50 protein-coding genes (2 of these 50 running past the window's edge) are annotated in these 57,282 nt (G+C 67.8%); 31 read left to right on the top strand and 19 right to left on the bottom strand.

Annotated features, from left to right (window positions below):
* Together LGM42_RS01325 and LGM42_RS01320 are read left to right on the top strand one after the other, a co-directional pair.
* Positions 1-236, top strand: the 3' end of a protein-coding gene (locus tag LGM42_RS01325) for an isochorismatase family protein (RefSeq protein WP_226231365.1). The gene continues 328 nt to the left of window position 1, outside the view; 236 of the gene's 564 nt are visible here — the last part of the coding sequence; its start codon lies off the left edge, out of view; its stop codon occupies positions 234-236.
* Positions 233-1,693: a DHA2 family efflux MFS transporter permease subunit gene (locus tag LGM42_RS01320; protein WP_226231364.1), complete on the top strand. Its 1,461-nt coding sequence runs from the start codon at positions 233-235 to the stop codon at positions 1,691-1,693. The genes LGM42_RS01325 and LGM42_RS01320 overlap by 4 nt, the downstream gene beginning before the upstream one ends.
* A 31-nt stretch (positions 1,694-1,724) precedes the next feature.
* On the opposite strand, the gene LGM42_RS01315 is transcribed toward LGM42_RS01320, so the two are convergent.
* A complete protein-coding gene (locus LGM42_RS01315; protein WP_185723009.1) occupies positions 1,725-2,378 on the bottom strand; it encodes a LysE family translocator in 654 nt (217 codons plus the stop codon).
* A gap of 42 nt (positions 2,379-2,420) precedes the next feature.
* Between LGM42_RS01315 and LGM42_RS01310 the strand changes: the two genes are divergently transcribed.
* The gene (locus tag LGM42_RS01310; RefSeq protein ID WP_226231363.1) at positions 2,421-3,296 is read left to right on the top strand and encodes a LysR substrate-binding domain-containing protein; all 876 of its coding nucleotides are present in this window, start codon (positions 2,421-2,423) and stop codon (positions 3,294-3,296) included.
* 49 nt (positions 3,297-3,345) lie between these two features.
* Here LGM42_RS01310 and LGM42_RS01305 read toward each other — a convergent pair whose 3' ends face one another.
* A complete protein-coding gene (locus LGM42_RS01305) occupies positions 3,346-5,064 on the bottom strand; it encodes a SulP family inorganic anion transporter (protein ID WP_226231362.1) in 1,719 nt (572 codons plus the stop codon).
* A 452-nt stretch (positions 5,065-5,516) separates the two neighbouring features.
* Here LGM42_RS01305 and LGM42_RS01300 point away from each other — a divergent pair, with 452 nt between their 5' ends.
* A complete protein-coding gene (locus LGM42_RS01300) occupies positions 5,517-6,758 on the top strand; it encodes a mechanosensitive ion channel family protein (protein ID WP_226231361.1) in 1,242 nt (413 codons plus the stop codon).
* Between the two features lie 33 nt (positions 6,759-6,791).
* Here the strand turns inward: LGM42_RS01300 and LGM42_RS01295 are convergent, their stop codons facing one another.
* Positions 6,792-8,213, bottom strand: a complete 1,422-nt coding sequence (locus LGM42_RS01295; protein ID WP_226231360.1) for a PLP-dependent aminotransferase family protein — start codon at positions 8,211-8,213, stop codon at positions 6,792-6,794.
* 153 nt (positions 8,214-8,366) lie between these two features.
* On the opposite strand from LGM42_RS01295, the gene LGM42_RS01290 reads away from it, so the two are divergent.
* Positions 8,367-10,691, top strand: a complete 2,325-nt coding sequence (locus LGM42_RS01290) for an FdhF/YdeP family oxidoreductase (protein ID WP_226231359.1) — start codon at positions 8,367-8,369, stop codon at positions 10,689-10,691.
* A 109-nt stretch (positions 10,692-10,800) separates the two neighbouring features.
* Here the strand turns inward: LGM42_RS01290 and LGM42_RS01285 are convergent, their stop codons facing one another.
* Positions 10,801-12,849: an FUSC family protein gene (locus tag LGM42_RS01285; RefSeq protein ID WP_226231358.1), complete on the bottom strand. Its 2,049-nt coding sequence runs from the start codon at positions 12,847-12,849 to the stop codon at positions 10,801-10,803.
* Between the two features lie 146 nt (positions 12,850-12,995).
* On the opposite strand from LGM42_RS01285, the gene LGM42_RS01280 reads away from it, so the two are divergent.
* Positions 12,996-13,898 (top strand): LysR family transcriptional regulator, encoded by a 903-nt coding sequence (locus LGM42_RS01280; RefSeq protein WP_226231357.1) that lies wholly within the window; start codon positions 12,996-12,998, stop codon positions 13,896-13,898.
* A gap of 40 nt (positions 13,899-13,938) precedes the next feature.
* Here LGM42_RS01280 and LGM42_RS01275 read toward each other — a convergent pair whose 3' ends face one another.
* On the bottom strand, positions 13,939-14,304 hold the full coding sequence (locus tag LGM42_RS01275) for a hypothetical protein (RefSeq protein WP_155720519.1): 366 nt from the start codon (positions 14,302-14,304) through the stop codon (positions 13,939-13,941).
* Between LGM42_RS01275 and LGM42_RS01270 the strand changes: the two genes are divergently transcribed.
* The 3 genes from LGM42_RS01270 to LGM42_RS01260 all read left to right on the top strand — a co-directional run bounded on the left by LGM42_RS01270 (position 14,303) and on the right by LGM42_RS01260 (position 18,192).
* Positions 14,303-15,862 carry a DHA2 family efflux MFS transporter permease subunit gene (locus LGM42_RS01270; RefSeq protein ID WP_226231356.1) on the top strand — a complete coding sequence of 520 codons (1,560 nt, stop codon included), beginning with the start codon at positions 14,303-14,305 and terminating at the stop codon, positions 15,860-15,862. The two genes, LGM42_RS01275 and LGM42_RS01270, sit on opposite strands and share 2 nt — an antisense overlap.
* Positions 15,863-16,143: 281 nt before the next feature.
* Positions 16,144-16,476 carry a hypothetical protein gene (locus LGM42_RS01265; protein WP_059639596.1) on the top strand — a complete coding sequence of 111 codons (333 nt, stop codon included), beginning with the start codon at positions 16,144-16,146 and terminating at the stop codon, positions 16,474-16,476.
* A gap of 126 nt (positions 16,477-16,602) precedes the next feature.
* Positions 16,603-18,192, top strand: coding sequence for an ABC transporter substrate-binding protein (locus LGM42_RS01260; protein ID WP_099317556.1), 1,590 nt, complete (start codon positions 16,603-16,605; stop codon positions 18,190-18,192).
* Positions 18,193-18,303: 111 nt separating this feature from the next.
* On the opposite strand, the gene LGM42_RS01255 is transcribed toward LGM42_RS01260, so the two are convergent.
* The 4 genes from LGM42_RS01255 to LGM42_RS01240 form a co-directional block, all read right to left on the bottom strand.
* Complete coding sequence (locus LGM42_RS01255; RefSeq protein ID WP_059639598.1) at positions 18,304-19,611, bottom strand: Nramp family divalent metal transporter; 1,308 nt, start codon at positions 19,609-19,611, stop codon at positions 18,304-18,306.
* 97 nt (positions 19,612-19,708) lie between these two features.
* Positions 19,709-20,965 carry an oxalate decarboxylase family bicupin gene (locus LGM42_RS01250; RefSeq protein WP_226231355.1) on the bottom strand — a complete coding sequence of 419 codons (1,257 nt, stop codon included), beginning with the start codon at positions 20,963-20,965 and terminating at the stop codon, positions 19,709-19,711.
* Positions 20,966-21,302: 337 nt separating this feature from the next.
* Entirely contained in the window at positions 21,303-22,637 is a 1,335-nt protein-coding gene (locus LGM42_RS01245) for a type II toxin-antitoxin system HipA family toxin (protein WP_226231354.1), read from the bottom strand.
* Between the two features lie 3 nt (positions 22,638-22,640).
* Positions 22,641-22,889 (bottom strand): XRE family transcriptional regulator, encoded by a 249-nt coding sequence (locus LGM42_RS01240; RefSeq protein WP_226231353.1) that lies wholly within the window; start codon positions 22,887-22,889, stop codon positions 22,641-22,643.
* A gap of 253 nt (positions 22,890-23,142) precedes the next feature.
* Here LGM42_RS01240 and sapR point away from each other — a divergent pair, with 253 nt between their 5' ends.
* The 9 genes from sapR to LGM42_RS01195 all read left to right on the top strand — a co-directional run bounded on the left by sapR (position 23,143) and on the right by LGM42_RS01195 (position 31,110).
* Complete coding sequence (sapR, locus tag LGM42_RS01235; RefSeq protein WP_059584977.1) at positions 23,143-24,030, top strand: sap1 transcriptional regulator SapR; 888 nt, start codon at positions 23,143-23,145, stop codon at positions 24,028-24,030.
* A gap of 16 nt (positions 24,031-24,046) precedes the next feature.
* The gene (gene ddpX / locus LGM42_RS01230; protein ID WP_059584976.1) at positions 24,047-24,610 is read left to right on the top strand and encodes a D-alanyl-D-alanine dipeptidase; all 564 of its coding nucleotides are present in this window, start codon (positions 24,047-24,049) and stop codon (positions 24,608-24,610) included.
* Positions 24,611-24,680: 70 nt separating this feature from the next.
* Positions 24,681-26,282: an ABC transporter substrate-binding protein gene (locus tag LGM42_RS01225; protein WP_226231352.1), complete on the top strand. Its 1,602-nt coding sequence runs from the start codon at positions 24,681-24,683 to the stop codon at positions 26,280-26,282.
* 10 nt (positions 26,283-26,292) lie between these two features.
* Positions 26,293-27,363 (top strand): ABC transporter permease, encoded by a 1,071-nt coding sequence (locus tag LGM42_RS01220; protein WP_059584974.1) that lies wholly within the window; start codon positions 26,293-26,295, stop codon positions 27,361-27,363.
* 66 nt (positions 27,364-27,429) lie between these two features.
* The gene (gene nikC, locus LGM42_RS01215) at positions 27,430-28,344 is read left to right on the top strand and encodes a nickel transporter permease (RefSeq protein WP_059584973.1); all 915 of its coding nucleotides are present in this window, start codon (positions 27,430-27,432) and stop codon (positions 28,342-28,344) included.
* A 1-nt stretch (position 28,345) separates the two neighbouring features.
* Entirely contained in the window at positions 28,346-29,260 is a 915-nt protein-coding gene (locus LGM42_RS01210; protein ID WP_089465603.1) for an ABC transporter ATP-binding protein, read from the top strand.
* Positions 29,257-30,033, top strand: a complete 777-nt coding sequence (locus LGM42_RS01205) for an ABC transporter ATP-binding protein (protein WP_226231351.1) — start codon at positions 29,257-29,259, stop codon at positions 30,031-30,033. The genes LGM42_RS01210 and LGM42_RS01205 overlap by 4 nt, the downstream gene beginning before the upstream one ends.
* 128 nt (positions 30,034-30,161) lie before the next feature.
* Positions 30,162-30,416, top strand: a complete 255-nt coding sequence (locus LGM42_RS01200) for a GlsB/YeaQ/YmgE family stress response membrane protein (protein ID WP_059584970.1) — start codon at positions 30,162-30,164, stop codon at positions 30,414-30,416.
* A 364-nt stretch (positions 30,417-30,780) separates the two neighbouring features.
* On the top strand, positions 30,781-31,110 hold the full coding sequence (locus tag LGM42_RS01195) for a hypothetical protein (RefSeq protein ID WP_059639607.1): 330 nt from the start codon (positions 30,781-30,783) through the stop codon (positions 31,108-31,110).
* Between the two features lie 19 nt (positions 31,111-31,129).
* Here the strand turns inward: LGM42_RS01195 and LGM42_RS01190 are convergent, their stop codons facing one another.
* The 3 genes from LGM42_RS01190 to LGM42_RS01180 all read right to left on the bottom strand — a co-directional run bounded on the left by LGM42_RS01190 (position 31,130) and on the right by LGM42_RS01180 (position 34,074).
* Positions 31,130-32,002, bottom strand: coding sequence for a LysR substrate-binding domain-containing protein (locus tag LGM42_RS01190; RefSeq protein ID WP_059584968.1), 873 nt, complete (start codon positions 32,000-32,002; stop codon positions 31,130-31,132).
* A gap of 106 nt (positions 32,003-32,108) precedes the next feature.
* Positions 32,109-33,008: a class A beta-lactamase gene (gene bla / locus LGM42_RS01185; protein WP_226231350.1), complete on the bottom strand. Its 900-nt coding sequence runs from the start codon at positions 33,006-33,008 to the stop codon at positions 32,109-32,111.
* A gap of 208 nt (positions 33,009-33,216) precedes the next feature.
* Positions 33,217-34,074 carry a peptidoglycan DD-metalloendopeptidase family protein gene (locus LGM42_RS01180; RefSeq protein ID WP_226231349.1) on the bottom strand — a complete coding sequence of 286 codons (858 nt, stop codon included), beginning with the start codon at positions 34,072-34,074 and terminating at the stop codon, positions 33,217-33,219.
* Between the two features lie 495 nt (positions 34,075-34,569).
* Between LGM42_RS01180 and LGM42_RS01175 the strand changes: the two genes are divergently transcribed.
* The 3 genes from LGM42_RS01175 to LGM42_RS01165 all read left to right on the top strand — a co-directional run bounded on the left by LGM42_RS01175 (position 34,570) and on the right by LGM42_RS01165 (position 38,562).
* Complete coding sequence (locus LGM42_RS01175) at positions 34,570-35,466, top strand: LysR substrate-binding domain-containing protein (RefSeq protein ID WP_059584965.1); 897 nt, start codon at positions 34,570-34,572, stop codon at positions 35,464-35,466.
* A gap of 46 nt (positions 35,467-35,512) precedes the next feature.
* Positions 35,513-35,899, top strand: coding sequence for an ester cyclase (locus LGM42_RS01170; protein WP_060311673.1), 387 nt, complete (start codon positions 35,513-35,515; stop codon positions 35,897-35,899).
* Positions 35,900-36,399: 500 nt separating this feature from the next.
* Positions 36,400-38,562 carry a hypothetical protein gene (locus tag LGM42_RS01165; RefSeq protein WP_226231348.1) on the top strand — a complete coding sequence of 721 codons (2,163 nt, stop codon included), beginning with the start codon at positions 36,400-36,402 and terminating at the stop codon, positions 38,560-38,562.
* An 83-nt stretch (positions 38,563-38,645) separates the two neighbouring features.
* Here the strand turns inward: LGM42_RS01165 and LGM42_RS01160 are convergent, their stop codons facing one another.
* Together LGM42_RS01160 and LGM42_RS01155 are read right to left on the bottom strand one after the other, a co-directional pair.
* Positions 38,646-39,386, bottom strand: coding sequence for a sulfite exporter TauE/SafE family protein (locus LGM42_RS01160; protein WP_226231347.1), 741 nt, complete (start codon positions 39,384-39,386; stop codon positions 38,646-38,648).
* Between the two features lie 131 nt (positions 39,387-39,517).
* Positions 39,518-40,519, bottom strand: a complete 1,002-nt coding sequence (locus tag LGM42_RS01155) for an aldo/keto reductase (protein WP_226231346.1) — start codon at positions 40,517-40,519, stop codon at positions 39,518-39,520.
* A 141-nt stretch (positions 40,520-40,660) separates the two neighbouring features.
* Between LGM42_RS01155 and LGM42_RS01150 the strand changes: the two genes are divergently transcribed.
* The gene (locus LGM42_RS01150) at positions 40,661-41,572 is read left to right on the top strand and encodes a LysR family transcriptional regulator (RefSeq protein ID WP_226231345.1); all 912 of its coding nucleotides are present in this window, start codon (positions 40,661-40,663) and stop codon (positions 41,570-41,572) included.
* Between the two features lie 40 nt (positions 41,573-41,612).
* On the opposite strand, the gene LGM42_RS01145 is transcribed toward LGM42_RS01150, so the two are convergent.
* Positions 41,613-42,767: a porin gene (locus LGM42_RS01145; RefSeq protein WP_060310814.1), complete on the bottom strand. Its 1,155-nt coding sequence runs from the start codon at positions 42,765-42,767 to the stop codon at positions 41,613-41,615.
* 381 nt (positions 42,768-43,148) lie between these two features.
* On the opposite strand from LGM42_RS01145, the gene LGM42_RS01140 reads away from it, so the two are divergent.
* The 3 genes from LGM42_RS01140 (at position 43,149) to LGM42_RS01130 (ending at position 46,189) form a co-directional block, all read left to right on the top strand.
* Complete coding sequence (locus LGM42_RS01140; RefSeq protein WP_060310813.1) at positions 43,149-44,246, top strand: OpgC domain-containing protein; 1,098 nt, start codon at positions 43,149-43,151, stop codon at positions 44,244-44,246.
* A 61-nt stretch (positions 44,247-44,307) separates the two neighbouring features.
* On the top strand, positions 44,308-45,243 hold the full coding sequence (locus LGM42_RS01135) for an alpha/beta hydrolase (RefSeq protein ID WP_059584959.1): 936 nt from the start codon (positions 44,308-44,310) through the stop codon (positions 45,241-45,243).
* A 187-nt stretch (positions 45,244-45,430) separates the two neighbouring features.
* Complete coding sequence (locus LGM42_RS01130; RefSeq protein WP_089465610.1) at positions 45,431-46,189, top strand: SDR family oxidoreductase; 759 nt, start codon at positions 45,431-45,433, stop codon at positions 46,187-46,189.
* Between the two features lie 103 nt (positions 46,190-46,292).
* Here the strand turns inward: LGM42_RS01130 and LGM42_RS01125 are convergent, their stop codons facing one another.
* Together LGM42_RS01125 and LGM42_RS01120 are read right to left on the bottom strand one after the other, a co-directional pair.
* Positions 46,293-46,667, bottom strand: a complete 375-nt coding sequence (locus LGM42_RS01125) for a hypothetical protein (protein ID WP_226231344.1) — start codon at positions 46,665-46,667, stop codon at positions 46,293-46,295.
* Between the two features lie 159 nt (positions 46,668-46,826).
* The gene (locus tag LGM42_RS01120) at positions 46,827-46,973 is read right to left on the bottom strand and encodes a hypothetical protein (RefSeq protein ID WP_226231343.1); all 147 of its coding nucleotides are present in this window, start codon (positions 46,971-46,973) and stop codon (positions 46,827-46,829) included.
* 12 nt (positions 46,974-46,985) lie between these two features.
* On the opposite strand from LGM42_RS01120, the gene LGM42_RS01115 reads away from it, so the two are divergent.
* The 5 genes from LGM42_RS01115 (at position 46,986) to LGM42_RS01095 (ending at position 54,662) form a co-directional block, all read left to right on the top strand.
* Positions 46,986-47,909 carry a LysR family transcriptional regulator gene (locus tag LGM42_RS01115; RefSeq protein ID WP_226231342.1) on the top strand — a complete coding sequence of 308 codons (924 nt, stop codon included), beginning with the start codon at positions 46,986-46,988 and terminating at the stop codon, positions 47,907-47,909.
* 21 nt (positions 47,910-47,930) lie between these two features.
* Positions 47,931-48,605: a response regulator transcription factor gene (locus LGM42_RS01110; protein ID WP_226231341.1), complete on the top strand. Its 675-nt coding sequence runs from the start codon at positions 47,931-47,933 to the stop codon at positions 48,603-48,605.
* Between the two features lie 154 nt (positions 48,606-48,759).
* The gene (locus LGM42_RS01105) at positions 48,760-52,014 is read left to right on the top strand and encodes an efflux RND transporter permease subunit (protein WP_226231340.1); all 3,255 of its coding nucleotides are present in this window, start codon (positions 48,760-48,762) and stop codon (positions 52,012-52,014) included.
* On the top strand, positions 52,004-53,209 hold the full coding sequence (locus tag LGM42_RS01100) for an efflux RND transporter periplasmic adaptor subunit (protein WP_226231339.1): 1,206 nt from the start codon (positions 52,004-52,006) through the stop codon (positions 53,207-53,209). The genes LGM42_RS01105 and LGM42_RS01100 overlap by 11 nt, the downstream gene beginning before the upstream one ends.
* Complete coding sequence (locus LGM42_RS01095; protein WP_226231338.1) at positions 53,202-54,662, top strand: efflux transporter outer membrane subunit; 1,461 nt, start codon at positions 53,202-53,204, stop codon at positions 54,660-54,662. The genes LGM42_RS01100 and LGM42_RS01095 overlap by 8 nt, the downstream gene beginning before the upstream one ends.
* A gap of 90 nt (positions 54,663-54,752) precedes the next feature.
* Here LGM42_RS01095 and LGM42_RS01090 read toward each other — a convergent pair whose 3' ends face one another.
* A complete protein-coding gene (locus LGM42_RS01090; protein WP_226231337.1) occupies positions 54,753-55,928 on the bottom strand; it encodes a porin in 1,176 nt (391 codons plus the stop codon).
* A 323-nt stretch (positions 55,929-56,251) separates the two neighbouring features.
* Here LGM42_RS01090 and LGM42_RS01085 point away from each other — a divergent pair, with 323 nt between their 5' ends.
* Complete coding sequence (locus LGM42_RS01085) at positions 56,252-56,524, top strand: DUF4148 domain-containing protein (protein ID WP_060310805.1); 273 nt, start codon at positions 56,252-56,254, stop codon at positions 56,522-56,524.
* A 324-nt stretch (positions 56,525-56,848) separates the two neighbouring features.
* On the opposite strand, the gene LGM42_RS01080 is transcribed toward LGM42_RS01085, so the two are convergent.
* Positions 56,849-57,282, bottom strand: partial view of a response regulator transcription factor gene (locus tag LGM42_RS01080; protein ID WP_226231336.1) — the 3' portion only. It continues 250 nt past the right edge of the window; only the last 434 of its 684 coding nucleotides appear in the window; its start codon lies beyond the right edge, outside the window; the stop codon is at positions 56,849-56,851.

The raw sequence follows: 57,282 nt of genomic DNA, 5'->3' as shown, positions 1-57,282 counted from the left end.
TGAAGGCAGCCGGCGTCACGCAGATCGTGCTGGCCGGCGTCGCGACGAGCATCGGCGTCGAATCGACCGCGCGGCAGGCGCACGAACTCGGCTATCACGTGACGCTCGCCGTCGACGCGATGACCGACCTCAATGCCGACGCGCACGTCAACAGCGTCGAGCGGCTGTTCCCGCGCCTCGGCGAGACGGGCACGACGCAGGACATCATCGCGCTGCTTGACCGGCGCGGCGCGTGAGCGCCCCACGCATCCGGCCGGCACCGGGCCGCGCGGCCGGCCGGCTCGATCCGTCGATCTGGAAAGTCAGCGCGGTCGCGACGCTCGGTTCGCTGCTGTCGCAACTCGATGCGACGATCGTCAACGTGTCGCTGTCGAGCCTCGCGACCGACCTGCATGCGAGCCTGTCGACGATCCAGTGGGTGACGAGCGGCTACCTGCTCGCGCTGACGCTGGTGCTGCCGCTGAGCGGCTGGCTCGTCGATCGCATCGGCGCGAAGGCGCTGTACCTGTGGTGTTTCTCGGCGTTCACGCTGACGTCGGCGCTGTGCGGGCTCGCGTGGTCCGCGCCGTCGCTGATCGCGTTTCGCGTGCTGCAAGGCGTCAGCGGCGGCTTGCTCGCGCCGATGGCGCAGATGATGATCGCGCGCGTCGCCGGCCAGCAGATGGCGCGCGTGATCGGCTACGCGGCGGTGCCGGTGCTGCTCGCGCCGATCCTCGGCCCGGTCGTGGCCGGCGCGATCCTGCAACACACGTCGTGGCGCTGGCTGTTTCTGGTGAACCTGCCCGTCGGCGCGCTCGCGCTCGCGCTGGCGGTACGGTTCCTGCCCGGCGACCGGGACGATGCGCCGCGGCGCGAACTCGACTGGATCGGCCTTGCGTTGCTGTCGCCGGGCCTCGTGTTGTTCCTGTACGGCGTCGAGCGGATCGGCGCGATGACCGGCATCGCGGCGGTCGCAGGCTCGGCGCTCTTGCTCGTCGCGTTCGTGCGCTTCGAGCGCCGCCGGGGCGAGCGTGCGCTGATCGATCTCGCGCTGTTTCGCTCGCGCGTGTTCGGCGCGGCGGCCGGCACGCAGTTCCTGTCGAACGGTGCGTTGTACGCCGGCCAGATGCTGATCCCCGTGTTCCTGATCCAGGCCTGTGGGCGCTCGCCGGGCGAGATGGGCTGGCTGCTCGCGCCGCTCGGGCTCGGCATGCTCGTCACCTATCCGTCGATGGGCGCGCTGACGAGCCGGTTCGGCGTACGCCGGCTCGCCGCCGGCGGTGCCTTGCTCGCACTCGCCGCCACGCTGCCGTTCGTGTTCCTCGCGCTGACCGGCTACGATCCGCTCGTGCTCGTACCGGCGCTGTTTCTGCGCGGCATGGGTCAGAGTGCGATCGGCGCACCGTCGATCGCCGCCGCGTATGCGTCGGTCGAGCGCCGCAACCTGCCGATGGCGACGACGTCGCTCAATATCGTGCAGCGGCTCGGCGGCCCGACGTTCACGACGCTATGCACGCTGTTTCTCGCGTGGCGGCTGCAGGCCGAATCGGTCGCGGCGGGCGGCACGCAGGGCGTCGCGTATGCGTGGGCGTTCGGCCTGCTGTGCGCGCTGCACGCGGCGAGCTTCGTGACGACGCTGCGGCTGCCGTTGCGCTCGGCCGGTGCAGGCGCCGGCGACCGACGGGCCGGCAACGCACCGGCCGGTTCGCGCTGAACACGGGCCGCGCCGCGTGCGCGGCCTTCCGCTACGGCAGCCACATCGGCACGATCGACGCCGCGAGCAGCACGCCGAGCCCCGCATTCAGGCAACGCCACTGCCGCTCCGTGCGCAACACGCGCGCGAACAGCAGCCCGGCGAAACACCACAGCGACAGCGACGCCATCGCGGCCACGCCGAATGCAAAGCCGAGCAGCACGCCGAGCCGTGCCGGCCCCGACGCGAGCGCCGCGAACGACGCGGCCGCGCCGAGCGTCATCGCCCAGCCTTTCGGGTTGTGCCACAGCATCCACACGCCGCTGACGAACCCCTGCGGCCGGTGCACGTCGACATCGAGCCGCGGCTTGCCGCCACGTCCGATGCGCACGGCGAGCCACATCAGGTACGCCGAACCGGCCGCCCTCATCGCGAGCTGCAACGCGGGCAGCGCGAGCAGCACGCTGCCGAGGCCGGCCGCGGCCGCCGCCGCCATCGACGCCAGGCCCGCGGCGATGCCCGCCATCAGCGGCAGCGAACGCCGATAGCCGAAATGCGCGCCCGATGCGGTCGCGAGCGTCGTCGCGCCGCCCGGCGTCACGGTGGAGACGATCACGAACAGCACCAGCGGCAGATAGTCGTGAAGCGGCACGAAGGCTCCCGGTTGTCGTTGCTGAAGCCTCGTTTTTACCTGCGATTCCTCCATTACGACAGCGAAAGCTTTTTATGCCTTGCATTAGCATTCATAATGCGACGCATGGCACGCAATCTCGACCTCGCGCTGCTGCGCGCATTCGTCTCGGTGGCCGATCATCGCAGCATGACGGCGGCCGGCCACGCGCTGCACCTGACGCAGGGCGCGATCAGCCAACAGGTCGCGCGGCTCGAAATGCTGTCGGGCCCGCTGTTCGTCCGCGAGCATCGCAATCTGCTGCTGACGGCCGCCGGCGAGCGGCTGCTCGAACAGGCGCGCCGGCTGCTCGCCGTCCACGATGCGCTGCTCGCCGACCTGAGCGCCGGTGCGGTGGAAGGCGCGGTGCGTCTCGGTGCGCCGCAGGACCTGGTCGGCACCTGTCTCGCGCCGATCCTGAGAAGCTATGCCCACGCGCATCCGCAGGTCGCGCTCACGCTCGTGTGCGCGGCATCGCTGGAGCTGCGGCGCGGGCTCACGCACGGTGACCTCGACGTCGCGCTGATCGAGGCGCCGGTCGGATCGTCGCGCGGCGAGTGCATCGCCGTCGACCGGCTGGTGTGGGTCGGCGCGAAAGGCGGCACCGCGCACCGGCACTCGCCGCTGCCGGTATCGATGGTCGCGCAGACCTGCGCATTCCGCCCGACGGTGCTCGATGCACTGCGCGGCTGCGATCGCCCGTGGCGCACCGTGTTCGAGAACGGCAGCTTCGATGCCACGGCCGCGACCGTGCGCGCCGATCTGGCCGTGACCGTCTGGCTCGCGTCCACCGTGCCGCCCGATCTCGACATCCTGCCGGCCGGCAGCGGCCTGCCCGCCCTGCCGAATTTCTCGATCAACCTGCACGTGCCGCGCGGCCAGCACACACCGGCCGCGACGGAACTGGCCCGCTGCCTGCGCAACGGTTTCGCACGGCTGCGCGCGCTCGCGTAGCGCCGCGGCGTCAGGGCCTGTTCATGCCAATGACAGGCTTGCGCAGGCCCTACACCGTGCCCGGCTCCTGCGGCGCGGGCGTCGTGCCCGCCGCCTCCAGCGCCTGATGCAGCGTGGCAAAGATGCACGACGCGCCGACCACGTCGGTGATCCCGTGACGATCCATGTCCGCGCGCAGATAGCGGCTCACGCGCCCGAACAGCACGCCGACGCCGCGCGCATGCAGCGTCGCGACGAGATCGATCAAGGTCCGCGCGGCCGAATAGTCGACATCGGTGATCGCGCCCGCATCGACGACGAACCAACGCGGCGGCACCGGCGCCGCCTCGACGAGCGCTGTCACTTCGGCAGCGAACAGATGATCGTTCGCGAAGAACAGATCGGAGCCGAACCGGTAGACGATCAGCCCGGGCGCCGTCATCGCGCCGCGCCGGGTGGGCACCGGTTGCCACCGCCCATTACCGGCGACAGGTTCGAGCACCATCGTGTGCGGCTGGTAGCTGTGGCGCACGTGCCGCATTAGCGACAGCGCGACGGCCAGCAGGATGCCCTGCTCGACGCCGACGGTCACGACGGCCGCGGCCGTGACCAGCGCGAGCGTGAATTCGCCGGGACTTTCCCGGCGGATCGCCGCGAGGCTGCGCACGTTGATCAGCCCGAGCGCGATCGTGAACACGATGCCCGCCAGCACCGCGTGCGGCAGGTACTGCAGCGTCGGGCTGAAGAACAGCAGCACGACGGCGACGACCGCGGCGAACGCGAGATGCCCGATCTGGCTGCGCACGCCCGCGCCGTCGGCCATCGCCGTCTGCGTCGGGCTGCCGTTGACGACGAACGCACCGCCGAGCGCCGCCGCCGCGTTCGCGGCCGCGAGCCCGAGGATGTCGGCATTGGTGTCGACGTCCTCGCCATACTGCTGCGCGAACACGCGCGCGGCGGCCGCGCTCTGCGCGATGATCATCACGAAGCACGAAGCGGCGACCGGCACGAGATCGAGGCACTGCTGCCACGTGACGGACGGCCAGCGCAGCGGCGGCAGCCCGCCCGCCACGGGCCCGAGCACCGCGATGCCGTGCGCGGCGAAGCCGAACGCGGCGCTCGCGGCGATGCTGCCCGCGACCGCGATCATCGGCATCGGCACGCGCGGCAGGAACCGCTTGCACGCGAGAATCGCGACGACGACGAGCGCCGCGAGCGCGAGCGTCGGCCGGTGCGCGTGAACGAGGTGCGTGACGACGTAGTGGAGTTGCGCGAGGCTGCGCGACGCCGGGTACGGCACGGACAGGCCGAGCATGTCGCCGAGCATCGCGATCGACACCTGCACGCCGACGCCGGCGAGGAAACCGACCAGCACCGTGCGCGACAGGAAATCGGCGAGAAAGCCGAGCTTGAAGATGCGCGCGAGCAGCAGCATCGCGGCGGTCAGCAACGCGACCATGCCGGCCAGCGCCGCATAGTCGGCGCTGCCGGCCGGCGCCATCGACGACAGCCGGCTCGCGAAAATCGTCGCGGTCGCGGAATCGGCGGCGACCACGAGATGGCGCGACGCGCCGAAGCACGCGAACGCAACGAGCGGCAGGAACACCGTGTAGAGCCCCGTGACGGCCGGCATGCCGGCGATGCGCGCGTAGCCGAGCACCTGCGGGATGTCCATCGACGCGAGCGACATGCCCGCGAAGATGTCGCGGATGGCGCCCCCGCGACGGACCGGGAGGATGCCTTTCAGCAGCCGCACGCGCGACGGACGGCTTTCGTTGGAATCTTGCATGCGTGAAATGCGTGAGATCGAAGTGACGGGAGCCACGAACGGGTGCGCGACGGCGTTGCCTGTCGCTCACCGTCGCCGGACGGACTGCGCGCCAATGCGAACGGCATGCCGGCAGCGCCTGCGACGTCCGCATGATTGCATGGATCGCCCATCGAGCGCCTCGACGCGCGAAGGCCTGCGTCATGACGTCCAGCCGATCGCCCTCCTGCGTCCGCCATGCCGGGCAACCGGCTCGCACGTCAGCGTGCGGTGATGCGGATTGCCTCTTCCTTCACGTCGATGCAGAGGATACCTGCGCAATGGTGAGCCGATACGGGAGCCGCTCGACATGTATTTGCGATACACATCCGGAACCCGATGGCACAATCACGGTCCCTTTCATATGCCCTTCACCGGGCGCGCGCCGCGTCGCGGCGCCGATTCAACGCACAAGAAGGATCCAGCCTGCCCCAATGACCCTGAACGAATTCTGGTTGACGCCGCTCGTCGGCATCGTCGTCCTGCTCGCCGCCGCCGGTGCAATCACCGCCGTCGTCCATTTCCTGCTGTTTCGCGTGGTCGCGCGGCTCGCGCGGCTGTCCGCCACGCGCGTCGACGACGCGCTGTTCGAATTCGGCGCCGTCAAATGGTTGAACCGCATCGTCCCGTTCGTCGTGATCAAGCTCGGGCTCGGCGCGGTGCCCGGCGTTCCCGGCTTCGTCGTGCAGGTCGTCGACAAGGTGCTGTTCGCGTTGATCGTGTTCCTCGTGACGATGACCATCAGCGCGACGCTGTCCGCACTCGAACATACGCACCGCACGTCCCGACGCGACCAGCCGCGGCTGTCGCTGAAAGGCGCGATGCAGCTCGTCAAGCTCGTGATGTTCATCACGGCCGCGCTCGTCGTGATCGGCGACGCGACCGGCAAGCAGATCGGCCTGCTGCTGTCCGGCATCGGCGCGATGTCCGCGGTGCTGATGCTGATCTTCAAGGACACGCTGCTCGGCCTCGTCGCCGGCGTGCAGCTGTCGTCGAACGACATGCTGCGGATCGGCGACTGGATCACGATGCCGTCGGCCGGCGCGGACGGCACGGTCATCGACATCACGCTGAACACCGTCAAGGTCGCGAACTTCGATCACACGATCATCACGGTGCCGACCTGGAAACTGATCACCGAGAGCTACCAGAACTGGCGCGGGATGACCGAAGCGGGCGGTCGCCGCATCAAGCGCGCGCTGTTCGTCGATGCGACGAGCGTGCGCTTTCTCACGAACGACGAGATCGAACGGCTCGAACGCCTGACGCTGCTGAAGGACTATCTGGCGGACAAGGTCGATGCGATCGAGCAATGGAACGGCACGCTCGGCGCGGCCGGCGAGTGCCCGGCGAACCGCCGCCAGCTGACGAATCTCGGCACGTTCCGCGCATACGTCGCGAACTACCTGAAGGGCCATCCGCGCATCCGCCGCGACATGATGAACATGGCGCGACAGTTGCCGCTCACGGCCGAAGGCATCCCGCTCGAGCTGTACTGCTTCACCGATACGACGACATGGGTCGACTACGAGACCATCCAGGCCGACCTGTTCGACCACCTGATCGCGGTGCTGCCCGAGTTCGGGCTGCGCGTGTATCAGCATCCGTCGGGCTTCGACATGCGGCAGATGGTCGACGCCGCGCAAGCCGGGCCGCACACGCGGCGCGCGGCCTGATACCGGCGGCGGCCTGCCGCCGCGCGGCAACGCTCAGCGCGCCGCGCACTCCGACGCGAGCCGCCCCAGCACCTTCAGCGCGTCCTCGATCTGCCGCGACCACGGGTAGCTGTAGTTGAGCCGGATGAAGTGCCGGTAATCGGTGCCGGCCGAGAACATGTGCCCGGGCCCGACCGTGATCCGCTGCGCGAGCGCGAGCGTGTACAGCTTCATCGCGTCGACCCGCGGCGGCAGCTCGACCCACAGCACGTACCCGCCCTGCGGCTGCGACAGCCGCGTGCCTTCGGGGAAGAAACGCCGCACCATCGCGCTCATCAGGCTTGCCTGCTGCGCATACTGCTTGCGCATGCGCCGTAGATGAAAATCGTAGCCGTCGTGTTTCAGATACTCGGCGATCGCGAGCTGCTCGATCGCGGGCGTCGCGAGCGTGTTCAGGAATTTCAGCTTCTCGACCTGGTCCCGGTAACGGCCCGGCATCGCCCAGCCGATCCGGTAGCGCGGCGACAGGCTCTTCGTGAACGACGCGCAATGCAGCACGAGCCCGTCGCGATCGAACGACTTCAGCGCGCTCGGCGCCGTGTCGCCGAAGTGCAGCTCGTGATAGACGTCGCTCTCGATCGCCGGCACGTCGTGCTTCGCGAGCAGCTCGACGAGCGCGCGCTTGCGCGCATCGGGCATCTGGAAGCCGAGCGGATTCTGGAAATTGGGCATCACCATGCATGCGGCGATGCGCTCGCGCGCGAGGACCCGCTCCAGCGCGTCGAGATCGATGCCGTCGCCCGGGTGCGTCGCGACTTCCAGCGCGCGCATGCCCATCCGCTCGATCGCGTGCAGCATCGCGTAGAACGTCGGCGACTCCACCGCGATCGTGTCGCCCGGTTTCGCGACCGCCTGCAGGCACAGGTTGATCGCCTCGGTCGCGCCGATCGTCATCACGATCTCGCCCGGCTCGACCGCGACCCCGCGCTCCGCATAGCGCCGCGCGATCTGGCGAATCAGCTCCTGGTTGCCCGGCGGCAGATCGTCGATCACGCCCCAGCGCGTGCGGCGCCGCCCGATCGCCTGCGCGTAGCGCGCGAGGCGCTGCACCGGAAATTGCGATGCGTCGGGGTACGGCGAGCCGAGCGGCACCGCGTCGTCGCGCGCGATCGAGCGCAGCGTCGACAGCACGAGCCGGCTCACGTCCACGGCCGACGGCTCGGCGACCGGCGAGGAAACATGCAGCTCGGCCTCGGCCGGCGCCGCCGTGCGCGCCCGCACGAAATAGCCCGACTGCGGCCGGCTCTCGATCAGGCCGCGGCTTTCCAGCACGAGGTACGCGCGCAGCACGGTCGTGACGCTGAGCTGCTGCTGCCGGCTCGCGTGCCGCACCGACGGAATCCGCTCGCCGGGCCGGTACACGCCCCGCTCGATCTGCGCCTGGAGATCGTCGGCCAGTTGTTCGTAACGCTTCACGCGCCTCCCTTTCAACTTCCCTTCAGCAACACAGTTGCGATCCGCACGGGATGAATGGCCGAAACTGTACTCTTTTTTGAAGTGAACAGGTGTACACACAGCGGGACGGGCGGCGCGCGTACTCTGCACGCATCGACCCCGACACCCGGCATCATGAAAAAGAAATCCGCGACTGCGCGCATCGAACCGTACACCCACCCGGCCGCCGGCTGGGGCGCGCTGAAAGCCGTCACGATCAACCTGATCAAGGAAAAGGTCGCCGGCGGCAACTACCGTACGCTGCTGCGCCAGAACCAGCCGGACGGCTTCGACTGCCCGGGCTGTGCGTGGCCGGACCGCCAGCACGCATCGACGTTCGAATTCTGCGAGAACGGCGTGAAGGCCGTGGCCGCGGAAGCGACGAGCAAGCGCGTGACGCCCGAATTCTTCGCCGCGCACACGGTGACCGAACTGCTCGAACAGTCGGATTTCGAGCTGGAGCAGCACGGCCGGCTCACCGACCCGATGGTGTACGACGCGCGGACCGATCGCTACGTGCCGATCGCGTGGGACGATGCGTTCGCGCTGATCGCGCGCCATCTGCGCGCGCTGCCCGACCCGAACCAGGCCGCGTTCTACACGTCCGGCCGCGCAAGCAACGAAGCCGCGTTCCTCTATCAATTGTTCGTGCGGCTGTACGGCACGAACAACTTCCCCGACTGCTCGAACATGTGCCACGAGGCGACGAGCCGCGGACTGCCGGCGTCGGTCGGCGTCGGCAAGGGCACGGTCACGCTCGACGATTTCGAGCATGCGGACATGCTGCTGATCTTCGGCCAGAACCCCGCGACCAATCACCCGCGGATGATGGGCGAGCTGCGCGAGTGCGCGAAGCGCGGCGCGACGATCGTGTCGATCAACCCGCTGAAGGAGCGCGGCCTCGAACGCTTCGCCGATCCGCAAAGCCCGCTCGAGATGCTGACGATGTCGGGCACGAAGATCGCATCGACGTTCATCCAGCCGACGATCGGCGGCGATTTCGCGCTGATCAAGGGGATGGCCAAGCGCGTGCTCGAACTCGACGACGCCGCGCGCGCCGCCGGTGCGCCGCGCGTCGTCGACACCGCGTTCATCGGCGAGCACACGGCCGGCTTCGACGCGTTCGCCGACGATCTGCGCGCCGAAAGCTGGGCCGCGCTGACCGCCGAAAGCGGTGTGCCGTACGAGCAGATCGATGCGCTCGCGCAGCGCTACGCGCGCAGCGAACGCGTGATCGCGACGTGGGGGATGGGCATCACGCAGCACAAGCATTCGGTCGCGACGGTGCAGATGCTGACCAACCTGATGCTGATGCGCGGCAACATCGGCCGCCCCGGCGCCGGCCTGTGCCCGGTGCGCGGCCACTCGAACGTGCAGGGCAACCGCACGGTCGGCATCGAGGAAAAACCGTCGCAGGCGTTCCTCGACCGGCTCGGCCACGTGTTCGGTTTCGAACCGCCGCGCCATCACGGCTACGACGTCGTCGAGACGATCGAAGGCATGCTCGACGGCCGCGTGAAGGTGCTGATCGGCCTCGGCGGCAACTTCGCGATGGCGACGCCCGACACGCCGCGCACGTGGGAAGGCATGCGCCGCTGCGAACTGTCCGTGCACATCACGACCAAGCTGAACCGCAGCCATCTGATCCACGGCCGCGACGCGCTGATCCTGCCGACGCTCGGCCGCACCGAGATCGACCTGCAGGACAACGTCGCGCAGGGCGTGACGGTGGAGGATTCGATGAGCATGGTCCACGTGTCGTACGGGATGAACAAGCCGGCGTCGCCGAACCTGATGTCGGAGCCCGCGATCGTCGCGCACATGGCGCACGCGGTGTTCGGCAGCGACAAGATCGACTGGCTCGCGTACAAGGACGACTACGCTAAGATCCGCGACGCGATCGAGGCGACGCTCGACGGCTTCTACGACTACAACGCGCGCATCGCGCGGCCGGGCGGCTTCCACCTGCGCGTGGCGTCGCGCGACCGCGAATGGCTGACGCCGACGGGCAAGGCGAACTTCATCGCGCATGCGCTGCCGACCGACACGCCGATCCAGCGCGCCCGCGCGCTGCACGGCGAGCGGCTGATGACGCTGATGACGACGCGCTCGCACGATCAGTACAACACGACCGTCTACGGGCTCGACGACCGCTACCGCGGCGTGTTCGGCCAGCGCCGCGTGGTGTTCGTCAACCGCGACGATCTCGCGATGCTGGGCCTCGCGGCCGGCGAATGGGTCGACATGGAAACCGTGTGGCACGACGGCATCGAGCGCCGCGCGAACGGCTTCCTGCTCGTCGAGTACGACATTCCGCGCGGCTGCATCGGCGCGTACTACCCGGAAACCAACCCGCTCGTGCCGCTCGACAGCGTCGGCGACGTGTGCAACACGCCGACGTCGAAGTCGGTGCCCGTGCTGCTGCATCGCGCGGCCGCGCCGGCCTCGATCGCCGCCTGACGGAGCGCGGCGAAGATCGTTCGTCCGCGCGGGCACCGGCTGCGGAGGCTGCCTGCCCCGAACCGCGAGCCGTTGCCCGCGGAGGCGACGCCCGACCCGCCCTGCCGCGTCACCTGACCCACCCCGCCCAATCGCGACGGCCACGCAGGAAGCCGCCATGCTCGGCGGCCGCGTCCGCGATCCGATGCAGCAGGACCACGCCGCTCAGCAACGCATGCGCGGCGTCGCCGTCGCGCGCGGCCACGCGACGCCGCAACACGCGGGCCGCTGCGGCGCACGTGTGTTCGAGCCGCGCGAAATCCGCCTGCACGATGCGCCCCCGCACCACCGCTGCCGCACGGCGCACGGCCGGTTCGTGCGTGGCCAGTTCGGCGAGCGACAGCAGGCTGTCGCCGAGTCCCCAGATCGCGAGCAGATCGCGCATGTCGCGCTCGATCAGCGTCTGCGGCAGGCTGCCCGCGAAGCCGAGCTCGCGCGCGAGACGGTCGGCCGTGCGGCTCAACCATGCACTCGCGGGCCACGCACGCGGATCGCGCGCGATCCCGGCCAGATCGCGGCGCACCGCGCGATGCAGGCGGCGCCGGCTGGTGCCGGGATCGCCGGGAAACACCAGCGCGAAGATCAGCGCGCCGAACGCGATACCGAGCAGCGTCGCGAGCGCGCTGTTCAGGAACGCGGTATCGCCGATGCGCGTCGTGTTGTCCGGCGACGTGAAATTCCAGAAGAAGATCGAGAACGCGCTGCCCATCGCCGCCGTGCGCGGATGGCGCATCGCGATCCCGGTGCCGATCAGGAATACGCCGAGGATGTAGGCGAGCATCTCGAAGCCCGACACCGCGGGCAGCAGCGCGAAGTTGCAGACGACGCCCGCGACCGCCGCGCATGCGGTGCCTTTCAGGAAACCGACGATCGCACGCACCGAATTGGGACGTGTCGAGAACAGTGCGCTCACCACGGCCGTGATCGCGACGAACCCGCCGCCCGCCGGCCATGCGGTGAAGATCCAGATCGCCGACGCGGCCAGCACCGCGATGAACGCACGAACGCCGTTGTGGCACGCGAGCACCGGATCGCGATGGAACGCATAGCGCACGCGTGCGGGCGGCGGCACCGGACGGTCGAGCAATGCCTGGCTCGCGAATGCGCGGCCGAAACCGCCGAGCAGCGCCGACAGCCGGTCGAGCGTGAGCAGGCGCGACGTGTCCGTGCCGGCCGGTACGGCCGCTTCGACACGCAACGCGTCGTCCACGCGCGCGCGTAGCGCCACTATCTCGTGCCCCGAGTCGCCCGACACGGCGACCCGGTCGAGCACGCTTGCCGCCTCGTCGACGAGCGGTTCCGGCGCGTCGCCGCTGCGCGCCGCATGCTCGCGGATCGCCTGCCCGGCGGCGTGCGCGGCGAGCACGCCCAGCGCCGCCACGCGCAGATGGCCGATCATGTTACGCACGGGCGGTGCGCCAGCCGCCGCATATTCGGCTGCCGTATCGAGTTCGAGCGCGTCCGCGAACAGCCGGTGGACGGCCGCGTCGTTCGGCTCGCGGCGCAGCGCGCCCGCGCCGACCGCCGCCGCGCGGTCGAGATAGCGCGCGAGCCGCGTGCGGACCTCCTTCAGCGGCGCGCCCGGCGCGAAGACCGTTTCAAACAGCGCACCGCACAGAATGCCCACCACCACGTACAGAAACCGCGCGACCGCGATGTCGAACGCATGCAGCGGCGCGGATACCGCGTCCATCGCGACGATCGCGGCCGTATAGCCCGCGAGCACCGCCGCATACGCACGAAAATTCCGCTGGAACGTCGCGATGCCCGCGCACAGGCCGATCCACGCGGCGAGCGCGGGCAGGAACAATTGCGGCGTCTGCGCGAATGCGCTGGTCAGCGCGAGCGCCACGGCCGCACCGATCGCGGTGCCGAGAATCCGGTACTGGCTCTTCGACAGCCCCATCCCGCGGCTACCCTGCGCGACGATCCACACGGTCGACGCGGCCCAGATCGGATCGTCGAGATTCATGCGGAACGCGATATGGAGCGCGAGCAACGACGCGGCGGTATTGCGCAATGCGAAGCCGAGCGCGCCCGGCGGCAAGGTGGGCCACGCATCGCGCAGCGCGGCCCGGATGGCCGCGAGCGACGGCATGCTGGGGAATGCGAATTTCATGCGGGGAGCATACGGTCGCGCGCCGGCCGCCACTACGGGGCAGCGGTGGAATGCGTTATTGCGCCGGGCGGGATAATTGGCTCGACCCGCGGCGATCCGGCCCACAACGGTAAGATGCGCGCATCCCGAACACTGAAACGAATCGCATGGACCTCCAGAGCATCCGGATATTCCTGCGCGTGGTCGAACGCGGCAGCTTCACCGCCGCCGCCACGCAACTCGACATGCCGCTCAGCCGCGTGAGCCGCAAGATCAGGCAGCTCGAGGACGACCTCGGCGTCCAGTTGCTGTACCGCACGACGCGCCGCGTGTCCGTCACCGAAGCCGGGCGCGACTATTACGAACGCTGCCTGCGCGCCGAGGAAATCCTGCTCGACGCGGATCGTCAGGTGCGCGCGCTGCGCACGGAACCCGAAGGCACGCTGCGCGTGCTGGTGCCCTACGCGATCGGCCTGTTCGAGCTGGAACCGGCGCTCGCCGAGTTTCGCCGGCGCTACCCGCTGGTCCAGCTCGTGCTGATTTACGACAACAGCGCGCTCGACCTCGTCGAACACGGCTTCGACGTCGCGCTGCGCACCGGCGTGCTGAACGATTCAGGCTATGTCGCGCGCTCGCTCGGCTGGTCGCACGCGAAGTTCGCGGCCAGCCCGCACTATCTCGACCGCGCCGGCCGGCCGCACACGCCGCAGGATCTGGCCGGTCACGACATCCTGTTCGTCGGCCGCGACACGCCCGGCCTGACCCTGCGCCTCACCAACGCGACCGGCGACGTGGCCGAAGTACCGGTACGGCCGGTGCTGATCTCGAACGAATCGGTCACGGTGCTGCGCCAAGCCGCGAGCGGCGGCGGCATTGCGCTGATTTCGACCCACTTCACCACCCGGCGAATCGAGAACAACGAGCTCGAAATCGTGCTGCCCGACTGGCATCGCACCGACGACGTCGAACTGCACGCGCTCTACCCGAAGCGCGCGACGCTCGACAGCAAGGTGCGCGCATTCGTCGAGTTCCTGACGGAAGTCTTCACCGCGTGGCGGACCGCACCGTAACGCGCCCGGCACGACCGACAATCGATGCGCGCCCGCTGCATTATTGCGGCGCAAGAAAGGAATTAATGAGCACGCAGGCGTTGATCGCCGTTCGCCGCATCGTTAGCCTGTGGCGATGAAAAACGACCACACATGCTACGGCAGCCACGTGAACGCTGCCCGCCGACGCGTCACGCGCGTCGCGCCTTCCTGACCGGCCTGCCTGCTTGCCGAAGCCCGTCACGGCTTCGCCGATCCGCTTGAACGCCTGAACCGCACGCTGCGCGCGGACGGCCCTCCGCTTGCCGGGCCGCTCGCACGCCGTGCGTGTCCGCCCGCAACGCGGCTCGCCCGCGCCGGCGCCGCACGCGCGTGCGCGACCGCTGGCGCGCACGGCCGGCTCCCTTTCATCACGCAGGAACCCCATGTCATCTCCGTCACCCCAGGCACCGTTGTCGGGCGGCAAGCTCGCGATCGGCACGATCGCGGTATCGCTCGCCATGTTCATGAACGTGCTCGATTCGTCGATCGCGAACGTCGCGATCCCGACGATCTCGGGCGACCTCGGCGTATCCGTCGATGAAGGCACGTGGGTGATCACGATCTTCGCGGCCGCGAACGCGGTATCGATTCCGCTGACCGGCTGGCTCACGCAGCGCTTCGGCCAGGTACGCCTGTTCGTCGCGTCGATCCTGCTGTTCGTGTTCGCGTCGTGGCTGTGCGGGATCGCGCCGAACCTGCCGACGCTGCTCGCCGCGCGGATCCTGCAAGGCGCGGTGGCGGGGCCGCTCGCGCCGCTGTCGCAGGCGCTGCTGCTCGGCGCCTGGCCGCGGCAGAAGTCGTCGACCGCGCTCGCACTGTGGTCGATGACGGCGCTCGTCGGCCCGATCGCCGGGCCGTCGCTCGGCGGCTGGATCACCTACGACTACAACTGGTCGTGGATCTTCTACATCAACATCCCGGTCGGCTTCTTCGCGGCGGCCGTCACGTGGTTCGTGTTCCGCGATCGCGAATCGGCCACGCGCCGCCTGCCGATCGATACGGTCGGCCTGCTCCTGCTCGTGCTGTGGGTCGCGTCGCTGCAGATCATGCTCGACAAGGGCAAGGACCTCGACTGGTTCAATTCACCCGTCGTCGTCGCGCTGGGCATCGTCGCGCTGATCGGCTTCGCGTTCTTCCTCGTGTGGGAGCTGAACGAGGCCAACCCGATCGTCGACCTGCGGCTCTTCACCCAGCGCAACTTCGCGGGCGGCACGATCGCGATCTCCGTCGCGTACGGGATGTTCTTCGGCACGCTCGTGCTGCTGCCGCAATGGATGCAGGGCTATCTCGGCTACCGCGCGATCGATTCGGGGCTCGCCACCGCGCCGCTCGGGCTGTTCGCGATCCTGCTCACGCCGGTCATGGGGCGTCTGCTGCCGCGCACCGACCCGCGCTATATCGCGACGCTCGCGTTCGTCGGCTTCGCGGTCGTGTTCATGATGCGCACGACGTTCTACACCGACGTGTCGCGCTGGGATCTGGTGCTGCCGACGCTGCTGCAAGGCATTCCGATGGCGATGTTCTTCGTGCCGCTGACGTCGATCATCCTGTCGGGGCTGCCGCCGGAGAAGATTCCGGCCGCGGCCGGCCTGTCGAATTTCGGCCGCACGTTCTGCGGCGCGGTGGGGACGTCGCTGATCAGCAATGCGTGGAACGATCGCACGATCCTGCATCACGTGCGGCTCACCGAACAGGCGAGCGTCACCAATCCGGTCTTCACGCAGCAGCTCGACACGACCCGTTCGCTGCTGCACCTGAGCCCCGATTCGGCGCTCGCGTTCTTCAATGCATCGGTCGATTCGCAGGCGGCCGTGATGGGATTGAACGACATCTTCTACGTGTCGGCGATCATCTTCATCGCGATCATCCCGCTGATCTGGATCACGAAACCGGTGCGCTCGGGCGGCGGCGATGCCGATGCGGCGGCGGCCGGCGCGCATTGATCGGCGTTCGTTGCGCGGGACGCAGCGCCTGCGTCGCGCGGGCCGCGGAACTCGCCCGTCATGGCGGCACCATCGTCAGGCGCCCGTGCGGCAGCGAGCCCGTGTTGTATCGAATCGTTTCAACGCGCCAACGGCGTCGGATGCTGCGGGTATACTCCGTCGTCAGCCGCCTGCCGTCTCGTCGTCCGTCAAAAGCGGCCCGATTCCGGGCGGTTTCGTCGCGAAGCTTCGCGTTTCGCCCCCCGCGCCCCAGCCTCGACACGAGACACCCGACGCCGACCATGAAACGATTCCTGCTGCTCCTTCCCGCCGCGCTGCTCGCCGCCTGCGGTTCCGCGCCCTCGTCCGACTCGGCCGGCTCGGGCGCCGCGCCGATGATCTACGTGTCGTCGCAACGTCCGGCCTACGCGGTCGCGAACTGCCTCGACAGCCGCCTGTCGGGCACCGAGCAATCGCAGCACAACGGCGTGACCGACATCGCCGTCGGCTCGAATTCCTACTTCGTCACGCTGACGCCGTCGGGCAGCGGCTCGGTGATCAAGGTCGTGCGCGGCTCCGGCAACGAGCCGGCCGAGGAAGCGATGCGCTTCGCGATCGCGCGCTGCGCGATCTGACGCCCCCTGCGCCGGGCGCCCGCCCGGCCCGCCGCTGTGCGCCGCCCGGCGCGCGTGCCGAATATTTTCATCCGGGTGCCCGTCGATGAGAGAATCGCACCACGATTCCCTTTCGATGGAGCCCGCATGAAGCACCTGCTGTCCCGGCTGTTCGTCAGCGCCGCGCTCGTCGCGCTTGTTCCGGCGCTGCCGGCGCAGGCAGCCACGCCGCCCGGCATCTTCGTCGTCGCCACGCAGCTCGGCGAATTCACGACCCTCGACCCGAGCGGGATCTACGAGCTGGTGCCGTCCGAATACGTCGCGAACACCTACGAGCGGCTGGTGCGCGTCGACCTGAAGGACCCGACGCGCTTCGACGGACAGATCGCGCAATCGTGGACGGTCGGCGCCGACGGCGTGACCTACACGTTCAAGCTGCGCCCGGGCCTCACGTTCCATTCCGGCAACCCGGTCACCGCCGACGACGTCGCGTGGTCGCTGCAGCGCACCATCCTGCTCGACAAGGGGCCGGCCGGCGTGCTCGCCGATCTCGGCCTCACGAAGGCGAACGTGACGCAGAAGGTACGCGTGGTCGATCCGCAAACCGTCGTGCTCGAAACCGACCGCAAGTACGCGCCGAGCTTCGTGCTCAACGTGCTGAGCGCATGCCCGGCATCGGTCTTCGACAAGAAGCTGCTGCTGTCGCACCAGCAAGGCAACGATCTCGGCAGCGGCTGGCTGCGCACCAACGACGCGGGCTCGGGCCCGTACCAGCTCGTCAAGTGGACGCCGAACGAGACCATCGTGCTGCAGCGTTTCGACAAATACCGCACGCCGTACCCGATGAAGCGCGTGGTGCTGCGCCACGTGCCCGAAGCCTCCGCGCAACGGCTGCTGCTGGAGAACGGCGACGCCGACGCCGCGCGCAACCTGAGCCCCGACAGCCTCGCCGCGCTGTCGAAGGCCGGCAAGATCAAGGTCGCGTCGTGGCCGGTGTCCGCCCTGCTCTACCTGAGCCTGAACACGAAGAACCCGAACCTCGCGAAGCCCGACGTGCAGCAGGCGATGAAGTGGCTCGTCGATTACGACGGCATCCAGCGCAATATCGTCAGCACGACGTACAAGGTGCATCAGACCTTCCTGCCCGAAGGCTTCCTGGGCACGCTGAACGCGCGGCCGTACAAGCAGGACGTCGCGAAGGCGAAGGCGCTGCTCGCGAAGGCCGGCTTGCCGAACGGCTTCGACGTGACGATGGACATGCCGAACGACTATCCGTACCTCGAGATCGCGCAGGCGCTGCAGGCGAACTTCGCGCAGGCGGGCATCCGCGTGAAGCTGATCCCGGGCGACGCGAAGCAGGCGATCGGCAAGTACCGCGCGCGCCAGCACGACATCTTCATCGGCGAATGGTCGCCCGACTACATGGACCCGAACAGCAACGCGCGCGGCTTCGCGTGGAATCCGGACAACTCGGACCAGTCGCCGACCAAGATGCTCGCATGGCGCAACGGCTGGGACATTCCGCAACTGACGAAGGACACCGAGGCCGCGCTCGTCGAGCCGTCGCCCGCGAAGCGCGCGCAGCGTTACGAGGCGCTGCAGAAGGCCGTGCTCGCGAACTCGCCGTTCATCATCATGTTCGAGAAGGTCGTGCAGGTCGCCACGCGCCCCGGCGCGACCGGGCCGGAAATCGGGCCGATCAACGACCTCGTGTCGTACCGCACGCTCGCGAAGTAATCGCGGCCGCCCGCGCTGGCCGCGACGCGCGTCGGCGGCCGGCAGTGCCACGCGATCCGGCGGCCGCGCGGGGCGCCGGACATGCGGCAGCAGGCGGCCGCCCGCACCCGTTCAATTGAATGCCGCCCACACCAGGTATGCATTCAGCCCGACGATCACGACCGTCGCCGCGCCGGCGACGATCCGCAGCGGCATCCGCATCGCGTAAGCGCCCATCACGTCCGTGCGCGCCGACAGCAGCAGCAGCGCGATCATCGGCATCGGCAGCACGAAGCTCAACACGACCTGGCTCGCCACCATCGCGCGCGTGACGTCGCAGCCCAATGCCACCACCACGAACGCGGGCGCGATCGTCACCGCGCGCCGCACCCAGATCGACATGCGGCGGTGGATGAAGCCCTGCATCACGACCTGCCCCGCCATCGTGCCGACCACCGAGCTCGACACGCCCGACGTCAGCAACGCGACGAGAAACAGCGCGCCGGCCGCCGGCCCGAGCACCGGGATCAGCGTGTGATAGGCGTCGCCGATGTCGGTCATGCCCGGCGCGGCCGCATGAAACGCGGACGACGCCATCATCACCATCGCGAGATTCACGAACCCGGCGAGCCCGAGCGCGACCACGACCTCGCGGTTCGAGAAACGCACGAGCCGCCGCCGCTCGGCGTCGTCGCGCGGCGCGGTGCGATCCTGCGTGAGGCCCGAATGCAGATACAGCGTGTGCGGCATGATCGTCGCGCCGATGATGCCGACCGCGATCGTCAGCGCCGCATGATCCGGAATCTGCGGGACCACCAGATGGAACGCGGCCGCATGCCAGTCCTGCGGCGCGATCAGCAGTTCGCCGAGATAGCACGCGCCGATCACGCCGACCAATGCGGCGATCGCCGCCTCCAGCGGCCGGAAGCCGCGTTTTTCGAGCGCGAGGATCGCGCAGGTCGCGAACGCGGTCGCGATCATCCCCGCGAACAGCGACAGGTGGCACAGCAACCCGAACGCGAGCGCGCCGCCGAGGAATTCGGCGAGATCGGTCGCCATCGCGGCGATCTCCGACGCCACCCACATGCCCCACACGACCGGCGCGGGGAAGCGGTCGCGGCACAGCTCGGCGAGATTGCGGCCGGTCACGATGCCGAGCTTCGCCGACATCGCCTGGAACAGCATCGCGATCGCGTTCGCGGCCAGCACGACCCACAGCAGCCGGTATCCGTACGCGGCGCCGGCCTGGATGTTGGTCGCGAAGTTGCCGGGATCCATGTAGCCGATCGATGCGATCACGGCCGGGCCGACGAACGGCAGCAACGCGGCGACGCCGGTGCGGCGCCCTTCCAGCGCGGCACGCGCCGCGCCGTCGGTCTGCTCGGTGGACAGGCCCGGCAGCGCAAAGCCGCCGGCAGGTTTGCTCGGGACGGGAATCATGGCAAGTATTCCGTTCGAATGAGGACGGCTGATTCAGGGATCGCGCCCCGCCACAACCAGCATGCCGCGTGCCGGCCATGGCAGGACGCCGGCGGCGTCACAGCGGCACGACGTCGGGACGGTTGCGCGGAAACCGTGCGATCACGTCCGGCGCGATGTTCAGGTGCGCTTCGACGAGCTTCGGCGGCGTGTGCGCGAGCCAGTCGGACAGCGACACCTCCGCATAGCGGTCGGTCTTGAAGATCTCGAGGAATACGAGGTCGGTCTTGCCGGTGTTCTGCACGTAGTGCCCGAGGCTCTTCTTCACGTAGCCGACGTCGCCCGCGCGGAAGTCGGCCGTCTGCGCCTTCGGCCCCGTGTCGAACACGGTCATCCGCGCCTCGCCTTGCAGGTAGTACTGCCATTCGTCGGCGTTCGGGTGCCAGTGCAACTCGCGCATGCCGCCCGGGTGCACGGTGACGAGCGCCGCCGCGACGGTCGTGGACACGTTGAAGTTGGTGCTGTCCGCGATCCGCACCTCGCCGCCGCGCGTCTTCCTGACCGGTTTCATGTCGCCGAGCGAAAAGACGAACGGATGCGGCGGCACCCCGGCCGACGCGGCCGACGCGCGCTGCGCGTCCGCAAGCGGGCCCGGTTCGTCGCCCTGGAAGATCCACAGGTTGTCGAGCGGCACGTTCCGGAACGCATCGGCCGGCACGCCGAAGTTCAGCGCGAGCACATCGGGCGGCGTATGCGCGATCCAGTCGGTCAGCAACAGCGTGTTGAATTCCGATGCGCGGCCGTTATCGAATGCGAGCAGGAATTCGGCGCCCTCGCTGCCGATGCCCTGCAGCGAATGCGGCAGGCCGGGCGGGAAATACCAGAGATCGCCGGTCTTGACGTCCTGGACCGACGGCCGCCCGAGTTCGTCGAGCACCGTGATCCGGCAGCGGCCGTCGAGCATGATCGCCCACTCGGCCTGCTGGTGCCAGTGCATCTCGCGAATGCCGCCGCGCGTCAGGCGCATGTTGACGCCGGAAATGGTTTCGGAAATCGCGAAATCGTCCTGCGTGACTTCGCGCGCCCATCCGCCATTTTGAATGCGCTTATGCGCATTATTGAAAGACGCCCAGAATAACGGCATCCCGTTGATATCGGTGGCCGGCGGATCCTGAAAGGACGGGAATTGATTGGCGATGGCCGGATTTTTAGGCCCCGGATCGGTCAGGCTCTGGCGGTTGCGCGCATTCACCGCGCCTTCCGGCGGACTGTCCGGATTACCGAACGAGGCGGCCTTGGCGGTTACCGCGATGCCCGCGGCGGCAATCGCGCCGGCCGTGCTCGTCAACATCTTGCGTCGAGAAAGATTCGTCATGATTTCCTCTTATTCGTGCAATCGAGAGAATTTCCATTACGGAATACTTGCCGCTTTTTCGAATTACCGAAAATCAAACATCCCGTGACGCAAGTTAAATACAAAACCATCTAAAAATTAAATGAATTATTAATCTTGATTGATGAGTTAAACTGATCGACTTTAATTTTGTAATTATTGCGATGCAGCAGACTGTAAATGGCGGCAAGCTGTGCTCGATATGCGCACCGCGCGATTGCCGCCCAATGCCATCGATTCGGGTTTCCTGGCGCGCAAACCGGAATGGAAAAATGCGGATGCGCCGGCTTTCACCGGCCCGGAGCGGAACCGGGACCGGTCACTCCCGCGGCATGTCGGCGAGTCGTTGCGCGGCGAAGCGCAATCCGCCGAGAATGCGTTCGGCGATCCTCGCCGGAAATCCGGCCGGCAGCGCCGCGCCAACCGATTCGATCACCTGCGGCGTCATCGCGACGAGCCGTTCGACGATCGGTGTCGCGATATCGCCAAGCAGGCAATGCTCCGCCATCGCAGTGAAGTGCCGGCGCGTGATATCGCGCATCGCGTAGTGCTTGCGCTTGCCGTGCACCGCCATCGCGAGCTTCGCCTTGTGCCACGACCACTGGTTCGCGCCATCTCCCTCGACCGGCCAGATCGACATCACGTCGTAGAGCGGCGTCAGACGGAAGCGGCCGCCCGGCAGCAGGCGCAGACTGAAGTTCTTCGCATGCCCGTCCTGTGCGGCAAGCATCCAGAACACCACCAACGCGGTGAACAACGTGTCGAGGTCGGCCTGCGCCGTTTCCGACCGGCGCAGAATGCCGGCCAGATCGGGCACCCCGGGGCCACCCTGCGATTCGTATTTCAGATGCGGCGGCACGCCGAGCGCCTGACAGAAATCTTCTTGCGGCAAGCGCAACAGCCAGCCGCCGTCACGATGCAGCGCGCGATCGAAGCGCGTGACCGACAGCACCTTGTGTGCGCCGAAACGCACGATGTCGGCCTCCGCCGTCGGCAGGCCGAACGCACGCAGGATCGCGAGGCACAGCCATTCGTTTTCGACGGATGTCGTCAGATCCGCACGCTTGTTGCCGACCAGCCCGAGCGGCAACTTCAGAATATGCGTCGTCGGGGTCGCGCCATGCGGACGCATCCATCGCCCGTCGTGAAACAGCAGCGCGGTCTTTTCCTGCGCGCCGGCCAGCGACAGGCGGAAATCGTCGTCGTCCTGCGCACCGCCCGCCGCCCCGCTCGCCTGATCGAGCACGCGCGCCACCTCGTCGTCGGACAACGGCGTGCCGTCGATCCGGTCATGGCCTGCCGGGGTTTCATCCTCGCCGAGCAACTGCACCGCGCCGACGCAGTCCCGGCCGAGCGCGGCGAGCAGATCGAACGGCTCGATCGTCGCCGTGCCGAACCGCGATGCAAGCCGCCGACGAATTGCATTGCTGTCCGGCAGCAGATTGTCGAAGTAGTGATTGACGCGCGCGCCGCGCAACGGCGCATCGCCGACGCCGAACGGCAGCGACAGCGACAGCGGGCGGCCGGCGTCCGACTGTTTCCAGCCGGCGTCGTACAGCAGTTCCATGTCGCCGCGAGCGGGAATCCGCCAGATTCCCACCCGCACGCCGTTGGCCCAGATCGATAGCGCGCGGCCGTGCGATTTGCGTCCCATCGATTACCACTCGACGTTGGCAACGTCGCGCCCGTCCTTCGTGCGGATGCTGAGTTCGAGACCGTACAGCGCGGTCAATTCGAGCAATTGCTTGAGCGACAGGCTTTCGGTGCGGGTGGTTTCAAGCGACGACAGGCGCGACTGGCCGACGCCGATGCGCGCCGCCGCTTCGGTTTGCGTCAGCCCCTTGGCCTGACGTGCGGACGACAGGATTTCAGCCAGTTGCACGGGGGTATTGACGATGAGATTCACGGGGATGGGCTCGGTATACGATCCATGCAGTATATCTCCGTGAGAAATAAACGCAAATTATTCCTGTCAGGCATAAACGCGTAATATGTCTGTCAGGAATAATCCGTCATGCGGGCCAACCGTCTCCGCTCATCGGGTATTCCCCGCCCCTATCATCGTGAGCCAGCCATAGTTTTTATTCGCTGGCGCCAATGATTTTGGTTTTGTCAGATAGATGACATCGAATCATCAAATGACAACGATCTAACAGCCGATGACCTGCGCGTTCGCCCATACCGTCGAGTCCCGCTATGCCGAGCTGACGCCGACCGCCAAGCGCATCGCGAGCTACATGCTCGCGAACCTCGATCGGCTCGGCCTCGAGACCGCCGACCAGATCGCGCAGCAAGCCGGCACCAGCGGCATTTCGGTCGGGCGTTTCCTGCGCAGCGTCGGCTACCGCAATCTCGACGACCTGAAACGCGAACTGCGCGGCGGCGGCGATCGCCCGTGGATGATCACCGACCGGCTCGACGAGTACCGCCGCGCCAGCGCCACGCAAACGACCGCCGGCGAGCGCGACAGCAACAGCAATGGCAGCACGCTCGCGTCGTCGCTCGAGCGCGAGCTCGACGCGATCCGCCACGTGTACCGCCTGGCCGAAGGCCCGGTGTTCGCGCAGGTGGCCGACCGGATCGCGCATGCCGACGCCGTGTTCATCCTCGGCATCCAGTCGACGCGCGGCATCAGCAACGCATTCAGCAGCTACCTCGAATACCTGCGCCCGCGCGTGTTCTATTCCGACGGCCAGTCGGGTTCGTACGTCGATTCGCTGAATTCCGAGTTCGAACGGCCGTACTGCATCGTCACCGACACGCGCGCGTATTCGCGCAGCGCGCGCCGCTATTGCCAGGCGGCCGCCGAGCGCGGGCAGCCGTTCGCGCTGGTCACCGATCTGTATTGCCCGTGGGCGCGCGAATGGCCGGCCGATCTGCTGCAGGTGAAAACCGACGTCGGCCAGTTCTGGGATTCGCTCGCACCGCTCACCTGCCTGTTCAACCTGCTGATCACGGCCGTGGTCGACCGCCTCGGCCCCGCGATCGACCGGCGCGTCGCGCGCAACCGCGAACTGCAGCGCACGTTCGACCAATTCGAATCCTGAGCGAGCCGCCCCGCCGATGAACGATTACCGCCTCGTCGAAATCACGCCCGCCACGCATCGCGTCGACATCGATCTCGTCTATGCGACCGACCGCAACCTGACCGGCAAGCCGATCTACCGCCGCGCGCACTGCCTGCTGCTGGCGCCGGCCGAAGCCGCATTGCGCCGCGCGGTCGACGTCGCCGCGCAGGCCGGCTTCACGCTGCGCATCTACGACGCCTACCGGCCGCCGCAGGCGCAGCAGGTGCTGTGGGACTTCCTGCCCGATCCGAATTTCGTCGCCGATCTCGGGCGCGGCTCGAATCACAGCCGCGGCACCGCGCTCGACCTGACGCTCGTCGGCGCGAACGGCGAGCCGCTCGACATGGGCACGGGCTTCGACGAGATGGTCGCCGCGTCGGGTCATTTTCACGCGGGATTGCCCGAGCAAGTGCAGCGCAACCGGCTGCTGCTGCTCGGCGTGATGCACGCGGCCGGCTTCGCGCACATCGACAGCGAATGGTGGCACTACGAACTGCCCGGCTCGCACGCGTTGCCGCAGATCGACAATGCGGCGAGCGGCCCGTGGCGCCTGATGTAGCGGCAGCGCACGCCCCCTTTTGCATGCACGTTCACGTTCAACGACTCAAACGACAGATGGAGAAGCGCCCATGAAATTCCCGACCTCCCGGCTCGTCGCGGCGCTGGCCGCCGCGTCCGTATTCGCCGCCGTTCCGCTTGCCGCCGCCCACGCGGAAACGCCGAAGGACATGTTCGTGATGGCCACGCTGCTCGACGAATTCACGACGCTCGACCCGGGCGAAATCTACGAACTGGTGCCGGAGGAATACGTTGCGAACACGTACGACCGGCTCGTGCGCGTCGACCTGCGCGATCCGTCGAAATTCAACGGCGACGTCGCGCAATCGTGGACGGTGAGCCCCGACGGCCTGACCTACACGTTCAAGCTGCGTACCGGCCTGAAGTTCCACTCGGGCAACCCGCTGACGGCCGACGACGTCGCGTGGTCGATCCAGCGCGCGGTGCTGCTCGACAAGGGGCCGGCCGCCGTGCTGACCGGCATCGGCCTCACGAAGGCGAACGTCGTCGCGAACGTGAAGAAGCTCGACGACGCGACGGTGTCGGTCACGACCGACCGCAAGTACGCGCCGACCTTCGTGCTGAACGTGCTCGGCTCGTGGCCCGCGTCGGTGCTCGACAGGAAGCTGCTGCTGTCGCACCAGCAAGGCAACGACTTCGGCAACGCGTGGCTGAAGACCAACGAAGCCGGCTCGGGCGCATACAGGCTCGTCAAGTGGACGGCCGGCGACAGCCTCGTGCTGCAACGCTTCGACGGCTACCGGCTGCCGCTCGCGATGAAGCGCATCGTGCTGCGCCACGTGCCCGAGGCGGCAAGCCAGCGCCTGCTGCTGGAAAACGGCGACGTCGACGCGGCGCGCGACCTGAGCCCCGACGATCTGGCGTCGGTCGTGAAGTCGGGCAAGGCGAAGGTGGCGGCATCGCCGCAGGCGACGCTGCTGTATCTCGGCCTGAACACGAAGAACCCGACGCTCGCGAAACCCGACGTGCAGGAAGCGCTGAAATGGCTCGTCGACTACGCGGGTATCCAGGGCAACGTCGTGAAGACGACCTACAAGGTGCACCAGACCTTCCTGCCCGAAGGCTTCCTCGGCACGCTGAACGCGAACCCGTACAAGCTCGACGTCGCGAAGGCGAAGGCGCTGCTCGCGAAGGCCGGCGTGCCGAACGGCTTTTCGGTGACGATGGACGTGCGCAACGACTATCCGTACACGGAGATCGCGCAGGCCGTGCAGGCGAATTTCGCGCTGGCCGGCATCAAGGTGCAGCTGATCCCCGGCGACAACAAGCAGACGCTCGCGAAATACCGCGCGCGCCAGCACGACATCTACATCGGCGAATGGTCGGCCGACTACGTCGATCCGCACAGCAACGCGCAGGGCTTCGCGTGGAATCCGGACAACGCCGACAAGTCGAGCTATAAAATGCTGGCCTGGCGCAACAACTGGGACATCCCGCAACTGACGAAGCAAACCGACGCCGCGCTCGCCGAACCGGCCGCCGCGAAACGCGCGCAGCTTTACCAGACGATGCAGAAGGAAGTGCTCGCGCGCTCGCCGTTCGTGATCATGTTCGAGAAAGTCGCGCAGGTCGCGACGCGGCCCGGCGTGAGCGGGCTCGAAGTCGGGCCGATCAACGATCTCGTGTCGTACCGCAACCTGAAGAAGCAATAAGATTCGCCGCATGTCGACTCCCGCCTCCTCCCTCGAAGCGCTGCGCACGCTGCCCGCGCGGCGCCCGGCCGTACGCTGGGCGCTGCGCGTGCTGCGCTGGGCGATCACGCTCGCCGTCACGTTCGCGGGGCTGCTCGCGCTGACGTTCGTGATCGGCCGCAAGGTGCCGATCGACCCTGTGCTCGCGATCCTCGGCGATCGCGCGTCGGCCGAAGCGTACGCGGCCGAGCGCATCGCGCTCGGGCTCGACAAGCCGCTCGCCACGCAATTCCTGATCTACGCGCGCGACGTGCTGCACGGCAATCTCGGCGTGTCGCTGCTGACCGCGAACCCGGTGCTCGACGATATCCGGCGCGTGTTTCCGGCCACGCTCGAACTGGCGACGATCGCGACGCTGATCGGCATCGCGATCGGCGTGCCGCTCGGCGTCGCGGCCGCGGTGAAGCACAACCGGCCGATCGATCACGTCGCGCGCTTCGTCGGGCTGATCGGCAATTCCGTGCCGGTGTTCTGGCTCGGGTTGATGGGGCTGCTGCTGTTCTATGCGCGGCTGCACTGGGTCGGCGGCCCCGGCCGGCTCGACCCGGTGTACGACGGCATGGTCGATCCGCGCACCGGCAGCCTGCTGCTGGATGCGGCGCTCGCGGGCGAGTGGGACGTGTTCCGCAACGCGGTATCGCACATCGCGCTGCCGGCCGCGATCCTCGGCTACTACTCGGTCGCGTATCTGAGCCGCATGACGCGCTCGTTCATGCTCGACCAGCTGAGCCAGGAATACATCGTCACCGCGCGCGCGAAGGGCCTGTCCGAGCGGCGCGTGATCTGGCGGCACGCGTTCGGCAACATCATGGTGCCGTTGCTCACCGTGATCGCGCTCACGTACAGCAACCTGCTCGAAGGCTCGGTGCTGACCGAGATCGTGTTCGCGTGGCCGGGGCTCGGCTCGTACCTGACCGGCGCGCTGCTGAACGCGGACATGAACGCGGTGCTCGGCGCGACGCTCGTGATCGGCGCGATGTTCATCACCGTCAACCTGCTGACCGACGCGCTGTACCGCGTGTTCGATCCACGTGCGCGCTGAGGGCCGCTTCGACATGACCGTTTCCATCCTGCTTGTTGCTCCACCCATGCCGAAGGCGACCCGACCATGAATGCCGAGCGTCTCACCCTGCGCGCGTGGCTGCTTTCCGATGCGCCCGCGTCGCGTTCGCAGGCCGCGTTCGGCCTCGCGTACCGACGCTGGCGCCGGTTCGCCACGAATCCGCTCAACCTGTTCGGGCTCGCGATCCTGCTTGCGCTGATCGTCGTCGCGATCGTCGGCCCGCTGATCATGCCGCACGATCCGCTGCGCCAGGTGCTGTCCGACCGGCTGCTGGCGCCCGGCTCGCCGTCGCACTGGTTCGGCACCGACCAGCTCGGCCGCGACATCCTCTCGCGGCTGATCGCCGGGTCGCGCCTGACGCTCGGCATCGCGCTGCTCGTCGTCGCGATCGTCGTGCCGATCGGCCTCCTGATCGGCACGACGGCCGGCTATTGCGGCGGCTTCGTCGACAGCGTGCTGATGCGCATCACCGACATCGCGCTCGCGTTCCCGAAGATCGTGCTCGCGCTCGCGTTCGCGGCCGCGCTCGGCCCCGGCGTGATCAACGCCGTGGTCGCGATCTCGATCACCGCGTGGCCCGCGTATGCGCGGCTCGCGCGCGCCGAAACGATCCGCATCGCGCAAGCCGACTACATCCATGCCGCGCGGCTGCAAGGCGCGTCGGGCCCGCGCATCCTGCTGCGCTACATCATGCCGCTGTGCATGTCGTCGGTGATCGTGCGCGCGACGCTCGACATGGCCGGCATCATCCTGACCGTCGCGGGCCTCGGCTTTCTCGGCCTCGGCGCGCAGCCGCCGAGCCCCGAGTGGGGTTTCATGGTCGCGTCGGGCCGCAACGTGCTGCTCGACGCGTGGTGGGTCGCGACGCTGCCCGGCATCGCGATCCTGCTCGTGAGCCTCGCGTTCAACCTGCTCGGCGACGGGCTGCGCGACGTCTTCGATCCCCGTCATGGAGCGTGACATGCCGACGAATTCCACTACCGCGCCGGCGCCGCTCTGCGAGATCGACGGGCTGAAGATCGGCTTTCGCGGGCACGACGGCAGCGTGACCGACGCCGTGCGCGACCTGTCGCTGACCCTCGCGCCCGGCGAACGGCTCGGCATCGTCGGCGAATCGGGCTCCGGCAAGTCGCTGACGGGCCGCGCGCTGCTCGGCCTGCTACCCGACGCCGCGCGCTTTTCGGCGCGCACGATGCGCTTCGCGGGGCACGACCTGCTCGCGATGTCGCCGCGCGAGCGCCGGCGGCTGTGCGGCAGCCAGATGGGGATGATCCTGCAGGACCCGAAATATTCGCTGAATCCGGTGATGACGGTCGCGAAGCAGATGGGCGAGGCGTTCCGCCTGCACGAGCCCGGCTTGCGCGGCCGCGCGCTGCGCGAACGGATCGTCGAGGCGCTCGCGGCCGTGCAGATCCGCGATCCGGCGCGCGTCGCCGATGCGTATCCGCACGAGCTGTCGGGCGGCATGGGCCAGCGCGTGATGATCGCGATGATGGTGTCGACCGGCCCGCGCCTCTTGATCGCCGACGAGCCGACGTCCGCGCTCGACGTCGCGGTGTCGATGCAGGTGCTCGCGGTGCTCGACGCGATGATCGCGCGCCACGGCACGGGCCTGATGTTCATCAGTCACGACCTGCCGCTCGTGATGTCGTTCTGCGATCGCGTCGCGGTGATGTATGCGGGTCGCGTGGTCGAAACCTGCGCCGCGCGCGACCTGCGCGACGCTTCGCATCCCTATACGCGCGGCCTGCTCGCGGCCAACCCGCCGCTCGCGAACCCGCCCGACGAACTGCCGGTGCTGCGGCGCGATCCGGCATGGCTCGATTCCGCACCGCCCGCCTTCGCGCCCGCCAATCGACAGGAGCCCGCACGATGATCGACGTCGATCACGTCTCCATTCGTTTCCCGACCCGCACGGGTCATGTCGACGCCGTGCGCGACGCGAGCTTCGCGGTGCGCGACGGCGAAGTATTCGGGCTCGTCGGCGAATCGGGATCCGGCAAGTCGACGCTGCTGCGTGCGCTGACGGGCCTCGTGCCGCTCGCGGGCGGCAGCCTGTCGATCGATGGCCGCGCGGTGGGCGGCACGCCCGATCGCGCATTCCGCCGGCACGTGCAGATGGTGTTCCAGGATCCGTACGCATCGCTGCATCCGCGCTTCACGGTCGACCAGACGCTGCGCGAGCCGCTGTCGATCCATGCGATCGGCGACGCCGACGCGCGGATCGCCCGCGCGCTGTCCGAGGTCGGCCTCGGCCCGTCGTTCCGCTTCCGCTATCCGCATCAGCTGTCGGGCGGCCAGCGGCAGCGCGTGGCGATCGCGCGTGCGCTGATCGTCGAGCCGCGCGTGCTGCTGCTCGACGAGCCGACGTCCGCGCTCGACGTATCGGTGCAGGCCGAGATCCTCAACCTGCTGCGCCGCCTGCATCGCGAGCGCAACCTGACGATGATTCTCGTCAGCCACAACCTCGCGGTGATCGGCTTCCTGTGCCAGCGCGTCGCGGTGATGCAGCACGGCGAGATCGTCGAGCAATTGCGGGTCGAGGACGTGCGCGCCGGGCAGGTCGCACGCGACTACACGCGCACGCTGCTGAACGCGACCGAAGGCTATCGACGGCTCGATCCGGCGGCCGGTGTGCCGACCGCCTGACATCCGCACGACGCGCCGGCATGCGATACTCGGCACGCCGCGCACGGGTTCGCCGTCGCAGGGAACCCCGGTGCGCCGGGCGAGTCCATTTCCTTTCGTCAACAACTCAACAGCAACAGGGGGCATCCATGCTGCAATTCATCGAAACCCTGGTCGTCGGGCTCATCGTCGGCCTCCTCGCCCGCGCGTTCAAGCCGGGCGACGACAAGATGGGTATCCTGATGACCATCGTGCTCGGCGTCGTGGGTTCGCTGGTCGCCGGCTACGTCGGTCGCGCGGCCGGCTGGTACGCGCCGGGCCAGGGCGCCGGCTGGATCGCGTCGATCATCGGTGCGATCGTGCTGCTCGTGGTCGTCGGCGCGATCCGCAAGCGCGCGGGCTGAACACCGCCCGCCGCGCGCCAGCGCAACACGGCCGCTCGCCCCGCGCGAGCGGCCGTTTTCTTTTGGCGAATCGTCATTCTCAGGATTGCCGATTCGTTGAGCCCTCAACGATTTACCTGCAAATCCCGCATCCATTGACGGGTGTCCACCGAGCCTACGTCATCGGCAATACCCTGACTTGCGGCCGCACAATTTTGAGATAAATTGATTGAAGAAACACGGCGTCGTTTGCTCGTCGTCGTTATTTCCGGTTTCTCACTCAAGAGGTTCGATGAAATTGCCGTTTACGCATACAGCATCGCAGCGTTGACGGACTGCCATTCGAGCGGCCTCGCTGCGACGCGCTTCCTCTCTGGAGCCTGTCATGAAGCATCGCCTGTTCGCCGCCTCGTTCGCATTGGCTGCCTCGCTTCTGGCGCCTTCCTCGTCCTTTGCCGAAGGCGCATCCGGCATCATCCACTTCACCGGCATGATCGTCGAGCCGCCCTGCTCGTTCGCGCCCGACACGGCCAACGCCGCCCGCATACGCGCCGATTGCCCGCGGCCCGCGACCGGGCAGATCGCGTTCGTCGACGCGGCAAGCCAGCAGGCCGTCAAGACCACGACCTTTACCGAAGCTTCGGGCGCAATCGTTTTACCGAAGCGCGCGGGCAACAGTCGTGCACCGATGATCGCCGTCGTGACCTACCAGTAAAGCTCGCCGCGGCCGCGCGTCAGTCGCGATGGCGCGCGATCCAGTCGCTGAACGCGCGAATCTTCTGCTGGCCGCCGAGGTTCTCGGGATAGACGAAGAAATAGCGCGCGCCCGTCTCGAGCACGATGTCGAACGGCCGTTCGAGCCGGCGCGCGCTGACGTCGTCGTCGACGAGCGTCACGTCGCCGATCGCGACGCCGAAGCCCTGCATCGCCGCGTTCGTCGCGAGATCGAGCGTGTCGAACGTCGGCCCGCGCGCGGGATCGACGCCACGCTCGCCCGCATGGTCGAGCCATGCGCGCCAGTCGCGATGGTCGCGCGTCGGATGCAGCAGCGTATGGCGCGCGAGATCGCCGACCGCATCGAGCGGCGACGCTTGCCGCAACTCGGGCGCGCAAACGGGTGTCAGCCGCTCGTCGAACAGCGGCAGCGCGACGACGCCCGGGCCGGGCGAGGTCCCGTAGACGATCGCCGCATCGAACGGTTCGCTCGAGAAATCGACGACGTGCTGCCACGCGGTCGTGATCTGCACGTGGAGATCGGGATGTTCGCCCTGGAAACGCATGATGCGCGGCAGCATCCAGCGGATCACGCAGGTCGGCACCTTCAGCGCGAGATCGGTGCGCTGCCGCGTGAGCTTCATCGAGATGTCCTCGATCCGCGCGAAGCTCTCGTCGACCACCGGCAACAACTGCTCGCCTTCGGCCGTCAGCGTGAGGCCCTTCGCATGCCGCCTGAACAGCGGAAAACCGTAATGCGCCTCGAGCGTCTGGATCTGCCGGCTCACCGCGCCCTGCGTGATGCACAGCTGCTCGGCCGCGCGCGTGAAGCTGCGGTGGCGAGCCACCGTCGAGAAGATCTGCAGCGCGTGCAGGGGCGGAAGTCGGCGCATGGCGAACGGGAAACGGGAAACGGCGCGGATGGGCCGCGCGCCGACGCCGGCGCGCGCTGACCGACACGATAAGCCAAACGCCGGCTTTGCGCGAGACGCCGGATACTCAAGCCGTCGCGGTGAGCGCGCCCGCCGCGATGCGCGCCGCCGATGCGACGACGTCCGCGCGCGCCGCGGCAGTCGCCTCCGGCTGCGTGAACGACACGGCCATCACGATCGGCGCGCGCGACGGCGGCCACAGCACCGCGATGTCGGTCGTCGTGCCGTAGCCGCCGGTGCCGGCCTTGTCGGCGACGCGCCAGCCGGGCGGCACGCCAGCCGCGATGCCGGTCGCGCCGCGCGCGCCGCCGACCATCCATTCCGTCAGTTGCGCGCGCTGCGGTTCGCGCAGCGTGTCGCCGAGCAGCAGCCGCTGCAGCGTGTCGACCATCGCGACCGGCGTCGACGTGTCGCGCTCGTCGCCGGGCGCGGCCCTGTTCAGCTCGGGTTCCCAGTGATCGAGGCGGAAGGTGGTGTCGCCGCTTTCGCGCGCGAACGCCGTGACGGCCTGCGGGCCGCCGAGCACGCCCATCAGCAGGTTGCCCGCGCCCTTGTCGCCCGACTGCAGCATCGCCGCGCACAGCTGCGCGATCGTCATGCCGGTGTCGACGTGGCTTTCCGTAATCGGCGAGCCGGACACGATTTCATAGCGACGGTACAGGATGCGGCGCGGCAGCAGCGATGCGTCGAGCGCGCCGCGCGCGAGCACCGCGGCGGCCGCCATGACCGCATACGTGCCGCACAGCGGGAAGCGCTCGCGCGCGTGGTGCGCGATGCGCACGCCGTTCGACGTATCGAGCGCGGCGACGCCGAGCCGCCCGTTCGAGGCCTTTTCCAGCGCGGCGAGTTCGGCTTGTCCAGTATGGGCGCGCCCCTGGTCGGCGACCGGCGCCGACGTGCATGCGGCAACGAACGGCGCGGCAACGGCGGCAAGCAACAGCGAGCGGCGTGTCGGAGAATGTTCCATGGATGAGATCTGTTCTGTCGGAAACGGTGGCGCGAAGCAACGCGGCCGCGCATCGGCGACGCGCGACCGTTCACGCCGACGGCCGGCCCGCGACGGCATTCGCCGCGCATCCCCGAAAGACGCCCGTCGGCCCGCGGTGGCGGGATTCGCATGAACAAACCCTAGCGTAGCAGCGACCGCCGCCGCGTTCCAGCGCGACGGCCGCGCTTCACCCTTGCGACGAAGGCAGGTACGGCATCGGGTTCACCGGCTTGCCGTCGCGTCGCACCTCGAACAGCAGCGCGACACGCGAGTTGTCGAGGTCGCCCATCTCGGCGATCGCATCGCCCTGATGCACGATGTCGCCCGTCTTCACGAGCAGCTTGCGGTTGTGTGCATAGGCGGTCAGGAAATCCGCGTTGTGCTGGACGATGATCAGGCTGCCGTAATCGTTCAGGCCGGTGCCCGCATACATCACGCGGCCGTCGGCCGCGGCGCGAACCGGGTCGCCCGGCCGGCCGGCGATCTGGATGCCGCGGTTCTGCCCGGGCCGGAACCCTTCGACGATCTTGCCGGTTGCGGGCCACTTGAGCGCGACGCCGCCCGCATGGCGCTTCGTTTCCTTGACGACCTGGCGGTCGCTCGCGGTCGACGCGGTGGCTTGCGGATTGGCCGGCGAAGCGGCCTGATTATCCGCCGCGCCATTTCCCGCCACAGCCTGCGTGCCGGCCGCGCCCGCGGGCGGCAGCGGCTGCTGCTTGACGATGCGCAGGACCTGCCCCATGCGCAGCCTGCCGTTCGCGGCCAGCTTGTTCCAGGTGCGCAAGTCGGCCACGCTGCAATCGTTCGCGGATGCGATGCCCGTCAGCGTGTCGCCGCGCTTCACGACGTACTTCCGTGCGACGAGAATCGGCGCGGGCGGCATCGTGGCGGCCGCCGGCGCGGCGGGCGGGCTCGCATCGGAAGGCTGCCCCGCCAGCGTGTCGCTCGGCGGGACGGACTGCGTACTTGCACAACCGGCCATGACGAGCACGGCGGCCAGGCCCGACAGCCACGCCGCCTTGCGGTGAATCTCGCGCGTTTTCATGGACGATCCGACTCCGGTTTGACAATCTTTCAAGCATCTCAAAAACGGAACGGCCGACGTGTAACCGGATGCAAACAATGATGACAAACGATCACGGAGCGGATGCCGGCCGGCATGCGTTACCGGTAATACGGTCCGATCCGGAAAAACTTGATGGTCCTTTCGGAGAAAAACGGAAGAATTTTCGTCGCAAAAAACTATGGCAACTTCGTTTTCATAGACAAACGCGCGACGTTCATCGCAACCATGCGACGAATTGGGCCCCGGCCCACGCAACGCCGACGCACAGGAACAGCAGATGCAGCGCGATCTTGAACGACACGCCCCATGACGAATCGATCCGCATGACGGGCTCCCCGGTTGATGTGCGTTCATGATCGGCCATCGATCGCGCCCCGGAAATGCGGAAGCGGCGAACCGGGTCTCAGGCCAACCCTGAGACCGCCGCCGCGGTTCCTGCTAACTTATCGGCCATTCCCCCATCGCCTTTTCATCATGCGCTTCGACCTGACCGACCTGCGGCTCTTCCTGAACATCTGCGAGGCCGGCACGATCACGAGCGGCGCCGAACGCACGCACATCACGCTGCAGGCGGCGAGCGAGCGCATTCGCGGGATGGAGGACGAGCTGGGCGTGCCGCTGCTGCACCGGACCAAGTCGGGCGCGCAGGCGACCGATGCGGGCCGCGCGCTCGAACACCACGCGCGCACCGTGCTGCAGCAGATCGATCACATGCGCGGCGAACTGCAGCAATACGGCCAGGGGCTGCGCGGCCATATCCGGCTGCTGTGCAACACTGCATCGCTGAGCGAATACCTGCCCGACGCACTGGCCGATTACCTGCCGCGCCATCCGAAGCTGTCGATCAGCGTCGAGGAGCGCTCGAGCCAGGAGATCGTGCATGCGATCCGCAACAAGACGGCCGAGATCGGCATCGTCGCCGATTCGGTCGGCCTCGGCGGGCTCGAACAAAAGCCGTTCCGCGAAGACTGGCTGATCGTCGTCGTGCCGGCCGCGCATCCGCTCGCGTCGCACGACAAGATCGCGTTCGACGACATCGCGGGCGAAGACTTCATCGGCCTCACCGACGGCAGCGCGCTGCAGGTGCATCTCGCCGACCAGGCGCGCGCGCTCGGCAAGCGGATCCGCTATCGCGTGCAATTGAAGAGCTTCGACGCGATCTGCCGCGTGATCGCGAGCGGCGTGGGCATCGGCATCGTGTCGCGGCATGCGGCCGAGCGCGCGATGCAGACGATGGACGTGCGGCTCGTCGAGCTGTCCGATCCGTGGAGCCATCGGAAACTGACGCTCTGCGCGCGGTCGTTCGACGCGCTGCCGAAGTACACGCGCGAGTTCGTCGCGTTTTTGTCGGGCGCCACGCCGCCGCGGTAACGCGCACCACATTCGACTCACCCGATCGACATACGGAGACATGGCCATGACCGACACCGATCTCGCCACCCGCTATCGCGCGTATATCGACTGCCTGAACCGGCAGGACTGGCCGTCGCTCGGCGAATACGTATCCGACGACGTGATTCACAACGACCGGCCGCTCGGCCTCGCCGGTTACCGCGCGATGCTGGAACAGGACTTCCGCGACATCCCCGATCTGCGTTTCGAGATCCGGCTGCTCGCGTGCGAGCCGCCGCGCGTCGCGTGCCGCCTTCGCTTCACGTGTTCGCCGAAAGGGACGTTCATGGGGCTCGCCATCGACGGCCGCAAGGTCACGTTCGCCGAGAACGTGTTCTACGAATTTCACGAAGGCAAGATCCGCCAAGTGTGGTCGGTGATCGACAAGGCGGCGATCGAGAAGCAGCTTTGACGTCGTCGGAACGGCAGGCCGTCGCGCGCGACGGGCGGCGGCCGGCGGCCGCTCATACGCATTGCGATTCTTATGGATAACGTTTTCTCTCTTCACACATCGGGAATCCGTTTCCACGCGTTGCGGCCGCGCGCCGCTTACAGGCCGTTGTCGCGTCCAATGTCCGCTCGATCATCGACGAGAATCCCGGCGTTTTTCCCATAATCCGACTCCCCCTTCCGCACCATTCCTCTCGGCCATTCGGGTTTCTACCGGCGCATCCGACGTGAAAGTTCATTGACATCACGTCGTTCGATGCCTAAATTTGGAAAACGTTTTCCACTGCTCGAGCGCGACGCCGGTCACGGCCCGCGCAGGGGAACGCTTGCCCGCTCGATGTGTGATTCAGGCCGTCCGCCTTCAGGGAATCAGGATTGCAAGGCGGAAGCCGGGTACGGGCCTCGAGTGCGGCAACGGCAACCCGTGCCCGTCCTTCATCACTATTCAAGACTGGAGACACCATGCATCCGCGCAGCAGATTCGCGCTCGGCGCCGCGCTCAGCGCCCTTTCCGTCGTGCTCGTCACCGCGTGCGGCGGAAACGACGTAACGGACACGCCGGCGCCGCCCCCTTCGTCCACCCCGCCCGCGCTCGCGGCAAACTCGCTGCAGGCGCTCGTCTATGGCGCGCCCGACACCCGCGTGCCGGCCGGCACGAACGTCCCGGCCACGATGATGGGCCAGATGCGCGCGCTGTTCGACCTGATCCGGAAATCGCCCGACTTCACGCAGGTCGTGATGGATCTCGGCGACGGCACGCCCGTCCACGTGCTCGACACGAACACCGGCGACAAATTCCTGCCTGGCAAGCTCGCCCTCGGCCTGTCGTACATCCTGATCGACATGAAGGCGAAGAACGACCCGCAATACGCGAGCTACCTCGCGACGTACCAGACGATCACGACCGCGATGATGGCGCAGTCGGGCGGCAACTACGCGTATGCGAACACGTCGTGGGGCGAGTACTACTACCTCGTCGCGCTGAACAACCTGAAGGCCCACGGGATGCTCAACGAAGTCTTCAGCGACGCGATGCTCGCGACGCTGCAGCAGCGGCTCACCTTCTGCGACATGTTCGGCCCCGATGCGAGCGGCAAGACCAGTACGTGCCCGGCCGCCGGCACGCCGATCGACATCGCGTCGCTCAACACCGCGCAGAACTACTATGCGGTGTCCTACGGCATCGCCGGGCTGCGCCAGAAGCTCGGCTGGAGCAGCCCGTCGTTCGCGTCGAAGACGGATCCGGCCGTCGCGACGATGAGCGCGCGCGATGCGCTGCTGTACACGCTGACGAACCACATCCGCAACGACTCGTCGGGCGGGTTCTCCGACGAAGCGTCGAACACGCACACGACCTACTACGACCAGGCGCGCTTCGACCGCTACAGCACGCTGCTGATCGGCGAAGTGGTCGAGCGCACGTTCGAGATGGGCAACGAAGCGAACCTCACGCCGGAGCTGAAGGGCTATCTGCGCAAGTCGGTCGATCTGATCCTGCCGCAGTTGAACACCGACGGCCAGGGCTTCAACTACGGCCGCTCGATCGGCCCGTACGGCGATTCCGCGTTCATGGAAGTGCTGACGGCCGCGGCCAATGCCGGCGTGCTGACCGATCGCGAGAAACAGGTCGCGTATGCATTCATCTACCAGGCCGCGCGCCGATTCGACACGTACTGGTACGACCCGGCGCTGCCGACGCCGTCGGTGAACATGTGGGTCAAGGGCCGCGGCACCGATACGTATCGCGGCAAGCCGCGCGTGATGGGCGAGAACTTCAGCCTGCTGCACCAGTATCTGTACGTGAACGCGTGGTGGAACAAGCTCGGCTTCGGCGGCCAGCCGCCGATGGCCGATGCGGACTACCGCGCGTGGCTCGACGCGCTGCCGCGCTACACGCTCACCTGGTACAACCAGCCGGGCGACGCCGCGCATCCGTACAGCGCCGCGCTGCTCACCGTGCGCGACGGCCGGCGCGTGATCAACCTGAATCTCAGCCAGGCGCCCGACTACAACGCGTACACACCGTATTACCCGGTGCCGTTCTCCGACAAGCTGATCTATGGCACGACCGACCTCGGCTATGCGCTGCTGCTGCCACAGGTGACGTACAACGCGAAAACCTACATTCCCGTCACGTACTACAAGAACCTGAACGTGCAGCAGAGCAACGGCCAGGTGATCGTGTCGTTCGATACGACGAAGTTCCGGCTCGCGTCGAAGAACGCCGCGTACACGACGGATCTCGACCTGCAGGTGCACACGGTGCTGACGTTCGCGCACGGCATGATTTCGCGCACCGATACGCTGAGTTCGGGCACGCTCGCCGGCAACCTCGCGGTGGAGACGGACTTCACGTCGTTTGCGGATTTCGCGTCGACGCAGGCCAATGGCGACGGGATGTCGGTGACGTACGCGAACAGCGCGGCGACCGGCTATGCGGCGTCCGGCTTCGACAGCTGCGCGCTGTCCGCCTTCGACACGGCGAACGGCACGACGAATCCGCTGTCGACGACGCCGATCGGGCAACTGCATTCGAACTTCGCGTGCACGACGAAGCCGTTCGCGCTCGGCGCGGGCGCGTCCCGCACCGTCGGGTGGACGCTGAGGTACGCCGATCCGGCGTAAGCGGCACGACCGCCACCTCGTGACCGTTTCCGAAGCCGGTTGCCGAAACCGGCTTCGGGATCATTCAGCGTTCGGGCGCACGTTCACCACCACCCCGACCCCGCCATATACGCGCCAAGTGCAAGCAGCCCGACGAAGAAGCAACGCTTGAACATCTTCTCGCTCATCACGCGCCGCGCATATTGGCCGCCGGCCATTCCCGCCAGCGCGGGCACGAGCGCGAGCGCCGACACGCCGAGATCGACCGTCTGCAATGCGCCCGTCACACGCAACTGCAGGCCGAGCACGATCGTCGACGCGGTAAACGACAGCCCGAGCGCCTGGATCAGATCGTCCTTGGACAGCCGCAGCGCCTGCAGGTACGGCACGGCCGGCACGACGAACACGCCGGTCGCGGCCGTCACGACGCCCGTCAGGTAGCCGACCACGGCCGACAGCCATTTTTCGTGGCGCCCCGGCGCGGGCAGCCGTGCGGCCGCCAGCCCCCATAGCCCGTAAAGCACCAGCACCACGCCGAGCGCCGCGTGCGTCCACGTGCTGCCGGCCGCCAGCGCCGGTAACCCGCCCGTCAGCGTGCCGACCGTCAGGCCGGCGAGCAGCGGCCACAGCCGGCGTAATAGCGCGCCAAACGACGGGCCGAGCCACAGCTGCCACACGTTGGTGATGAACGACGGGACGAGCAGCAGACTTGCCGCGGCCGACGGCGGCATCGCGAGCGTCAGCAGCCCCATCGCGATCGTCGGCAGCCCGAGACCGATCATCCCCTTGACCGCGCCGGCCAGCAGGAAAACCAGCACGACGATCGTCAGCGTATGCATTTGCATGAAGGCATTCCGTCCGTTGAGTACGGCGCCGATGGTGCCTGCCTGCCATGCCGCCCGCCATCTGGTTTTGCCTGAGGCTGGCTCGGGCTCGCCGGACGGAGCGCTCAGGCGCGTCGATCCGGCCCCGTGAATCACCCCCGGCCCTGCTCGCTGTCGAGGTGCGCCATCTGCGCGGCCGGATAGCGCTCGCCGGCAGCCGCCCCGGCGGGGACCGCCGCTTCGATACGCGTGAGATCTTCGACCGTTAGTTGCAATTCAGTCGCCAGCAAACCGTCCTGCAATTGCGTGCGTTTGCGGGCGCCGACCAGGGGCACGATGTCGGCGCCGCGCGACAGCGCCCACGCGATCGCGACCTGCGCCGGATTGCTGCCCTTCTCGTCGGCGATCGCGCGCAGCGCGTCGACGAGCGCGAGGTTGTGCGCGAGATTCTCGCCCTGGAAGCGCGGGCTCGCCGCGCGGAAATCGCACTCGCCCTGCCGCGCCGCCGTCCAGCGCCCGCCGAGCAGCCCGCGCGACAGCACGCCGTAGGCCGTCACGCCAATGCCGAGCGCGCGGCACACGGGCAGGATCTCGGCCTCGATCCCGCGCGACAGCAACGAGTACTCGATCTGCAGATCGGCGATCGGCGCGACGGCGGCCGCGCGGCGGATCGTGTCCGCGCCGGCTTCGGACAGCCCGATATGGCGCACGTACCCGGCCTTCACGAGATCGGCGATCGCGCCGACCGTTTCCTCGATCGGCACCGCCGGATCGACGCGGGCCGGGCGATAGATGTCGAGGTAATCGGTGCCGAGCCGCTTCAGCGAATACGCGACGAAGTTCCGGATCGCCGCGGGCCGCGCGTCGTAGCCGGCAAACCCGCCGGCCGGATCGCGCAGCGCGCCGAATTTCACGCTGATGCGCACCTGGTCGCGCGTACGGCCGCGCAGCGCGTCGCGAATCAGCATCTCGTTATCGCCCATCCCGTAGAAATCGCCGGTGTCGAGCATCGTGATGCCGTGGTCGAGCGCCGCGTGCAGCGTCGCGATGCTTTCGTCGCGATCGGCCGGCCCGTAGAAATCCGACATCCCCATGCAGCCGAGCGCGATCGCCGATACCTGCGGGCCCGTGCGGCCCAGTTGACGCATGTCCATGTCCGTTTCCTTCAAATGGTGAGTGGATGGAACGGATTCTGGCCGCGTGACGCCGCGCGATAAACGCGAAACGCTCCACCAAACCATTCGACGCTGATTAACAATGGAGCCTGTTCCTTTCCCGCCAAGGTTCTCGCCCGCATGGACCATCTGCAAGCAATGCGCATCTTCGCGCGCGTCGCCCATCTCGGCAGCTTCACGAAAGCGGCCGAGCAACTCCAGCTGCCGCGCCCGACGGTCAGCAACGCCGTCCAGTATCTGGAAAAGCACCTGAAGGTCCGGCTGCTGCAACGCACGACGCGGCGCGTCGCGTTGACCGCCGAGGGCGCGACCTACTACGAGCGCTGCGTGCGGTTGCTGGCCGATCTCGACGACGCGGAAACGCTGTTCGAGGACGCCGGCGCGTCACCGCGCGGCGTGATCCGCGTCGACCTGCCCGAACGTTTCGCGCTGAATCACGTGATTCCGGCGCTGCCGGATTTCCACGCGCGCTACCCCGACCTGCGCATCGTGATCAGCACGACCGACCGCTTCATCGATCTCGTCGCGGACGGCATCGACTGCGCGGTGCGGGTCGGCGTGCTGTCCGACACGTCGCTCGTCGCGCGGCGCGTCGGCGAGATGGCCCAGCTCAACTGCGCGTCGCCCGCCTATCTCGCGCGCCACGGCACGCCGCGCTCGCCGGACGATCTGCCGGACCACGTCGCGGTCGGTTATTTTTCGAGCCGCACGGGCCGCGAACTGGACTGGGAATATGCGGACATGGATTCGGGCGAGATGCGCACCGTCAAAATGCACAGCGTCGTGTCGGTCAACAGCTCGCAGGCGTATCTCGCGTGCTGCGTCGCGGGCCTCGGGCTGATCCAGGCGCCGCGCGACGGGCTCGCGCCGCTGCTCGCCGACGGTTCGCTGGTCGAGGTGCTGCCGGAATGGAATGCGGCGCCGCTGCCCGTGGCGGTGGTGTTCCCGACCGGCCGGCACCTGGCGCCGCGCGTGCGGATCTTCGTCGACTGGCTCGCGGAAACGCTCGGCGGCACGCACCGGGCGGACTGACGGCGGCCGTGCCGGGGCATGCGCCCCGACGCCGGCGCACTCAGAACTTGTGGCGGATCGCGGCGCGCACCGAGAACTGGTTCGACGACGACGACGGGCCGTCCGTCCCGACGACGTAGCCGCCGTCGGCCGCCGTGCCCGTCTTGTCGCCGGCCACCTTCTGCCACGCGCCCTGCAGGTACACGTCAGTGCGCTTCGACAGGCTGTAGTCGGCCATCAGGCCGACCGTGTGGTACTTCGGCTTGAACGAGCCGGCCGCGGCGTCGTACTTGCCGTCCGTGTACACGTACTGCGCGCCGAGGTAGAAATCGGGCGTGAGCTGGTACTTGCCGTTGACTTCGAAGTTCTGGAACTTCGTCGCGGTCAGCCCGAGGCCGGCGAACGTCGACGCCGGCAGGTAGACCGTCGATACCGGGTTCTTCACGTCGGTCTTCGTATAGACGAACCCGACCGTGGCCGGGCCGAACGTATAGTTGACGCCGCCGCCGAAGATGCGCAGCCGATCGGCGACGAAGTTCGCGTCGTCGGCCGCGATCGCGCCCGCGTTGCCGATGCCCGGATTGTTCGCCTGCAGATACGCGGCGGCGACCTGCAGCCCGGCCAGCGAATACTGCGCGCCGATGCTGTATTGGCGGTTGTTCGAGAAGCCCGTGCTGTTGCTGAAGCTGTACGTGCCGCCCAGCGTCAGGCCGTTCCAGTCGGGGCTTGCGTACTTGACCGTGTTGTTGACGCGAAACGAGTTGTCCGTGTTGTCGTTGTCGAACGGGTGCGAGAACAGCGTGCCGCCCCAGTTGCCGTTCGCGGTCAGCGGCGCGAGATAGTCGACGACGGAATCGTACTGGCGGCCGAAAGTCAGCGTGCCGAAGCGCGACTCCGACAGCCCGACGAACGCCTGACGGCCGAACATGCGACCGCCCTGGCCGAGCCGGCCGTTATTCACGTCGAAACCGTTTTCCAGCGTGAAGATCGCCTTCAGCCCGCCGCCGAGATCTTCGCTGCCCTTTAGGCCCCACCGGCTGCCCTGCGCATAGCCGCTCGCGAGCTGGTAGTTGGTCTTTCCGACCCCATTGACGTTGACGTTGTTCGTGTAATTGAAGCCTTCGTCGATCAGGCCGTACAGCGTCACGCTGTTCTCGGCAAAGGCCGGCGCGGCGCAAGCGGCGAGCGCGGCGGCAAAAATGGCGTGCTTCTTCATGACGAATCTCCGGAGCCGGGGGCCGGGCGGGCCAAACGCCCGGCGTATGTTCGATCTGTTGTATGTGTGGCCCGCAGGGCGGACGACGCGGTGTGCGGCCGCGTGAGGACAAAATGGTGTCACGTCGGAAATCGTCCGTCCATCGGGTACCGGTCATCGCGCGCAAAGCGTTGCGCTCGTCCAACTGCCGGGTTGCGCGCACGGCCCGACCGCGCTTGTCGGCGGCGGCAGGCCGGCCCGCCATCCGCGTAAACCCGATGGGCGCCGCATCGGTGGCACAATGCGCATCCGTTCGCCATTTCTTCACGAAGTCATGCTTGACCCCGATTCATGCGCGGCGCGTGCCGGCCGTAACCGCGGCCCGCGCCGAAAGGCGCTCCGATGAGCGCGCCGGCCCGGGCCGGCCGCTACGCCGAGCTCGATTTCTTCCGCGGCCTCGTGCTGCTCGTCATCGTCGTCGACCACATCGGCGGCAGCATCCTGTCGCGCGTGACGCTGCACGCGTACGCGCTGTGCGACGCGGCCGAGGTGTTCGTGTTCCTCGGCGGCTTCGCGACCGCCATTGCGTACAACTCGCTCGCCGAGCGGCACGACGAAGCCGCCGCGCGCCAGCGCTTCATCCGGCGTGCGTTCGAGATCTACCGCGCGTTCCTCGTGACGGCCGGCCTGATGCTGCTGATCACCGCCGCGCTGAATGCGCTGGCGATCGACGGCCCGAACATGCCGACCAACGATCTCGACGGGCTGCTGCACAAGCCGCTCGCCGCGCTGCGCGACATCCTGCTGTTCCGCCGCCAGCCGTACCTCGCGTCGGTGCTGCCGATGTACGCGTTCTTTGCGCTGCTCGTCCCGCTCGCGCTGCCGCTCGCGCGCACGCAGCCGTGGCTGATGCTCGCGTTCAGCGGATCGCTGTGGTACGCGGCGCCGCACGTCGCGCGCTTCTTGCCGACCGTCGAAGGCGCGCCGTGGGATTTCAACCCGTTCGCGTGGCAGTTCCTGTTCGTGCTCGGCGTGATCGCGCGCTGCCAGCCCGTCTACCAGACCCTCGCGCCCAGGCCGCAGGGCTGGCTGCTGACGGCCGCGTCGCTCGCGGTCGTCGCGGCCGGCGCATACTACCGGCTGCGCATCGAGCCGTTCCCGACCGATCCGTCGATCAAGCAGAACCTCGGCGCGCTGCGACTCGTGAACTTCCTCGCGATCGCGTGGCTCGCCGCCAAGCTCGTGCACCTCGGCTGGATGAAGAAGGTCGCGCACGCGATGCCGTGGATCGGCACGATCGGCCGGCAGGGACTGCTGTGCTTCGTCGCGGGCACCGGCATCTCGCTCGCGGTGGATTCGCTGCTCTACCAGGCGACCGAAGGCTATCTCGACGTGCCGCTCGGGCTGGCAGCCGACGCCGTCGCGATCGGGCTGCTGTATCTCGTCGCCAAGCTCTACGGGCCGCTCGTCGCGCGGCTGCCGTTCCGTTCGCGGCCATGACGCGCCGCGCCGTCATGCGCCGCTGCGACGATAGCCGGCGCCTCTCCTGAAACGATTCGCCATGCGCCGACTCGCCCTTCCGTTCGCCCTCGCCCTGATCGCCGGCGCCATCGCCACCGCCCATGCCACGCCGCCGGCGCCCGCGGCCGCGGTATCCCCCGCGCCGCCTGCCGTGCAGACCGCGACGACGCCGTCGGCCGCGCAGGAGCCGTCGGTCAATCCGGGCAGCAGCGTCGTGCTGCGCACGTTCCGCTCGGCGTCGCTGAAACGCGACTGGTCGTACACGGTCTACCTGCCGCCCGGCTACAACCCGGAAGGCGCCCGCTACCCGGTGATGTACCTGCTGCACGGCAACGCGGGCAACGCGAACGACTGGGTCACGCAGGGCCGGCTGCAGGCCACCGCCGACACGCTGATCGAGCGCCACGACATCCCGCCCGTCGTGATCGTGATGCCGCAGGGCGGCACCGACTGGTACGTCGACCGCAAGGAGAAGATGCAGAGCGCGTTCCTCAACGACCTGCTGCCGGAAGTCGAAGCGCACTTCGCGGTGTCGAACCAGCGCGCGGGGCGCGCGATCGGCGGCGTGTCGATGGGCGGCTTCGGCGCGCTGCGCTTCTCGCTGCTCGAGCCGGGGCTGTTCTGCGGCGCGATGCTGCTGAGCCCCGCGATCTATGCGAACGAGCCGCCGCTCAATTCCGCCGCGCGCTACGTCGGCGTATTCGGCGACCGGCAGTTCGATCCGCGCGTGTGGCACGAGCTCAATTACCCGGCGCTGCTGCGCGGCTATTTCGCGCGCAACTGGCGCGTGCCGATGTTCATCGCGGCCGGCGACGACGACCTGACGATCCAGGCGGAGTCGAGCGTGCTGTACACACAGCTGCGCCGGGCGCAGAACCCGGCCGAGCTGCGCATCGTCGACGGCGGGCATATGTGGGACGTGTGGCGCGGGTTGCTCGGGCCGGGGTTGAAGTATGCGCTCGAGTGTGTGAAGTGACGGCCGGCGGGGCGTTGCTCCGCCCTGCCGCTCGCTCGGCTCCGCGTTGAGCGAAAGCCACGGTATCCAGCGTGCGCTTCACGATGTCGCTTGAATCCGTACCCGCCGCATTTCGACTACATTGCCAAAGTGGCGATGCCATCGGTCGTCGCCTGCCTCCCCTACTCGACCCGCAGGAAATCAAGCCATGTCTGACTCGAAGAAATTCGCCGCCGTCACGGGCGCCGGCTCCGGCATCGGTCGCGCAGCGGCCGTCGCGCTCGCCCAGGCCGGTTTCACCGTCGCGCTGCTCGGGCGCACGGAGGCGTCGTTACGCGAAACGCGGGACGCCATCCGCACCGCCGGCGGCGACGCGCAGGTATTTCCCGCCGACGTGACCGACGAAGCATCGGTCGACCACGCGTTCGCGCAGATCGCACAGCAATTCGGCCGGCTCGACGTCCTGTTCAACAACGCCGGCCGCAACGCCCCGGTCGTTTCCCTCGGCGACTACGAACTCGACGTATGGAACAGCGTCGTCGCGACGAACCTGACCGGCGTCTTTCTGTGCGCGCGGGCCGCGTGGCGGCTGATGAAGGCGCAAACGCCGCAGGGTGGCCGAATCATCAACAACGGCTCGATCTCGGCGCACGCGCCGCGCCCCGACACGATCGCGTACACGGCGACCAAGCACGCGGTGACCGGGATCACCCGGTCGCTCGCGCTGGACGGTCGCCGGTACAACATCGCGTGCGGCCAGATCGACATCGGCAACGCGGCCACGTCGCTCACGGAACGGATGACGCAAGGCGTCCCGCAAGCGGACGGCAGCCTGGCGCCGGAAGCGCGAATGGACGTCGCGCATGTCGCGAACGCGATCGTCCAGATGGCGAATCTGCCGCTCGATACGAACATCCTGAACATGACGATCATGGCGACCGCGATGCCGTTCGTCGGTCGCGGGTAACACGCGCCGCAGCCCGCGCCGGAAGGCAGCGTTCACGTACGGGCGGCGACCGCACCGCGCCGTCGCGACGCTGAATGCCAGCCCGTCGCGACGCAGATTGGTTTCAGTGAGGCAGGCCGATCACCTGCCGCTCGTCCTCGAGCAGTTGCGTCAACGAACCGTGCAACCGCTCAACGCTGTGCGGCGGTAGCGCGAAGCTTGCCCATCCGAGCCCGCTGTGACGCAGCAACAGCACCGCGCCGCCCTGCAGCGGATGGCGTTCGGCATACCAGCAGGGGTCCATTTCGGTCACGAATGGCTGCTCGTGCGGCGGACGTTCCGGCACCGCGGGCTGCATCGACGCGCGCAGCAGGCTCAAGTACTGGATGACTGCGTCCACGTCTTCCGGATCGAGCACTGCCGCGCCACGCTCGATCGACATCAGCACGACGAGCTTGCCGCGCTCCTCGATCATCTTGATGCTCAACGGTTGTGCCATCTTCGTCGTCCTTGCTACGGTTACGTGATCTCATTATCGACCTCGGTACAGGTTGGCTGCCTGAAGATTTGTGATCCATGCATGAATCTTTTTTTAGAAATCTTCAGAAAGCGCGTCGCGCTGTCGTCCATCCGACTCCACCGCTTTCTAAACGAAATTTCATCCGGCCAGCACCGTTTTTTTAGCGTCCCGCCGCCGCGTGCCTTCCATAATGGATTCGCTGCCCGCCCCCGGCAGGCGCAGCGCGATGCGTCGACGCAGCCCGCCGAAGACGGACGCGCCGCTCCGTATTTCCGGCAAATCCACTCCTCGCCGATCATGAACCAACTGCAAGCGATGCGTGTCTTCACGCGTGTGGTCGAGTTGTCGAGCTTCAGTCTCGCCGCACGTCAGCTCGGCATGTCGGCCGCCGCGGTCACGCGCAGCGTCGGCATGCTCGAGGCCCATCTGAACATGCGCCTGTTGAACCGGACCACGCGCAGCCTGTCGCTCACCGAGCCGGGCCGCGAATACCTCGACGGCTGCCGCGCGATCATCGAGAAGCTCGACGAGATCGAATCGAACCTCGCGCAGGTCAATCGCGATCCGCACGGTACGCTGCGCATCGCCGCGTCGGCCACCTCGGTTGCGGCCGGGCTGTGCACGCTGCTGTCCACGTATCGCATCGCGCATCCGCGCGTGCGATTCGACGTGACGACATTCGATATCCAGGTCGACATGGTGGAAGGCGGCTACGACGTGTGCTTCTGTGACGATCACCGCCTCGTCAACTCGACCTTCGTGTCGCGGACGTTGACGAGCGTGCGCGACGTGGTCGTCGCGTCCCCCGACTACCTCGCGCGGCACGGCACGCCTGTCGAGCCGGTCGAACTGAATACGCACAGCCTGTTGACCGTGTCGAACGGCGCCGCGCGCAACTGGGAGTTCTCGGCTACCGACGGCGCCTGCCGCATCTATACCGGCAATGCGCTGGCATCGACCAGCAACACGATGGTGCGGATCGCGGCACTCAATCACATGGGTATCGCGCAATTGCCGCATCCGCTCGTGGCCGACGATCTCGCACGCGGCACGTTGGTGCCGATTCTCGAACGCTACGAAGCGAACGGCGGCCCGCGCCGCATCTCGATGCTCTACCCGAGCCGCAATTATCTGTCCACGAAAGTGCGCAGCTTCATCGACTACGTGGTCGACCACTATCGCACGCCCGGGCGCATCGCCATGCAGCTTGCCGCTGCGTAACTTCGCCGCGTCGCGCACGCCATGGCACATATCCTGACGATCGAAGACGATCCGCTGATCGCGGATCACATCGCGCACTCGCTGCGTGCCGAAGGCCACCAGATCGACGTCGCGCGCACCGGCCGCGACGGCATGGACCGCGCGATGAGCGCGCACTACGACGTCGTGACGCTCGATCGCATGTTGCCCGACCTCGACGGGCTGACGATCCTCGCGACGATGCGCGGCGTCGGCCTCGATACGCCGGTGCTCGTGATGAGTGCGATGTCCGACGTCGATCAGCGTATCCAGGGGCTGCGCGCCGGCGGCGACGACTACCTCGTCAAGCCGTTCTCGCTCGAAGAAATGTGCGCGCGCATCGACGTGCTGATTCGCCGGCGGCCGCGCGGCACGCACGTCGACACGGTGCTGCGCGCCGGCGAGCTGGAGCTTGATCTGGTGCGGCGACGCGCGACGCTCGGCGCGCACGAGCTCGCGCTGCTACCGACCGAGTCCCGCGTGCTCGAATTCATGATGCGCAACGCCGGCCGCGTGCTCACGCGCACGATGATCTTCGAAGCCGTGTGGGGGTGCCGTTTCGATCCCGGCACGAACCTGATCGACGTGCACGTCGGCCGCCTGCGCAAGAAGGTGAACCGGCCAGGCGCGGCACCGCTGATCCGCACGATCCGCGGCTCGGGCTACCTGCTCGGTTGAGCCCGTCCGCCACTTAAAACTTGTTTCATCTTTTTAGCGACCCGCTGTTAGGGGCTGCTCCGCAGAATGCGGTCATCGGATGCGCATCGGTATTTTCCCGAAGACGCGCACGTCCGGCTCTTCTTCACGACGCTTTTGAACGGAGCAGCACCTCATGCTGAAAATTGTCCGGCTCGCGCTCACGCGGCCCTATACGTTCGTCGTACTGGCGCTGCTGATCCTGATCGCGGGCCCGCTCGCGGCGATCCGAACGCCCATCGACATCTTTCCGGACATCCGCATTCCGGTGATCAGCGTCGTGTGGAACTACGCCGGCCTGCAGCCGGACGACATGTCCGGACGCGTGATCACGTACTACGAGCGCACGCTCGGCACGACGGTGAACGACGTCCAGCATATCGAGTCGCAATCGTTCCGCGGCTACGGCATCGTGAAGATCTTCTTCCAGCCGACCGTCGATATCCGCACGGCGACCGCGCAGGTCACGTCGATCTCGCAGACCGTGCTCAAGCAGATGCCGCCCGGCACCACGCCGCCGCAGATCCTGAACTACAACGCGTCGACCGTGCCCGTGCTGCAGATCGCGCTGACCAGCAACACACTCGACGAACAAAAGCTGGGGGATTACGCGGTCAACTTCATTCGGCCGCAGTTGCTGTCGGTGCCCGGCGTCGCGATTCCGACGCCGTACGGCGGCAAGACACGCGAAGTACAGATCGACCTCGACCCGCAGGCGCTGCAGTCGAAAGGACTGTCGGCGCAGGACGTCGCGCACGCGCTCGCGCAGCAGAACCAGATCATCCCGGCCGGCACGCAGAAGATCGGCCGCTTCGAATACAACATCAAGCTCAACAACAGCCCGCTCTCGCTCGACGCGTTGAACGACCTGCCGATCAAGTCGGTCGGCGGCACGACGATTTATATCCGCGACGTCGCCCACGTGCGCGACGGCTACCCGCCGCAGGGCAACATCGTGCGCGTGGACGGCCGCCGCGCGGTGCTGATGAGTATCCTGAAGAACGGCTCCGCATCGACGCTCGACATCATCGCCGGCGTGAAGGCGAAGCTGCCGCTGGTCGAACAGACGCTGCCGCCGGGCCTGAAGCTCGTCACGATGGGCGACCAGTCGACCTTCGTGAACGGCGCCGTGAGCGGCGTGGCGCGCGAAGGCATCATCGCCGCCGCGCTGACCTCGCTGATGATCCTGCTGTTCCTCGGCTCGTGGCGCTCGACGCTGATCATCGCCGCGTCGATCCCGCTGGCCGTGCTGTCGGCGATCGCGCTGCTCGCGGCCACCGGCGAAACGCTCAACGTGATGACGCTCGGCGGCCTCGCGCTCGCGGTCGGGATCCTCGTCGACGATGCGACGGTGACGATCGAGAACGTGAACTGGCACCTCGAACAGGGCAAGGACACGCGCACCGCGATCGTCGACGGCGCGAAACAGATCGTGATGCCGGCGCTCGTCTCGCTGCTGTGCATCTGCATCGTGTTCGTGCCGATGCTGATGCTCGACGGCATCTCGCGCTTTCTGTTCGTGCCGATGGCCAAGGCGGTGATCTTTTCGATGGTGTCGTCGTTCGTGCTGTCGCGCACCTTCGTGCCGATGCTCGCGCAATACCTGCTCAAGCCGCACGCGTCGGCCGGCCACGCGTCGGGCGAACTGGCCGCGGTGATGGATCCGCACGCGGGCCATGCCGGCGCGCACGACGTCCCGCCGTCGCGCAATCCGCTGGTGCGCTTCCAGCGTGCATTCGAGCGCCGCTTCGAAGCCGTGCGCGCGTCGTACCGGATCCTGTTGGGCCTCGCGCTCACGCGCCGCAAGCCGTTCGTCGTCGCCTTCCTCTGCATCGTGGCCGCGTCCTTCCTGCTCGCACCGTCGCTCGGTCGCAATTTCTTCCCGACCATCGACTCCGGCGAGATCGCGCTGCACGTGCGTGCGCCGGTCGGCACGCGTGTCGAGGAAACCGCCGCCGAACTCGACCGCATCGAAAACACGATCCGCGGCGTGATTCCGCCCGCGCAGTTGCGCGAAGTGATCGACAACATCGGCCTGCCGAACAGCGGGATCAACCTGACCTACAACAACAGCGGCACGCTCGGGCCGCAGGACGGCGACATCCTGATCTCGCTGTCGCGCGATCACGCGCCGACCGCCGACTACGTGCGCGCGCTGCGCGAACGCCTGCCGCGCGCCTATCCGGGCACCACGTTCTCGTTCCTGCCCGCCGACATCGTCAGCCAGATCCTCAACTTCGGCGCACCGGCCCCGGTCGACCTGCAAGTGGCCGGCCCCAACCAGCAGGCCAATCTCGCCTATGCGCGCGAGCTGTACCGCAAGCTGCGCCTGATCGCGGGCGTCGCCGACCCGCGCATCCAGCAGGCCAGCACCTATCCGCAGTTCACGGTGACGGTCGACCGCACGCGCGCCGACCAGCTCGGCATCACCGAGCAGGACGTGACGAACTCGGTGGTCGCGACGCTGGCCGGCACCAGCCAGGTCGACCCGACCTACTGGCTCAATCCGCGCAACGGCGTGTCCTATCCGATCGTCGCGCAAACGCCGCAGTACAGGATGACCACGCTGTCGGCACTGCAGAACCTGCCGGTCACCGGCGCGAACGGCCAGTCCCAGTTGCTGGGCGGCCTGGCCACGATCACGCGCGGTGTCGGCAACGCGGTGGTGTCGCACTACAACATCGAACCGCTGTTCGACATCTACGCGACCACCCAGGGGCGCGACCTCGGCGCGGTCGCGGCCGACATCGACGATATCGTCAAGGCCACCGCGAAGGACGTGCCCAAGGGCTCGACCGTCACGCTGCGCGGCCAGGTGCAGACCATGAACGGCGCGTTCGCCGGCCTGCTGCTCGGCCTCGTGGGCGCGATCGTGCTGATCTACCTGCTGATCGTCGTGAACTTCCACTCGTGGGCCGACGCATTCGTGATCGTCTCGGCGCTGCCGGCGGCGCTGGCCGGCATCGTCTGGATGCTGTTCACCACGCATACGCCGCTGTCGGTGCCGGCGCTGACCGGCGCGATCCTGTGCATGGGTGTCGCCACCGCCAACTCGATCCTCGTCGTCAGTTTCGCGCGCGAGCGCCTGGCCGAAACCGGCAACGCGCTGGCCTCCGCGCTCGAGGCCGGGTTCACGCGCTTCCGCCCGGTGCTGATGACCGCGCTCGCGATGATCATCGGCATGGCGCCGATGGCGCTCGGCCTCGGCGACGGCGGCGAGCAGAACGCGCCGCTCGGCCGCGCGGTGATCGGCGGCCTCGCATGCGCGACGATCGCGACGCTGTTCTTCGTTCCCGTCGTGTTCAGCCTCGTGCATCGGCGCGATGCGCTCAAGCACGACGGTTCCCGCGCTTACTCCCCTTCCGCGTCCGGAGCTTCCCATGTCCACTGAGATCGATATCAAGTCGCCGAAACGGCTGCCCAACCTCAAGCTCGTCGCCACGCTCACCGCGCTGATCGCGGTCGGCATCGTGGCGACCGGCATCATCGGCCGCGCGCACGCGAAACAGGAAATGACGACCTGGTCCGCCGAGCAAGCGGTGCCGACCGTGGTCGCGTACACGCCGTCGACCGGCGGCGACGGCGCCACGCTCGTGCTGCCCGGCCATTTGTCCGCATTCGAGAGCGCGCCGATCCATGCGCAGGTGTCGGGCTACCTGCATGCGTGGTACACCGATATCGGCGCGCACGTGAAGTCGGGGCAACTGCTCGGGCTGATCGATACGCCCGAGCTCGACCAGCAACTGCTGCAGGCGCGCGCCGATCTGCAGAGCTCGCTCGCCAACGAGAAGCTTGCCGCGTCCACGGCCGCGCGCTGGACGAGGATGCTCGCGCAGGATTCGGTGTCGCAGCAGGAAACCGACGAGAAGACCAGCGACCTCGCGGCCAAGCAGGCGATCGTCGCCGCCAGCGAGGCCAACGTGCGGCGCCTCGAGGCGCTGGAGGCGTTCAAGCGCATCGTCGCGCCGTTCGACGGCGTCGTCACCGCACGCAAGACCGACATCGGCCAGTTGATCTCGGCCGGCGGCGGCGCCGGCCCGGAGCTGTTTGCCGTGTCCGACGTGCACCGGATGCGCGTCTACGTGAGCGTGCCGCAGAACGAGGCCGCCGCGATCCGGCCCGGCATGACGGCCACACTGACCGTGCCGGAGCATCCGGGCGAGACCTTCCGGGCGACGCTCGCCGACACCGACGACTCGATCGCCGATTCGACCGGCACGCTGCTCGTCCAGTTGATGGTCGACAACCCCGACGGCAAGCTGATTCCCGGCGAATACACCGAGGTGCATTTCGCGCTGCCGGCCGGCAGCAGCCACGTGCTGACGATTCCGGCCAGTTCGTTGATCTTCCGGCAAGCCGGCCTGCAGGTCGCCGTGGTCGGCAAGGACGATCGCGCGGTATTCAAGCCCGTGACGATCGCGACCGACCTCGGCACGCACGTGCAGATCGCGACCGGCCTCGCGCCGGACGATCGCGTGATCGACAACCCGCCCGACTCGCTCGCCGCCGGCGATCCGGTCAGGCTCGCGGCGCCAGCTCGCACCGTCGCGTCGGCCGCGCGCGATACGGAGCGTGCGCATGGCTAACCGGCTTCGGCTTTGCGCGACGCTCGCCGGCGTCGCGTTCCTCTGCGCGTGCTCGTTCGCACCTGCCTATCATGCGCCGCACCCCGCGCTGCCGGCCAGCTTCAAGGAAGCGGGCGGCTGGCAGCCCGCGAAGCCGGCCGACCGCATCGCGCGCGACGGCTGGTGGAAGGCGTTCCGCGATCCCGTGCTCGACCGGCTCGAAGCGCGGGTGGCCGCGGCCAATCCCGACGTGGCCGCAGCCGTGGCCCGCCACGACGAGGCAACCGCGCTGTTCGATCAGGCGCGCTCGGGCCTGTTCCCGACCATCGGCCTCGGCGCGCAGGTCTCGAGCAACCGTCAGTCGGCCATGCGGCCGTTGCGCGGCTCGAACCAGCCGAACGTCTATGGCGACAACACGCTCGACGCCGGCTTCGACTACGACCTCGACCTGTGGGGCAAAGTCCGCAACGAAGTCGCGGCCGGGCGCGCCGACGCACAGGCCAGCGCCGACGATCTCGCGTCGGTCCGACTGAGCTTGCAGGCCAGCCTCGCGAGCGCGTACTTCAGCCTGCGCGGGCTCGATCAGCAGCAACAGTTGCTGGCCGATACGATCGACACGTATCAGCGCGCGCTGCGCCTGACGATGAGTCGGCACGCAGGCGGCATCGCGTCCGATCTCGACGTGTCGCGCGCGCGGACGCAGCTCGATTCGGCCCGCGCGTCGGCCGAGGGCGTACGGGCGCGGCGCGCGCTCTACGAGCACGCGATCGCGACGCTCACGGGTGTACCGGCATCGTCGTTCTCGCTGGCACCGGACCTGAACGCGGCGTATCTGCCGGCGATTCCGGCCGGCATTCCCGCGACGCTGCTGCAGCGGCGCCCCGACGTCGCGGCCGCCGAGCGCCGCATGGCCGCCGCCAACGCGAAGATCGGCGTGGTGCGCGCGGCGTTCTTCCCCGACGTCACGCTCGGGCTGGTCGGCGGGTACCAGAGCTCGGGCCTCGGCCACTGGCTCCGCGCGCCGAACGAGATCTGGTCGATCGGGCCCAGCCTCGCGCTGTCGCTGTTCGACGGCGGCCGGCGCCAGGCACTCACCGACCAGGCGCGCGCGCAGCTGGCCGAGAACGGCGCGAAATACCGCGCGGTGGTGCTCGACGCGTGCCAGCAGGTCGAAGACAACCTCGCCCTCACGCACCACCTCGGCGACGAAGCCGAGCGCGAGCAGGAAGCGCTCGACGCGGCCGAACGCACGTTGCAGCTGTCGATGTCGCGCTACCGGGACGGCGTCGTCAGCTATCTCGACGTGGTGACGGCGCAGACCACCGAACTCGATACGAAGGTTGCGATGCTGGAGCTGGACACGCGCCGGCAACTGGCGGCGGTGGGGTTGATCGCCGCGCTGGGCGGCGGTTGGTCGACCGATGAAGCCGCATCCGGCGCGCAAGTACCGGCCGCGACGTCGCCCCTTCAATGAACTGAATCCCTTGCGGCATGAACGAGGCGTGTCGCATTTCAAGGCACCCGTCGCGATGACGGGTGCCGTTTTTTACGTCGGCCCGACCGCTCAGAACTTGTGACGGATACCGGCCGCGACCACCGCCTGACGATCGTTGCCCGATGCCGCCAGGTTGAAGATCCCCGCGTGGCCGAGCACCGCGACGCCGTCCGCCCCCGTCACGCGCTGGTACACGCCTTCCAGATAAAGGTCGGTGCGGCGCGACAGCGCATAGTCGGCCTGCAGCATGAACTGGTTCCACTTCGGCGCGATGCTGCGGCCCGCCTCGTCGAAGCGGCCTTGCGTGAACGTATAGGCGCCGCCCAGCGAGAAAGCCGGCGTGAGGCAATAGCGCGCATTCAGTTCGTAGTTGCTGAAGGTTAGCAACTGGCCGTTCACCGTGCCATACGACCCGCCTTGCGACAGTTCTCGTGGGTCGTTCAGGATCGTTCTCGTATAGACCAGGCCGACCGTCGCATGGTCGAACGCATAGTGCGCACCAGCGCCGAACGTGCGCCAGCGGCCGCCGGCCAGCATCGCATCGCCATCCGAGCTGCTCAGCGAACCGCCGGTGTTCTGCGGCTTGTTCACGCCGCCCGGCTGGTCCGACTGCAGGTACGCGACGGCGACGGCGACCGGACCGCTCGCATACTGCGCGCCGACGCTGTACGCGTTGTCGTTGCTGAACCCGCCACCCTGATTGCTGAAGCCGTAAGCGCCGCCGAACGTGAAGCCGCCATAGTTCGCACTGCGGAACTTCACCGCATTGTTCATGCGCGTGTCGTTGGCGAGGTTGTCGTTGTCGTACGGATGATCGGCGAGGTTGCCGCCGAATCCCGACCCGGTCGCCGACAGCGGCGCGACGAAGTCGACCAGGAAATCGTACTGGCGGCCGAGCGTCACCGTGCCCCACTGGCGGCTCGCGAGGCCGACCCACGCCTGGCGGCCGAACACGTCGCCGCCGTTGCCGAACTTGCCGTTCGCGACGTTGAAGCCGTTCTCGACGGTGAACACGGCCGCGAGGCCGCCGCCGAGATCCTCGTTGCCGCGCAGCCCCCAGCGCGACGTGCTGACGTTGCCGCTCTGCACGCCATAAGCGGGCCCCGCGCCCGCGGCCGATTTCTGGTTGCTGATGTAGTCCAGGCCCGCGTCGATCGTGCCGTACAGCGTCACGCTGCTCTGCGCATGCGCCGCGCTCGAAAGCAGGCATGCGACCGCCGCCGGAATTGCCAGATATGTCTTCATGATGGTTTCGTTGGAGTGGATCGGTCCGATCGCATCGCCGGCCCGGGCGGCGTGGCCGCTCGTGCGCGATGCGATGGCGCCCAATTTAGGCAGCGGGCATGACAGCGCCGTTATCGAAACCGCCCGCAAAATGAAACCCGCTTCATCTTCACGACATACCTGCTTCATGTCTGCGCGAATGCGGGCCGGTGCATGAATTTCTTTTCACGTTGCGCATGCCGATCCGCTAACGTCCCTCCTCTATGCTTGTCCTCAACCCGCGCGCGGCACCCGCACGCCGCGCCGGGGGATGAACCCAGTCAATCATCATGAGGACTCCCGACATGAAAACCGCCAACATCGTCGCCGCCGCCATGCTCGCCGCGATCGGCGCGCTGTCCGCTCCCGCGTTTGCACTGACCGGCAGCCAGCCGATCCACATGTCCCCGGCCGCCACCAAGGACGGCGCGCCCGGCGCTCAGGCTGCCGGCCAGTGGGTGCCGCCTTACGGCCAGCCGATCCACGAGAAGACGCGCGCCGAAGTCCATGCCGAGCTCGTGCAGGCCGAACAGGACGGGCAGCTCAAGTACCTGAACTCCACGCTCTATGCGCATTGAGACGCGTGACGGTGCGGCCGGGCGCGGCGCCCCGCTCACGCGGCCCGCGCCGCCAGCGGCGACGCCGCGCGTCCACCCGATTGCTCGCCATCCATGAAGCTTCGTTCGTTGTTCGCTCGTTCCGCCCGTCTCGCGCTCCTCGCGATGGCTACCTGCGTCGTGTTGTCCGGCTGTGCGTCCGCGCGGCCCGACGGCCCCGGCGATTGCGTCGGCCCAGCCGATTTCTGCGTGCCGTTCTTCGGCTCGTAAACGAACGAGACGGGCGCGCTGCCGGTGGCAGGGCGCCCGTCTCGTCATGTTCGTCGCGCGGCCGGAACCGCGCGCTCAGGCGTCCGGCAGCGTTACCTGATAGCCGTAGCGGCTCACCGTATCGATGCGGACGTCGGGCAGATGCCGCGCTAGCTTGCGGCGCAGCCGCGACACCACGAGATTGACGCTCGATGGATCGACATCCTCCTTGTCCTGCCAGACATACCGGATCAACTGGTCGCGTGGCACCGGCGCGTTCGGATGGCGCATCAGGCATTCGAGCAGCAGGAATTCCCGGCGCGTCACGGCGACGCGCAGCTTGCCGTTCTTGAGTTCGCGCGCCAGTGTCTCGACCGCGGACGCACGCGCGACCGGCCGGTCCGCATCGCGCGGCCCCACGAGCCGCTGCAGCGCCTGCATGCGTTCGTGCAGCTCGATGAACGAATACGGCGCGCAGAAACACGCATCGGCGCCCGCGCGGAGCACATGAATGCGTTCGCGCGCCGACG

This window comes from Burkholderia sp. AU39826, from assembly GCF_020419965.1.
GTDB lineage: Bacteria > Pseudomonadota > Gammaproteobacteria > Burkholderiales > Burkholderiaceae > Burkholderia > Burkholderia semiarida.
This window is presented reverse-complemented; position numbering and strand designations above follow the sequence as displayed.

Bases quoted from the DNA above. Each gene is read 5' to 3' on its own strand.
- LGM42_RS01110 (WP_226231341.1), top strand. From the start codon at position 47,931: ATGGCACATATCCTGACGATCGAAGACGATCCGCTGATCGCGGATCAC.
- LGM42_RS01130 (WP_089465610.1), top strand. From the start codon at position 45,431: ATGTCTGACTCGAAGAAATTCGCCGCCGTCACGGGCGCCGGCTCCGGC.
- LGM42_RS01160 (WP_226231347.1), bottom strand. From the start codon at position 39,386: ATGCAAATGCATACGCTGACGATCGTCGTGCTGGTTTTCCTGCTGGCC.
- LGM42_RS01200 (WP_059584970.1), top strand. From the start codon at position 30,162: ATGCTGCAATTCATCGAAACCCTGGTCGTCGGGCTCATCGTCGGCCTC.
- LGM42_RS01100 (WP_226231339.1), top strand. From the start codon at position 52,004: ATGTCCACTGAGATCGATATCAAGTCGCCGAAACGGCTGCCCAACCTC.
- LGM42_RS01265 (WP_059639596.1), top strand. From the start codon at position 16,144: ATGAAACGATTCCTGCTGCTCCTTCCCGCCGCGCTGCTCGCCGCCTGC.
- LGM42_RS01305 (WP_226231362.1), bottom strand. From the start codon at position 5,064: ATGCAAGATTCCAACGAAAGCCGTCCGTCGCGCGTGCGGCTGCTGAAA.
- LGM42_RS01225 (WP_226231352.1), top strand. From the start codon at position 24,681: ATGAAATTCCCGACCTCCCGGCTCGTCGCGGCGCTGGCCGCCGCGTCC.
- LGM42_RS01290 (WP_226231359.1), top strand. From the start codon at position 8,367: ATGAAAAAGAAATCCGCGACTGCGCGCATCGAACCGTACACCCACCCG.
- LGM42_RS01085 (WP_060310805.1), top strand. From the start codon at position 56,252: ATGAAAACCGCCAACATCGTCGCCGCCGCCATGCTCGCCGCGATCGGC.
- LGM42_RS01300 (WP_226231361.1), top strand. From the start codon at position 5,517: ATGACCCTGAACGAATTCTGGTTGACGCCGCTCGTCGGCATCGTCGTC.
- LGM42_RS01195 (WP_059639607.1), top strand. From the start codon at position 30,781: ATGAAGCATCGCCTGTTCGCCGCCTCGTTCGCATTGGCTGCCTCGCTT.
- LGM42_RS01270 (WP_226231356.1), top strand. From the start codon at position 14,303: ATGTCATCTCCGTCACCCCAGGCACCGTTGTCGGGCGGCAAGCTCGCG.
- LGM42_RS01210 (WP_089465603.1), top strand. From the start codon at position 28,346: ATGCCGACGAATTCCACTACCGCGCCGGCGCCGCTCTGCGAGATCGAC.
- LGM42_RS01155 (WP_226231346.1), bottom strand. From the start codon at position 40,519: ATGGACATGCGTCAACTGGGCCGCACGGGCCCGCAGGTATCGGCGATC.
- LGM42_RS01125 (WP_226231344.1), bottom strand. From the start codon at position 46,667: ATGGCACAACCGTTGAGCATCAAGATGATCGAGGAGCGCGGCAAGCTC.
- LGM42_RS01170 (WP_060311673.1), top strand. From the start codon at position 35,513: ATGACCGACACCGATCTCGCCACCCGCTATCGCGCGTATATCGACTGC.
- LGM42_RS01205 (WP_226231351.1), top strand. From the start codon at position 29,257: ATGATCGACGTCGATCACGTCTCCATTCGTTTCCCGACCCGCACGGGT.
- nikC (WP_059584973.1), top strand. From the start codon at position 27,430: ATGAATGCCGAGCGTCTCACCCTGCGCGCGTGGCTGCTTTCCGATGCG.
- LGM42_RS01220 (WP_059584974.1), top strand. From the start codon at position 26,293: ATGTCGACTCCCGCCTCCTCCCTCGAAGCGCTGCGCACGCTGCCCGCG.
- ddpX (WP_059584976.1), top strand. From the start codon at position 24,047: ATGAACGATTACCGCCTCGTCGAAATCACGCCCGCCACGCATCGCGTC.
- LGM42_RS01180 (WP_226231349.1), bottom strand. From the start codon at position 34,074: ATGAAAACGCGCGAGATTCACCGCAAGGCGGCGTGGCTGTCGGGCCTG.
- LGM42_RS01165 (WP_226231348.1), top strand. From the start codon at position 36,400: ATGCATCCGCGCAGCAGATTCGCGCTCGGCGCCGCGCTCAGCGCCCTT.
- sapR (WP_059584977.1), top strand. From the start codon at position 23,143: ATGACCTGCGCGTTCGCCCATACCGTCGAGTCCCGCTATGCCGAGCTG.
- LGM42_RS01135 (WP_059584959.1), top strand. From the start codon at position 44,308: ATGCGCCGACTCGCCCTTCCGTTCGCCCTCGCCCTGATCGCCGGCGCC.
- LGM42_RS01145 (WP_060310814.1), bottom strand. From the start codon at position 42,767: ATGAAGAAGCACGCCATTTTTGCCGCCGCGCTCGCCGCTTGCGCCGCG.
- LGM42_RS01150 (WP_226231345.1), top strand. From the start codon at position 40,661: ATGGACCATCTGCAAGCAATGCGCATCTTCGCGCGCGTCGCCCATCTC.
- LGM42_RS01280 (WP_226231357.1), top strand. From the start codon at position 12,996: ATGGACCTCCAGAGCATCCGGATATTCCTGCGCGTGGTCGAACGCGGC.
- LGM42_RS01255 (WP_059639598.1), bottom strand. From the start codon at position 19,611: ATGATTCCCGTCCCGAGCAAACCTGCCGGCGGCTTTGCGCTGCCGGGC.
- LGM42_RS01285 (WP_226231358.1), bottom strand. From the start codon at position 12,849: ATGAAATTCGCATTCCCCAGCATGCCGTCGCTCGCGGCCATCCGGGCC.
- LGM42_RS01105 (WP_226231340.1), top strand. From the start codon at position 48,760: ATGCTGAAAATTGTCCGGCTCGCGCTCACGCGGCCCTATACGTTCGTC.
- LGM42_RS01090 (WP_226231337.1), bottom strand. From the start codon at position 55,928: ATGAAGACATATCTGGCAATTCCGGCGGCGGTCGCATGCCTGCTTTCG.
- LGM42_RS01095 (WP_226231338.1), top strand. From the start codon at position 53,202: ATGGCTAACCGGCTTCGGCTTTGCGCGACGCTCGCCGGCGTCGCGTTC.
- bla (WP_226231350.1), bottom strand. From the start codon at position 33,008: ATGGAACATTCTCCGACACGCCGCTCGCTGTTGCTTGCCGCCGTTGCC.
- LGM42_RS01190 (WP_059584968.1), bottom strand. From the start codon at position 32,002: ATGCGCCGACTTCCGCCCCTGCACGCGCTGCAGATCTTCTCGACGGTG.
- LGM42_RS01260 (WP_099317556.1), top strand. From the start codon at position 16,603: ATGAAGCACCTGCTGTCCCGGCTGTTCGTCAGCGCCGCGCTCGTCGCG.
- LGM42_RS01115 (WP_226231342.1), top strand. From the start codon at position 46,986: ATGAACCAACTGCAAGCGATGCGTGTCTTCACGCGTGTGGTCGAGTTG.
- LGM42_RS01140 (WP_060310813.1), top strand. From the start codon at position 43,149: ATGAGCGCGCCGGCCCGGGCCGGCCGCTACGCCGAGCTCGATTTCTTC.
- LGM42_RS01310 (WP_226231363.1), top strand. From the start codon at position 2,421: ATGCGACGCATGGCACGCAATCTCGACCTCGCGCTGCTGCGCGCATTC.
- LGM42_RS01245 (WP_226231354.1), bottom strand. From the start codon at position 22,637: ATGGGACGCAAATCGCACGGCCGCGCGCTATCGATCTGGGCCAACGGC.
- LGM42_RS01250 (WP_226231355.1), bottom strand. From the start codon at position 20,965: ATGACGAATCTTTCTCGACGCAAGATGTTGACGAGCACGGCCGGCGCG.
- LGM42_RS01275 (WP_155720519.1), bottom strand. From the start codon at position 14,304: ATGGGGTTCCTGCGTGATGAAAGGGAGCCGGCCGTGCGCGCCAGCGGT.
- LGM42_RS01175 (WP_059584965.1), top strand. From the start codon at position 34,570: ATGCGCTTCGACCTGACCGACCTGCGGCTCTTCCTGAACATCTGCGAG.
- LGM42_RS01315 (WP_185723009.1), bottom strand. From the start codon at position 2,378: ATGGAGGAATCGCAGGTAAAAACGAGGCTTCAGCAACGACAACCGGGA.